Source organism: Mesorhizobium sp. GW821-FHT07A06 (assembly GCF_059419085.1).
In genome coordinates, this window is record NZ_JBWKRC010000002.1 from 899,551 (window position 1) to 956,040 (window position 56,490).

Below are 56,490 nucleotides of genomic sequence, written 5' to 3' on the forward strand. Positions count from 1 at the left end.
CCGTCGTGGTGCGGCCGCAGAAACTGACGGTCGGCGCTGCGGCGGGCGCCAACCATCTGTCCGGCCGCGTCGTCTCGGCGTCATATCTGGGCGGCAGCGCCATCTACGAGATCGACATCGGCGGCAAGACCAGCATCCGCGCCAACGCAACGATCACTGGCCGGGTCCTTCGCGAAGGCGAGACGATCGACCTCGGATTCGATCCCGAGGGCTGCGTTCTGCTCGACGAGGACGGTCAGCGCATCTCGTGATGCATGTCGCCCAGGAGTTGGCACGGCCTGCGGCTGCGGTAGCACCTATGCGCTGGCCGAGCGCGCTGTCGTAGCCACGTCCACCCACCATCGATTGACGACTTCCGGGCTTGTCAGCTGCGTCTGCTTCGAAGCCTCGATCTGTTCTTGGCGATACTCGGTAGCGGTCATATCGAACCGCTGGCGAAACGCGCGACTGAAATGCGCTTCGCTGTTGAAGCCGAGATCGGCTGCAATTCGCGACAGTTTGCGCGTTTCGAGAGGATCGCTCAGCGCTGCCCGCACGGCAATCAGCCGACGCTCCTGGACGTAACGCATGATGCCTCCGTGAGGGGCGAAAACGCGGTAAAGCGTGGCCCGCGATATGCCAAGCTTTTCGGCCAGGAAATCCGGCGACAGTTTGCCAATGGCGAGATTGTCGCGAATTGCCGTTTGCGCCAGTGACAGAAAATCATCATCGGCATCTTGAGCATTTCGCGATGTGAAATCCGCGTGGCCGAACAAGCGCCTGAGAAAATCCGCCGTATCGGAAACAGTGCTCGCGATCTCGTCTTCCGAGATCTGCGAACTCCGCTCCTGAAGCGACCGGATGTGGGCGGCGAGCAGTTCGTTGCGAGGCGGATCGAGGCGAGCCTTCAGGGTGCCGGGTGCCATGTCGGGCAGCATCGTTCGGGGAACGACGAGCGACAATGTGTTGGAGGCGAACGCCCGCGTCCTGACCTCGTGCGCCAGATCGATGACCGCGACCTTTCCCGGACCGATCGAAGCCTGCTCTCCGGAGATCAGACCGTTGAAGCCGCCGCTAAGATAGAGGTGCAACAAGATGTGGTCTGGAGTGGCGGCGATACGTTCGGCGTCGCGGACAAACATCTGCGGCTCGAACGCCACCTTAGCGATGATCATGTCGCCCAGGATCGCTCCGTTCGCCGATCCGGTGGGCAGGATTTTGCTTCGGGCCCAAGGGCGTGGCTCGAACAGGGGGGACAACACCGCGCTCCACGTGGCGAAGGCTATATCCGCATCCAACCCAGTCGTTACGTAATAGAGCCGAGGTACAGCCATGCTTAGATATATTCTTCTTCGCTTATGTTCGGCCCACAAAAGAAAGTGGCTAGATCAAGTTCGAAACACCAATCCGCTGGGAATCGCGAGGGCACCGATCGAATTAACGCCTCTGGTAGCTGTCCGTTCCGACATGCGAAGCGGAGCCACTGTTCGATATTCCGCGAATTGATTGATCGAGCGTCTCAAGGCGACGCTTTTGCCGAAAGCGCGCTTTTCCGGCTGCTGACATCGACGCCGAACTCATGTTTCAACCGCCTTGAGATTGGGAATCTCGCCGCGATGGCGGCGTGTGCTTGGGTGGGTAAATTGCATATTTTTTCTGACGTGGTGGCTTTCGGCTCTCGTGCCGCGAAGATGTCCTCTCATTGGTCAATGGCAGGCAGCCCTCAAGGGCGATCCATTCTCGCCGCGAACCGCGCCAAGGTCGTTGCAAATCACGGCTGGCGTCAAGGCCTTCTTGTCTGCACCGCGCTTGCCGGTGTTGTGCTGATCGCGAACGACGCGGTTGCGCAATCGGTTGGCGGCCGCGGCGGCAATGGAAATGCCGGCAACCAGGGCGGAGCGGGCCAGACCTTCGGAGTTGCTGGCACGCCAGGCCAAGGCAACACGCTATTCTACCCGGGCGGCGGCGGCGGCGGCGGCGCGGCGGCAGCCGGCGGTGCGGGCGGCGACGGCACCAGCTTTGCGGGCGGCGGCGGCGGGGCGGGCGGCACGAACGGCGATATTGCCAGTCCCGTTGGCGGGAATGGCGGGAATGGCGGCAACACCAATTATGGCGGCGGTGGCGGTGGTGGCGGCGGCGGCAACGGCGTTCTTCTCGCGTCGCCCGGCGCCCAGTTGCTATCGGCCACCGGCGGCAATGGCGGCGCGGGCGGCACCGCGGAGGTCGGCGCCGCGGGCGGCGGCGGTTCGGGCGGCTACGGCATCGGCTCGACCGTCGGCACGTCGTTCCTGAACATATTGGGCACGGTGAAGGGTGGCGACGGCGGTGCCGGCGGCAATGGCGTCAGCTACGGCGGCGGCGGCGGCTCCAGCGGGAGCGGCGGCGATGGCGGCGGCGGCATCTATTTCGGATCGGCCGGATCGAGACTCAATCTGATCGCCGGCTCGATTACCGGCGGCAATGGCGGCGCCGGAGGCACTGGTGGATATAGCAACGGCGCATCGGGCCGAGGCGGAAATGGCGCCGACTTCATGGGGTCGGACGGCAATGTCGCCGACATCGCGCAGGGCACCATCATCCAGGGCGGCATTGGCGGGGCGGGCGCGGCCGGTGGCGCCGGCATCGTCGGCAGCGGCATTGCGGTCACCAATCTCGGCACGATCTCCGGCGGTCTGTCGAATCTCGGCGCATCCGGCGCTGTTCGAGCCGACGCGATTACGTTCACCGGCGGCAGCAACAGCCTGACGCTTGGCAATACCAGCTCGACCGGAACGATCAACGGCGGCATCGGCATCACCGGGACACTTGCCATCGATCCAGGCACGGCAGCCGGCGCCAGCGTCACGCTCGGCAACGTCATACACGATGCCACGGCTGCGGGCGGCATCATCAAGTCCGGAGCCGGCACGCTGGTGCTGACAGGTGCGAACACCTACACGGGCGGCACCACCTTCGCGGCCGGGATTCTGAACGCCGGAAGCGCGGGCGCGCTCGGCACATCAGGCGCACTCAGCTTCACCGGCGGTACGCTGCAATACAGCGCCTTGAACCAGGTCGACTATTCGAGCCGGCTCTCGACCGCCGCCGGCCAGAAAGTCAGCGTCGACACCAACGGCCAGAACGTCACCTGGGCGTCGGATCTGGTGTCGTCCGGCGGCAGCCTCGCCAAGTTGGGCACCGGCACGCTGACGCTGACCGGCAACAACGATCTCAGCGGCGGCGTAACGTTCGCTGCCGGGACGATCAATCTTGGCAGTGCCGGCGCGCTGGGAAGCACCGGCACCCTCACCTTCGGCACGTTCGGAGGAGGCAAGCTGCAATACAGCGCCGACAATCAAGCCGACATTTCGAGCCGGATTTCAACCGCCGCGAACCAGTTCATCGGCATCGACACCAACGGACAGAACGTCACCTTCGCCACGACGATAGCGGCTACCGGCAGCAGCACGCTGGGAAAATTTGGCGCGGGGACGCTGACATTGACCGCCGAGAATGCGACGCGTCTGCGCATCGACGGCGGCTCGGTCGTGTTGACGGGCAATGGAAGCATCGCCGGCGACGTGTATTTCACGGGCGGCGGCCTGTCTTCCGTGCTGGACATTTCGCAGACAAATTCCGGCGCAACGATCGGCGGTCTTTCTCGCCTCGGTCTGCCCGACACGGCTTCCGGAACCATCAAGCTCGGCAGCAAGACACTGACGATCAACGGCGGCGGTCTACCCAGCAGCTTTATGGGCGTCATCGAAGGAACCGGCGGCGTCACGGTCGCCGACGGATATCTGAATCTTGGCAACACGAACACCTATACCGGCTCGACAACGGTAGGGTACGGCTATCTGGGGATTTACTCGGACGATGCCATCGCCGCTTCGAGCGAGCTCAACCTCACTGGCGAGGGTCAAGTCGAGTTTGGCTCGGCGACCGGCACGATACAGACCTTGCGCGGCGTTGCCGCCAGCACGGTGTACATACTAGACAAACTCAAGATCACGAACGGCTCGACCTCCTATGCCGGCGTGCTTGCCGACTCCTACGATCCCGCCGGCCTCATCATCGAAGGAGGCCATCAGACACTCGACGGCATCAACACCTACACCGGCACCACCACGGTCGAAGACGGCGGCACGCTCACGGTCAACGGCTCGATCGCTTCATCCTCGATGACAACGGTCAACGCCGGCGGCACGCTTGGCGGCATCGGCACGGTTGGAAACGTCACCATCGATGGCGGCACGCTGGCGCCGGGCAGTGCAACCGGCACGCTGACGGTGCAGGGCGACCTGTCGATGACATCCGCGTCGACCTATCTCGTGGACGTGTCGCCGGCCAGCGCGGCGCGCGTCGATATCACCGGCACGGCCAGCCTCAACGACGCGACATTGCGGACATCCTACGCTCCGGGCAGCTACGTCGCGCGACAATATACGATCATGACCGCCGCCGGCGGCGTCGACGGCACGTTCAGCGGGCCGGTCAGCAGCAACATACCTTTGTCGCTCTCGCAGACCGTGAACTATGATCCCGAAGGCACCGCTGTTTATCTCAATACCAAGCTGAATTTCGTCGTGCCGGGTGGCCTGAACGGCAATCAGCAGTCGGTCGCCAATGCGCTGACCGGCTATTTCGACAGCACCGGCGGCATTCCGGTGGCCTTCGCGGCGCTTGGCGCGGCCGGCCTGTCCCAGGCCGCCGGCGAGACCGCGATCGGATTGCAGCAGACGACCTTCAGCGCCATGGACCAGTTCCTGGGCGTTCTGGGCGACAGCTCCGTTCATGGCCGCGCTCATGGCGGCGACATCACCGCGTCGATCGGCGATGCACCTTCATCACGCTGGACTGTCTGGGCAGCCCCCTTCGGCTCCTCGCAGACATCCGACGGTGATGCTGGCCAGGGCAGCAGCAACTTGACCACCCGGCTCTACGGCTTGGCGGGCGGTGCCGACTACCGCCTTTCGCCCGATACGCTCGCCGGCTTCGCCTTGGCCGCCGGCGCGACAAACTTCAGCGTCGGCGATTACGGCTCGGGAAGAACCGACCTGTTCCAGGCCGGCGCCTTCATCCGCCACGACATCGGCGCTGCCTATGTCGATGCATCGCTTGCCTATGGCTGGCAGGACGCAACGACGCAGCGTTCGGTCGGTGCCGACCGGCTCGAGGCGCGCCTACACCCGCAAGCATTCGCCGGGCGCCTGGAAGGCGGCTACCGTTTCGACACGCCATGGGTCGAGCTGACACCTTACACCGCCGCGCAATTCGCGACCTTGTCGTTGCCAGCCTACAGCGAAACCGCGAAATCCGGCGCTGACACGTTCGCGTTGAACTACGCCTCGAAGAACATCACCGCGACTCGGGCGGAGCTTGGGATGCGGACCAACATGTCTTTCGCAGTCGAGGACAAGATTTTTACGCTGCGCAGCCGTGTCGCCTGGGCGCATGACTTCAACGCGGATCGCAATATCACGGCGACCTTCGAGGCTTTGCCGGGTGCTACCTTTGTCGCCAGCAGGGCGGCACGAGCGGCCGACGCCTTGCTGACCTCAGCATCCGCGGAGCTCAAATTCAACAATGGCTGGACGCTATCGGGGACGGTTGACGGTGAGTTCTCCAAGGCCACGCGCAGCTATGCAGGGCGGGGTGCCGTGCGGTACGCGTGGTAAGGAGCAGGACATCGGGCCGCTTCCAGGCGGCCCGATGTCCACCTTGGCTCCCGCATCCGGCTGGCCGGCTCGAGCAGCTATGGAAGCCGGCCGGCGAGCGGTGGAGATGAACCCTGGCTTCAGCATGCTGCATGGATGGCTGCCCCCTCCCCTTGCCGGGCTTGGACGGATCGAGGAAGCAAAGACGGCGGCCGCGCGGCGGCTGGCGCTCGACCGCATTTCATGATGGGCGGCCAGTCGGCGGCGGTGGGACTGGCGCCGGAGATCAGAGCAGTTCGCCGTTTCCGTGAAACGGTGAAATGCTCTAGACCTGCGGTTCCGTCTTCGATCCTGGGCGACCTTGCCCCAGGCGCGGCTCCGTCCCGGCCATGAGCCGCCGGATGTTGGCGCGATGGCGCGCGATCACATAGAGCCCGCCGGCAATCACCAGCAGCCGGTAGGGCAAGGGCTGCTCCAGGGCGCAGGCCAGAGCGATCGCGGTCAACGCCGCCAGCATTGAGCTCAGGGAAACAATTCGGGAAATAGCCAGCACGACACAGAAAACCGCCGCGGCCCCCAGGCCGATCGGCCAGGACAGCGCCAGAAGCACGCCAAGCCCTGTCGCCGCGGATTTGCCGCCGGTGAAATTCAGCCAGATCGAACGGCCATGCCCCAGCAGCACGGCAAGTCCGGCGAGGCAGACGGCCCAGGACACAAAGCCTTGCGGGTCAGATCCCGCCGGTGGCGTGAGGAACGCATGGAGCCAGCGGGCAAACACAATCGCCGCCACGCCCTTCAGCACATCGACCAGCAGCACAGCCAGGGCAGGCCCTTTGCCCAGCGTTCTCAACACGTTGGTGGCGCCGGTGGATCTGGAGCCATGCTCCCGGATGTCGATGCCGCCCAGCAGTTTCCCCGCCAGATAGCCCGTGGGGATCGAGCCGAAGAGATAGGCAATCGCCAGTCCAGCCACGCTCGCTATCCAGAACACCATGATGGTCACCCCGTTGCGGATCAATCGCTCCACCCTTATATAGCCCGTGTCGGAAAAGGCAGGGTTGGTTTGGTAAGCCCAACTCCTCTCGGTAACGAGAGCTCTGGTCTTTGGCTTCGTGCACGAGATCCCCACGACGAACATCGGACGCTGTTGAGCGTCCAATCGTTCGTCCGTGTGGCTCTCAACCCGAGGAACGCTCCGGTCGAACACATCGACCAAGGAGTAGTTCATGCCCAACCCGATTCCCCATGATGTCGTGCCATATGATGTCTTGATTGCCGGTGCCGGTCCGGTCGGCCTGTTTCTCGCCTGTGAGCTGCGCCTGGCGGGCCTTTCCGTGCTGGTGCTGGAAAAGGCCGAGGATCCGCGCTCGCCGCTGAAGCGGCTGCCCTTCGGCATGCGTGGCCTCTCGGCACCCACCATCGAGGCCTTCCACCGGCGCGGCCTGCTGGACGACATTGGGGCGCCGCCCGCCAAGGATGGCCCCGCCGGCGGCAAAGCGGCCGCCGCGCATTGGATGCAGCAGCCGCGCCGCCCGGGCGGCCATTTCGCCGGCATCCAGTTCTACCTCGATGCCGTCGACACCTCGAAATGGCCCTATCGCCTGCCCGGCCCGGCCGGCACCAGCATGGCGGTCGAGATGGAACATCTGGAAAGCGTCCTTGCCGCGCGCGCGACCGCCATGGGCATCGAGATCAGGCGCGGCCTTGGTGTCGACGGCCTCAGACAGTCGGACGAGGACGTGGCCATCCGCGCCGGCGGCGAGACTTTTCACGCACGCTGGCTCGTCGGTTGCGATGGCGGCCGCAGCACGGTTCGCAAGCTTGGCGGCTTTGCGTTCACCGGCACCGATGCCGAGTTCACCGGCTATTCCGTAGAAGTCGAGCTGGCCGATCCGGACACACTGAGCCTCGGCCGCCACTACACGCCGACGGGCATGTACACCTACGCACGGCCAGGCACGATCGCCATGGTCGAGTTCGACGGCGCCGCTTTCCACCGTACGGAGCCGATCACGCTGGAGCATGTGCAGGCGGTGCTGCGCCGCGTGTCCGGCACGGACGTGACCTTGACGGCGCTGCACCTCGCCACAACCTGGACCGATCGCGCCTACCAGGCGACCGCCTACCGCAACGGCCAGGTGCTGCTTGCCGGCGATGCCGCGCATATCCATTCGCCGCTGGGCGGCCAGGGCCTCAATCTCGGGCTCGGCGATGCGATGAACCTCGGCTGGAAGCTCGCCGCCACCATCCGCGGCGACGCGCCTGCCGGCCTGCTCGACAGCTATTTCGATGAGCGGCATCCGGTGGGGGCGCAGGTTCTCGACTGGTCGCGCGCCCAGGTCGCGCTGATGCGGCCAAGCCGCAGTTCGCGCGCGCTCGAAGCCATCATCCGCGATCTCATCGAAACACGAGATGGCGCGACCTACTTCGCCGAGCGCGTCTGGGGCGTTTCCCTGCGCTACGATCTCGGCGGCAGCCACAGGCTGGTGGGCCGCAGCGCGCCCGATTTCGAGCTGGCCGACGGGACGAGGCTCGGCGAGCGCCTCAGGAGCGGGCAAGGCCTGCTGCTGGACTTCGATGCCCACCCTGCCCTGCAAGCGCTGGCGAACCGCTGGAACGGGCGGATCAGCTATGTCGCCGTGGATGCCATCGAGCGGCTGGGCCTGGGCGCCCTGCTCGTGCGCCCCGATGGCTTCGTCGCCTGGGCTGCTGATGATGCCCCTGACCCTGACCTCGAGCGCGCCGCCCAGGCTGCGTCACGATGGTTTGGCGAAGGCGACCAGGAGCCCACATATGCTGGAGGAACCGTTTGAGCATGGTTTCGGTTGTCTGCTGTGCGAACTGTCGTTCCACAAAGGCCCCTGATGAGCGAACATGAAGCATGGCAGCCAAGAAGCGCGACTCCCTGCGGAAGGTCCTGAGCGGCATCGTCGCGGCGATTGCCGCCGCGCCCGGTCGCACATCCGAGCAAGGCGCGAGCACCGCCAAGGCGTCAGTGGTCGCCGAATGGCCGCTGCCGCCATCGGCAACGCTTGGCTCCTCCTTGCGGCTGAAGGGGATCGAACGCGAAATTCGAGCCCGCCTGCCGTGGGCAGTGAGGACGTTTGCCAAGGCTGATACCGGCCGCATCGTATTGCGCATGTTGAAAACCGACGCGGATGCGTTCCAGGCCGCCTCTGAAACCATATCCAGGACGCTGGAGGGTATCGAATCCCTGCCCGTGCTGCCGCGCGAGGCAGAGGACATTCTCACCATCTCCGCCCGCGAGCGACACAAATGGCTGAAGGACGGTCGCCTGAAGAGCATCGGCACCCGCACCGTCAAGATGCGCGGGCGATCCAAAGCGGTGACCTTCCACGTTTTCGATCCACGCCACATCGAGGACATTCTCGATCGTGACCTGGCCAGCGCCTGGCGGGAGGAAGATGCGCGCGAAGCGTCCGAAAACAGACGGCGCGGCGCCGGCAAGGCCGCCCTGACGCGCGCGGGAAAGCGCGAGCGCAAGGCTCGCAGCGCCAGGACTTCGGGAAAGGAAGGCGCTCCGCAGCCAAAATTGGAAGGCTGGGATACGTTCGAGGCGGAAGGCCTGCTGCGCTAAGAAACAAGGCACTTGTCGGGAACAGCCCCGGTCGTTCGTCCTCTGTGTGCAGCCGCAGACCTGGACACCAACCCTTCGGAGCCTTCCAATGATCCCCACCATCACCGCCTTTGAACGATCGCCCGATGGCGGCAGGGGACTGGCGCGCGATACGCGCGTCCGCTGGGCGCTCGAGGAAGTGGAGCAGCCCTATGAGGTTCGTCTCGTCTCCTTTGCCGGAATGAAGGCGCCTGGCCATCTGGCCATCCATCCCTTCGGCCAGATCCCCACCTATGAGGAAGGATCTCTGTGCCTGTTCGAGACCGGCTCGATCGTCTTTCATCTTGCCGAGCAGCATGCGGGCCTGCTGCCCGGGGATCGCGATGCCCGCGCCCGCGCCATCACCTGGATGTTTGCCGCCCTCAACACCGTCGAGCCGCCGGTCCTCGACTTGACGAACGCCAGGATATTCGAAGCCGACAGGCCCTGGGCTCAGCAGCGCCTGCCGCTGGTGAAAGACCGTGTTCGGGCAATGCTGGACAAGCTCTCGGCCTATCTTAGCGCCGCGGAATGGCTCGATGGTGCGTTCAGCGCCGGCGATCTGTTGATGGTATCGGTGCTGCTGCGCCTCAGAATGTCAGGCATTCTGGACGAATATCAAAACCTTGCCGCCTATGTCGCGCGCGGAGAAGCGCGGCCTGCCTATGCCAGGGCCTTCGCCGCGCAATTTGCGATAAACGCCCCATCAGCCGGCTGACACACCACGGCGCCTTCAGCCTGACCGGTTGCCCAGGCAGGCACGGTTACGGATATTTCGCCTGTGCGGTCGCCGGGCTCGGATCACCCTGCAATTCCTTCGGCAAGGGCAGGCTCGAGCATTGCAGGTGCACGTTGCGGGCGAACAGCTTTCGCTGCTTGTGCTCGGCCTCCGTGGTTGCCGCGATGATGCCCAAGCCGTACGGGCCAAGCGCCACGAATTCCCAGCCCGGGTGCTGCTTTTCGCGAACCGCATAGTCCGCGGCCGCCGCGCGGGCCTGCTGGCATCCCGGCGATGCCCATTTCGGGTCTCGCGGCGAAAGCGACGCGCCATAGTCGACGGGAGAAGTCGCGCATCCAGCCACCGTCGCGGCCAGTGCGGACATTGCAATGCGTATCGCAAGTCTCATGCCGGAAGCCTCTGCTGTTGCCGTTCCGCTTTCCACGGACATTTCCGGCCGCGCCATCACGTATACGCGATGTCCCGCCCCAGCGCTTGCCATAGGCCTCGCTTCATGTCGATCTTCCCACGGCCAGATTCGGGCCGCGTGCCTGGAACCAAATGACCGGCGAGACTGTTCAGTTGTAACTTTGACACAGCGCTGACGCGCCCGGCCGGTTGGGCAAGCGGCGATTTTAAGGAGCTTTCATCATGAAGATTTCGTCCGCATTTCGGTCCGTCGCAATTGCCGCCATCGCCACGGCGGCAGCCAGCGTCGCCAGCGCCGCGCATGCCGACAGCGGCACGATCCGCTTTGCCGTCTACAAGGCCGCCTTCTTCGTCGGCGGCTCCGGCGGCGAAGGCACGTTCACCTTCCACGGCAAGACCTATCCGATCTCGATCGGCGGCGTCTCGGGCGGCCTCGCCTTCGGCGTTTCCAAGACCTATTTCCACGGCACTGTGCGCCACATCAGGCGCGCGCGCGACGTGACGGGGGTCTATGGCGCGGCGGGTGGCGGCGGCACGCTCGGCAAGGGTGCCCAGGTGATCGTCATGACCAATGACAAGGGCGTCCAGCTCGAACTCACCGGCAAGCAGGTCGGGCTGCAGGTCAACGCCGATCTCAGCGGCATGGCCATCTCGCTGCGGTAAGGGCGCTCATTCCGCCCTTTTAACAGCAAGCTGGTTCCAAGGGCGGCGTCGGCTCGACGGCCGCCCTTTTTGTCAGCTTCGCAAGCCCGGTGCTTCCTGCCCGGTGCGCTCGACATATTCCGTATAGCCGCCGCCATAGGTGTGGATGCCTTCGGGCGTCAGTTCCAGCACGCGGTTGGAGAGCGCGGCCAGGAAGTGCCGGTCGTGCGAGACGAACAGCATCGTGCCTTCATATTGCGAGAGCGCCTCGATCAGCATCTGCTTGGTGGTGATATCGAGGTGGTTGGTCGGCTCGTCCAGCACCAGGAGGTTGGGCGGGTCGAACAGCATCAGCGCCATCACCAGCCGCGCCTTCTCGCCGCCCGACAGCACCCGGCATTTCTTCTCGATCTCGTCGCCTGAAAAGCCGAAGCAGCCGGCAAGCGCGCGAAGCGGCGCCTGGCCGGCCTGTGGGAAATTGTCTTCCAGCGTCTGGAACACGGTGCGCTCGCCTTCCAGCAACTCCATGGCGTGCTGGGCGAAATAGCCCATTTTCACGCTCGGTCCCCGCGCCACCGTCCCGGTGTCCGGGTCGGAAGCGCCGGCCACCAGCTTGAGCAGCGTCGACTTGCCGGCACCGTTGACGCCCATGATGCACCAGCGTTCGCGGCGGCGGACCTGGAAGTCGAGCCCCTCATAGATGGTGCGGCTGCCATAGGCCTTGTGAACATTCTTCAAGGTCACGACATCCTCGCCGCAGCGCGGCGCCGGCTGGAATTCGAAATTCACCACCTGGCGGCGCTTGGGCGGCTCGACGCGGTCGATCTTGTCGAGCTTCTTCACCCGGCTCTGCACCTGCGCCGCATGCGAGGCGCGCGCCTTGAAGCGCTCTATGAAGGCGATCTCCTTGGCCAGCATCGCCTGCTGGCGCTCGAACTGCGCCTGCTGCTGCTTGTCGGCGATCGCCCGCTGCTGCTGGTAGAATTCATAGTTGCCGGAGTAAGCGGTCAGCGAACCGGCATCGATCTCGACGATCTTGTTGACGATGCGGTTCATGAACTCGCGGTCGTGCGAGGTCATCAACAGCGCGCCGTCATAGCCCTTGAGGAACTGCTCCAGCCAGATCAGGCTTTCCAAGTCGAGATGGTTGGACGGCTCGTCGAGCAGCATGACGTCGGGCCGCATCAGAAGGATGCGCGCCAGCGCCACGCGCATCTTCCAGCCGCCGGAGAGCTTGCCGACATCGCCGTCCATCATCTCTTGGCTAAAACCGAGGCCATCCAGCACCTCGCGCGCCCGACCGTCGAGCGCATAGCCGTCGAGTTCCTCGAAGCGATGCTGCGCCTCGCCATATTTCTCGATGATCTCGTCCATGCGGTCGGCCTGGTCGGGATCGGCCATGGCGGCCTCGAGTTCCGCCATCTCGGCCGCCACCTCGCTCACCGGGCCGGCGCCGTTCATCACTTCGGCGACAGCGCTGTGGCCCGACATGTCGCCGACATCCTGGCTGAAATAGCCGATGGTGACGCCGCGATCGACCTGCACCTGGCCCTCGTCGGGCTGCTCCTGGCCGGTGATCATCCGAAACAAGGTCGTCTTGCCGGCGCCGTTCGGCCCGACAAGGCCGACCTTCTCGCCCTTCTGCAGCGCGGCCGACGCCTCGATGAAGACGAGCTGACGGCCGTTCTGCTTGCTGATGCTTTCAAGTCTGATCATGCGGTTTCCGGGGAATTGGAACTTGGAGGATTTTCCCGGGCCATACGCGATGGCGCGCGTCAAAGGAAGAGGCGCTACCGCCGCAGCGGGCACGACACTCATCCTTCTCCCCCTGCGGGAGAAGGTGGCCTCGCGAAAGCGAGGTCGGATGAGGGTGCTCCAGCTTGGCGCCGACGGCACTCCGTCACCCACCCCTCAACCGTCTCAGCGCTACGCGCCGATCCACCTTCTCCCACAAGGGGAGAAAGAAAAACCCGTCAGACACACTTCAGAAACAAGATTCAACATCCGGGAAAAACTGAGGAAAACATCATCTGCGATAACCATCCTCGCGGCGGCCGGACAGAGACCGCCACACCAACGCAAAGGGATGGTCCCGACAATGCAACGACGTTCGACCGCATGGATGGGTGCCGTTTCAGGCATTTCACTTGCCATGCTCGCGGTCGCATCGTCGGGCGCGGAGGCGGCGGTTACCCGGAGCGAATATTGCAGCCGGCTCGGCCTCCAACTCGACGGAGCCATCCAGACCAAAGCCGAACCCGGTGCCAGCGTGAGTGAGATCGCGGAGGCAACGGCCCTCAAGGAAAAAGCGAACCGGTTCTGCGCCGAGCGCAAGCAGGCGCAAGGCATCCGGACCTACGCCAACGCCTTGAAGCTGCTGGGCGTGACACCGATCGACCTCAACCAGTGACAGCAACCCTCGAAGGAAAGCCCATCATGAACAAGCCCCTCCTCTCCGCGCTCGGCCTGGCCATCGCTCTCGGTCTGGCAATGCCTGTTGTCGGCACCGCCAACGCGGCGGCCACGACCACCACGACGACGACTGCTCCGGCGACGACGACCGCCCCCGCGACCGCTCCTGCAGTGGAGGCGGCGAAGACGCCGGTCAAGGCGGCCGCGCACAAGCGTCACCGGCACCACAGGAAGCACCACAGGCATGTGCGCAAGCACGCTCACCGGCACGCGGGCAAGAAGCACGGCCACCGGCACGCCGCCAGGAAGCATCACCACATCCGTACCCACAAGAAGCATGGCCACAAGCACGCCAAGGCTGCTTGAGCTGCCCTGACTTCCCCCTGACTTCCTCCCGGGAAAAAGCCGCCACTCGCATGAAGCGGGGGCGGCTTTTTCTTGCGCGTCGGGATGCGCGCGCTGCCCCTTGCATGCGCTATTTCTCGCCCAGATACTGGAAAACGGCCTGCTTCCACCAGTCGCTCTCCATCGTCTGCAGCAGGGCGACATCGAGAGGTTTGCGCAGCGGGCTGCCGAGCGGCAGCGCGATGGCGTATTGCTGCTGGTCGAAGCTCGCGTCGAGAACCTGCAGGTTGGTCGCGTAGTTCTGCCCGACCAGCCAGCCAAGCAGCGGCTTGTCGTGGACCAGCGCATCGATCTTGCCGGCGCGCAGCGTGTCGAGGCCCTGCTCGACCGTGGCGAAGTCCTGATGACGGGTATGGGTCGAATCCAGATAGGACGCCGTCGACGAATTCCGCACGGCGCCGACCCTGACCTTGGCGAGATCGCTTTCGCCCTGCACCATGCCTTCCATCTGCGTCACCGTCAGCACCGATGTGACGCCGGCGGTGAACACCGCGATCGCGATGATAGAGCCCATCATCCAGATCGCGGCGAGCACACGTCCCGGCACGGTCCGCGGCCCGAAATCGCCGGTGCTGGCCTGTGTCGCGGCGATGGTCGACCACCACATGCTGGAAAACAGGCCCCTGGCGACGCCGCCGCCGAAATCATCATTGTGGCGGCGTTCGAACATCCAGATCAGCACGCCGACCACCACCGATATGACGATCAGCCCCAGCACCGCCTGCAGGAATCCGAACGAGGTCAGCGCGCGCAACACCGGCCGCCAGGAGGGCTGGCTGTTGAGCGGCGTGGCGATGCCGAGCCCGGTCGAGAAAAAGGGCTGCGTGAAATCGACGACCTTTTCGCGGTCGGCGGTGACCGTGATCGCGGCCATCGCCGCATCGAACTTGCCGCTGACGACGCCGTCGATCTGGTCCTGCACGCTTGGCACTTCGACATAGCGGAAGCGAAGGTTGAGCCGCCCGGCTATTTTCTGCCAGAGATCGATGCTCAACCCCGACCAGGTGCCGTCCTGCAGCTTGAAGGCGAAGGGCGGCGCGGCCTTGATCCCGACCGCTATCTCCTTGGCGGACAGGGACGAGGACTGATCGGTCTGCGCGGTGGCGCCGGTTGCGGCACACGCGACGGCGGCGACGAGGAACAACGTCATCGCCCACGAAGCAAATCTTCTCAACGGCAAGGACTCCGCGACCGGTTCCGCCGCGCGATCGTCGCGGCGTTCGAAAAGGTAGCGGTCATGCAGCCCTTCGTCCACCCGCGATGTTGGCGCCAACCAGGAAGCGAGGCACGGCAGCCCCGCGCCGATTGAAGCAAAAACAGGCAGTTAGCGCGATTTCGCGATTCACCTGTTGAACCGTCATCAGGCAATGCCGAGTGCGGCCCGAACCTGCGGACCGCTCATGCCGCTGTCGAAGACGACAGTACCGGGATCGAAGCGGCGGGCCTGCGACAGCGGTCCGGCCACGACCGGATCGAAGCCGGCATCGCCCACCAGCCGCGCCGTGGTGGCAACGGCCCCGGCATCATCTCCGGCGAGCGGAATGCCGATCCTGTCGCCGGCGCGATGCGCCTGCGATCGCAGCGTCGTCCACATGACGGTGCTGAAGACGCGAACAAGCCGCGCGCGCGGCACGAGCGGCGTCACGGCAAGAGCCACGCCGTCCTCGCGGGCAAGCGCGGCGTCGCCGAAGGCGCCGTCGCGCGGCGGATCCGGCACGGTGGCGTCGAGCAGCACCTTGTCGCCGAGTGCCGCCTCGATCTCGGCCGCGACATCGGGCCATGCCCGAAACGGAATGGCGGCCAGCACGGCGTCCGCGCCGGTGACGGCGTCAAGGACCGGTCCGGCGGTGGCGCTGCCGCCGAATTCGCCAAGCATCTTGCGCAGCCTTTCGGGATGCCTGACGCCGAAGGCCACGCTGTGTCCGGCCTCGACCCACAGCCGTCCGAGCGTGCCGCCGATCATGCCGGCGCCCAGAATTCCTATTCTCATCGTCGCCTCCTGTCTGAAATCGCCCTCACCACGGCAGTCTTTTGCCGTCGCGGAAGAAACCGCCGGTCGGGCCATCATCGGGCAGGATCGCGGCCCAGACGATTCCGGCCGCGCCTTGCGCTACCGGACGACCGCCCGGCCCGCCCATATCGGTGGCGACCCAACCAGGGCAGATGGCATTGACCAGCACGCCGGAGCCACGCAGTTCAGCCGCCAGCACGCGGGTCAGCGCATTGAGCGCCGCCTTCGATGTCGAATAGGCCGGCGCCCCTGCCCCCATCGAGGCCAGCGAACCGCCTTCGGACGACACATTGACCAGCCGGCCATGACCGCCCGCCCCAAGCAGCGGCGCGAAGGCGGCCGCCACCCGCCAGGCGCCGAAGACATTGGTCTCGAACGCCTCGCGGATCACAGTCCAGTCGGGCCGCAAGGCGCGCGAGCCGGTGTCGTAGTGGATGGCGGCATTGTTGATCAGCACGTCGAGCCGGCCGAAGCGGCGTTCGACATCCATGGCGGCCCGCATTGCGGCCTCTGGCGCAGCGACATCGAGCGCGATGGCCTGCGCATCGCCATCGATCTCTGTCGCCGCCGCCTCGCCCTTGGCGAGATCGCGCACGCCGAGCAGCACGATGAAGCCGAGTTCCGCCAGTTGGCGGCCGGTCTCCAGCCCGAGGCCGCGATTGGCGCCAGTGACGAGGGCGACTTTGCCGTGATGTGCGTTCATCGGGGGAAAGCCTCTGCTGTCGATCGTCTCGGGGAAAGATGGCATGGCCGACATTGATTTATTAGATGGTGGAGATCGCAGTCATTGTGCGGTCGGATGCATGAATTGATTGCGCGGGAATCGGGTGTCGGCCGGCATCGCGCCATGCGATCGTTGATCCGTCACGAGGACCCGGCCATGCTCACGCTTCACGATTATCTGCCATCGCAAAATGGCTGGAAAGTCAGGGTTCTGCTCGGGCTGCTGAAGATCCCTCACAACACGCGCATCGTCTCGATTTTCGAGAGCGAAAGCCACACCGATGCTTTTCCTGTCGCTCAACCCGGCCGGCGCGGTTCCCGTGCTTGAGCTCGAGGACGGCAGCGCCATCGCCGAATCCAACGCGATCCTACCTCGCCGAAGGCACCCCCTTGCTGCCTTCGGATCGCTATCAACGCGCCAAGATCATGCAGTGGCTGTTTTTCGAGCAATACAATGTCGAGCCCGTCATCGGCTCGCTGCGTTTCTGGACCTTGACCGGGCGGCTCGAGCGCAACCAGGCCATGGTTGCCGGCAAGCGCGAGGCAGGCGCGCGCACCCTCGCCGCCCTGAACCGCGGCCTTGGCGAGACGCCATTCCTCACCGGAAACGACCTCACCATCGCCGACATCGCTATCTATGCCTACAGCCACCGCGCGGAGGATTGCGGGTTTTCTCTTGCGGACTACCCGGCATTCCTCGCCTGGACCGACCGCGTGCGCGACGCCATCGGTCCCGGCTTCCCCGTCCACCCCTACGGCATCGATCCGCACGCGGGCGCCTGAGCCTATTTCTTCCCCTGCGGATGGATCGTCTCGCCGCGCTTCAGCATCTCGACAAACGTCTCAATCTTCTTCCGGCGTCCCGCCTCGGTCTTCATGTTGTGGGTGCGGAAGGCGAGCGAGAAGCGGTTCTGCGCGCTGAGTTTTTCCAGCATCGCCTTCGCAGCCGGCTCGGCATCGATTGCCGCTTGCAGATCGTCGGGGATTTTCATCTCCTTGCCGCTGCCATAGGCGCGCGCCCAGCGCCCGTCGGCCTTGGCGGCCTCGACCTGGCTCAGCCCATGCCCGGTCATGCGGCCCTCCTCGACCAGCCGCGCGACATTGTCGATGTTGATCTTGCTCCAGATGCTCTTCCTGCCGCGCGGCGTGTAGCGCTGCAGGAAACTGTTCTCGTCCAGCCCCTTGCGCACGGCGTCGATCCAGCCGAAGCACAGCACGACGTCGATGGCCTCCTTGGGCGTGATCGACTTCAGCCCCGAGCCGACCTTGTGCATCTTGATCCACACTTCGGTTTCCGTGGCGTGGTGCTGGCCGAGCCAGGCGTGGAAACTGGCCGCGTCGGGGAATTCCCGGACCTTGGCGGGATCGACCTTGACCGGCGCCATCAGCCAGCCCGCCGGTTCGGTATCATTGTCGCTGGCGCCACTTTCATATTGCCTCCGTCATGGTGCGATTGCCCGCATCATGGCGCAGTCCACTGTCAGTTTTAGGCAGCAGTGGGGCACGCCGACGCGAAGCAACGGAACGGCCCATCCATCGCCGCGTTGCGGCTTCAGTGCAACCGCCCGATGGAGGTCCCGATGGCGATAGAGACCATTTTCGCCCATGTCAGCTGTTCCGATCTCGAAGCGAGCATCGGCTGGTACGAAAAGCTCTTCGGCAAGCCGCCGCTGCGCCGGCCGATGCCGGGGCTGGCCGAATGGCACTTCACCGAGAGCGCCGAGCTGCAGCTGTTCGAGGACAAGGACAAGGCCGGCACCTCGACGTTGACGCTCGGCGTCCTGCCCCTGGCACCCGAACGGCAGCGGCTGGTGGCGGCCGGCCTCCAACCCGGCCCGATCGAGGAGGCCGACCATTTCTGGATCATGCGCATGCGCGATCCAGACGGGAACCTGGTGGTGTTCGCGAGCGCGGAACGCGAGTAGGAGAGCCAAACGGCTCGCGCGGGACGGCATTTCGCCAGCACAAGCAGGCGATTAACCGGCAGCCTCGAAGACTATGGCTATCTCGTCCGCTCCGACGGCGAAGGCGGCCACCGCTTTCTGGAAGATGGTCGACATATTGCGCGACATCGAGGAAGAGTGGCGCACCGGGCCGGAGCGCCTCGCCCAGTTGAAGGCGCTGCTGTTCGCCGTCTGGGACAGCCCGCGTTGAACGAGACGTCCCTCTGCCCGGCATCATCGGCATTTCCGATGGCGCCATCGGTTTCTTCCGTTTCCCTTGGCCCGCGCCGAACTGCCAATCCCTGCCTGTGTCCAATCCAGCAAAGGCAGAGCGAAATGAGCATTTCGAACCAGAAGATCCTGATCGTCGGCGGCGGTTCCGGCATGGGCCTGGCGCTGGCCCGGCGTTGCGTCGAGGCCGGTGCGACGGTCACCATCGCCGGACGTGGTGAGCGGAGGCTGCAACAGGCGCGCGAAGCGCTTGGCAACCCAACGAACCTCGATGTGTCCGTGGTCGACATCGCCCGGGAAGACCAGGTCGCCGATCTCTTCGCGCGCATCGGCGGGCTCGACCACATTGTCAGCACGGCGGCCGACATTCAGGGCGCCTACAGGTTGCTGCCGGAACTTGACCTCAAGGCGGCGCAACGCGTGGTCGAGAGCAAGGTCTATGGCCCATTGCTGCTCGCCAAGCACGGCGCGCCACGGCTGGCCGGAGCCGGCTCGATGAGCTTCGTTTCCGGCATCGCTGCCTACCGGCCGGCGGCGCGCGGCTCGGTCGTCGCCGCGGTCAACGCCGCGCTCGAAGGGTTGGTGCGGGCGCTTGCCGTCGAACTCGCGCCGATCCGCGTCAACGCCGTTTCGCCCGGCTGGGTCGATACCGAGATCTGGGCGCAGGTCGCCGGCGACCGCAAGGCCGAGACGCTTGCCGCGATGGCCGAGCGGCTGCCCGTCGGCAGGGTCGGCCGACCGGACGACATCGCCGACGCCATCGTATTCCTGATCGGCAATGGCTTTACCACCGGAACGACGCTGCATGTCGAGGGCGGGCACCGGCTGGTTTAGCTGGCGGCGCCCGTCGTCAGGGAATTGTTTGGAAACAAGACCTTGGATCCATCGGCCGATTCAAGACCTGAACGAGCCCCGGAGCGTTCTGGCGCCAGCATGTCGCGCGCCGCGGCGAGCAATTGCCCGAGCGCCGGCGGCTGGACGCGCCGGCGCCGCCAGATCATCGCCAGCGGCGCCGCCCGCATCCGGCCGAGCCATGGCAGTTCGACAAGATCGCCACGCGCAAGCGCGTCGCTGACGGCAAGGCGTGGAACGAGGCCCAGGCCGGTGCCGGCCGCCACCAGCCGGACGATGGCGCCGATGCTGCCGACTTCGGCGGCAAACCTCGGTGCCGCCATGCCCGCCTCGGCGAAAGCAGTGTCGACCATATGACGGTAGACGCACCCAGGCTCCGTCGCCACGAAACGCAGCGCGGCAAGGTCTTGCAGCGCGCATGGCGCGGTGGCCTGCCCCGGAGCCGCGACCAGCACCAGCGGTTCGGCCCCGATCGTGCGGCTGGCCAGGCGTTCATCGGCGGCAGCGCCCCCGCCGTCGCGACGCTCGAAGCAAAAGGCGACATCGATATCGCCGTCCTCCAGCAGGTGCCGCAGCGTGCCGCTGTCGGCCACCTTCATCCGCACGGTGATCTCGGGATGGCTGGCCTGGAACCCCGGCAGCCAGGGCGCCAGACGGGCCGAGGCGATCGTTTCCAGCGCGCCGATGGTCAGCGCCCCGCTTGTCTGCCCGGCGGCCAGCAGCACCGCCGCGCGCGCCTCGCCGTCGAGCCGCAGCAGTTCCTCGGCGATCGGCTTCAGCGCCAGTCCCGCCGGCGTCAGGTCCAGGCCCGACTTCGAGCGCGTGAACAAGGCAGCGCCAAGCTCGGCCTCGAGGGTCTGGATCTGATCGCTGACACTCGATTGCGCGAGATGAACCGCCTCGGCCGCGCGCGTGATGTTGCGGCCGCGCGCCACCGCGAGAAAGGTCCTGAGCAGTCTTGGATGCATCGCCCGGCCGACGCGCCTACTGCAACTGCGGCTTCTTCAAAAAACTGCCCCGGTCCGCGGATTTGACGCGCAGCCAGGTCTCGCGGCCGTCGCGCACCACGCGCATCGGGATTTCGGCACCGGCCGAGCCGCTGTCCCATAGCTTGCGATAGAAATCGGCGAGCCCATCGACGGCGCCGTCGCGGACCTCGGAGATGACGTCGCCCTGGCGCAGGCCGGCTTTTGCCGCCGGGCCGCCCTCGGTCACGCTCATCACCACCACCTTGCCGTCGCTTTCGGCCGACAGGGCGCCAAGCCATGGACGTGGCGGCCTGGCCACCTGTCCGCGCGTCAGCAGATCGTCGAGGATCGGCGGCAACAGATCGATCGGCACCACCATGTTGATATCGGCGACCTCGCCGGCGCGGCTCATCTGCAGGCGCAGCGAGCCGATGCCGAGCAGTGCGCCATCGGCGCCGAACAGCGGCGCGCCGCCCCAGGACGGATGCGCGGGCGCGATGAAGATCGCCTCATCGAGCAGATACTCCCAGTAGCCGGCGAATTCCTGCTTGGTGACGATCTTGGCCTCGACCGCCCGGCCGATGCCGTCGGCAAGCACCACCGCGTCGCCGATCCTTGCCTTGCCGGCATCGCCCAGCGGCACGGCCGGCAGGCCGGTCGGCGCCAGCGCCTGGACCAGGCCGAAGCCCGATTCCTGGTCATAGGCCAGCGCGTGCGCCGGGATGACACGGCCGTCATGCGCGGTCAGCCAGACCTCCTCGGCCTCGGTGATGAGATAGCCGATGGTCAGCACCAGCCCGTCATCCCTGATGACGACGCCGCTGCCCTCCCTGAGCGTGCCCAGCGCGCCGGCCGTGAAGGCATCGTCCGGAACGGTGGCGCGCACGGCAACGACGGAGCGCGGATTGGGATTGATGGCCATGATTTTGTCCTGCGATGCAAATGCCTTGGCGGCTTCGTCTATAGGTATGCGCTGGGGGAGATCGCGCAAGGGTAGAGGGTTCAATTGTAGAAGTCGGCGCCGCCCCTCATCCGCCTGCCGGCACCTTCTCCCCGTATAGTGACGGGGAGAAGGGAAAGCCGCGCTGGCCTCGGCGCTCTTCTTGCGACATTGGTGATTGGCGAAAGAGCCAATGAGAGCGTCTTTTCCCCGTCACTGTACGGGGAGAAATGTCCGGTGGGACAATGAGGGGCAGCGCTGACATTGACAATAGTTCAACGCAAGTTGAACTTCCCGCCCTGCAGCCCTAGCTGTAGATGGATCTGCGCAATCCTTTCTTCCCTCCCCCACCATTCGAGGCCGACATGACAGAGTACACCCCGCCGAAAGTATGGACCTGGAACAAGGCAAATGGCGGCGCCTTTGCCAGCATCAACCGGCCGATCGCCGGGCCGACGCATGACAAGGAATTGCCCGTCGGCAAGCACCCGCTGCAGCTGTACTCGCTGGCGACGCCGAACGGCGTCAAGGTGACCGTCATGCTGGAGGAGCTGCTGGCGCTTGGCCACAAGGGCGCCGAATACGATGCCTGGCTCATCAGGATCAACGATGGCGACCAGTTCGGCAGCGGCTTTGTCGAGGTCAACCCCAACTCCAAGATCCCGGCTCTGATGGACCGCAGCGGCGCCACGCCGGTGCGCATCTTCGAATCCGGATCGATCCTGGTCTATCTCGCCGAAAAGTTCGGCGAATTCCTGCCCACAGAGCAGCCGGCGCGCGCCGAAGTCTTGTCCTGGCTGTTCTGGCAGATGGGCTCGGCGCCGTATCTTGGCGGCGGCTTCGGCCACTTCTACGCCTATGCGCCGCAGAAATTCGAATATGCCATCGACCGTTTCTCGATGGAGGTGAAGCGGCAGATGGACGTGCTCGACCGCCGGCTGGCCGAGACCGAATATCTCGGCGGCAAGGATTACTCTATCGCCGACATGGCGGTGTGGCCCTGGTATGGCGGGCTGGCGCTTGGCCGCATGTACAATGATTCCGGCGAGTTCCTGTCGGTGCAGGACTACAGCCATGTGCAGCGCTGGGCGAAGGCGATCGATGCCCGCCCCGCGGTCAAGCGCGGCCGCATGGTCAACCGCGCCTTCGGCGAGCCGGCCCTGCAGCTGCACGAGCGCCACGACGCCGGCGACTTCGACACCAAGACGCAGGATAAGCTGGCCGCCGAATAGACGGCGGCAAGGGCCACTTCACAAGAAAGCCCGCCACGAACCGTGGCGGGCTTTTCCCAAGGCTGGACTGGTGTCGCACCCACTATGGCCGAGCCATGGATCAGTGCAGCACTTCGACGATCTGACGCGTATCGGGATCGACCAGGACAGTCTGGTCGTTGATCACGGCGACGCGGTACTTGACATTCGGCACCTCGCGCAACTCGACCTTGTCCGGCACCGCGGAGCCGAGCTTGAGCTCGACGCCGAGCAGATTCACCGACGCCAGCGGCTGCTTCTTGACGTATTCGCGAACCACCGTCTCCTGCTCGGGTTGGACGACGATTGTGTCCGCCATGGCCACACCCATGCCGCCCATCAGGACGATCGCGGCTGCCGCACTCGAAAGATAATGTTTCATGGTAACCTCCATTGTATATGTCCAATTGCCACCCGGAAGGAAAACTCGGCCGGCACCATGAGGTTCCATCGCGCTTTGTGGAATAAATGCGGCACGCCCAACAAAGACAATCTTGGTTGATTTTACGCATGAGCGGTATCGCTCGGATTATGACGCAATAACTGGAAATTAATTCTCAAATTTAATGAAATCAATCAAAGATACACTTTGTCCGGAAAGATGCGTATAGCGCTTCTTCCGTAAGCACGATTCCGCGATTGCCTTAGCGATAGCTAACGTGAAGCGTGCGATGTCGTTCCGCATGCGGTTGCGCAATGCGACGAAAAAGGCCCGCCCTGCCGGGAGCAGAGCGAGCCTCAGACGATGCCGGCGGAGGTGGCAGCCTCACCGGTCACATCAGGAAAACGCCTGCGCCGGCATCCGGTTCCAGCCACGGCGGCATGGCCCTGCCCTCGATGCAACCAGGACGCCCCGGCGACGTTGTGCACGCATTCGATGAAATCCCAGCAAGGATATGGCGCCATGGCTCCCCGCCCTCCCGTGACCAAGCATCCCTTCACGCTGATGTTTGTCGTTATCGCGTTGATGGCGCCCTTTGCCGGCCTTGCCTGGCGCACGCGCGAATGGATGGGCTGGTAGGCCTTCCAGGCAGCCGAAACACCAGGCCACGGCCACGCCGGACGGGCATATCTGGCGGCAACATGGCCGCCTCAGTGGCCGCTTGGATATATCTCTTTTAGCTAAAATAACGGAACGTCCAATGGACATTGCCGGAACTGAACAGGGCCTCCCGGACCTTTGCTGCAGCCACCTAAGACCTTGGTCCTGCAAGGAAACGCAAAGGGCCGGTAACACTCTTCACCAGGAACATCCCGCCCCCCGCCGTCGTTTGCCGCAAGGTCCCAGACCTGATCATTTCGGAGGAAGAGTGATGTCACATCGGTCCATCATCACCAGGACAGGCCACGGCCCCGGTACGGCCATCGCCGTGTTGATGGTCGGGCTGGTGGTGGTGGGGATTGTGTTCCTCGTCCTTGGCGGCGCGCTCTATTTCGGCGATGCGTCCTCGGACTCACACGCCCTGTCTTCGGTGCCGGCGCGATCGTTTCAGCAAGCTGATCGCGAAGCGGCTAATTGACCGATCCGCGCTCCGGAGCGTTCCAGCGCCTTGGAACGCCGCCTCAGCGCGCTAGTATCGTCCCGTCCCCGGCCACCACCTTGCCCCGACGATAGACCGTACGGTCCTTCGGCACGGCCACCACCGCCTCGGGCACATGCAGCGCCCGCATGGCGACAAAATCCGCCTTGGCGCCAACCATGATGCCGTAATCCGCCAGCCTGAGCGCCTTGGCGCCGGCATGAGTCACCACATCGAAGGCGTCGGCCAGTTCGCGGTCCTCGTAGAAGCCGGAGCGGTAGCCGATCATGTTGGCGCGCGAAAGCATGTCGCCATCGCCATAGGGCCACCAGGAATCGCGGATGTTGTCGGAGCCGCCGAACACGGTGACCCCCGCCTGCCGCAGGGCCGCCACCGGCGGAAAGGCATGGTTGCCGGGCGCGTTGGTCATGATCGCCACGCCGGCGGCGGCCAGCATCTCGCCGGCCTTCGCCAGCGCGTCGGCCGGAATATCGCCAAGGCCATAGGCATGGCTGACCGCGACATGGCCTGCCATGCCGAGCGCCTTGGTCCGCGCCGCGATCTCCTCGACCTGGAACAGACCGAGCGTGCCGCCATCATGCAGATGGATATCGACGCCGGCGCCATGCTTTTGCGCCAGCCCGAACACCGCATCGAGATGACCCTTCACATCGCGGTCGAAACTGGCGGGGTCGAGCCCGCCGATGAGGTCGCAGCCGAGCTTCAGCGCCTCGTCCAGAAGCTCCGCCGTGCCGGGCGAGGACAGAATGCCGCTTTGCGGGAAGGCGACGAGCTGGATGTCGATGAGGTCGCGGTATGTCTCGCGCACGGCAAGGACGGTCTCGACATGGCTGAGCCCGACCGAGCCATCGACCATGACATGGCTGCGCATGGCCAGGCTGCCATGTCCGATACACAGTTCGAGCTGGTTCTTGGCGCGCTCGGCCATCGGCGCGGCGGCGGCAAGGTTTTGCGCTTGGAAGGCAACGCGCTCGCGCACGTCGAAACCGTTGGTGCAAGGAATATGCGGCCGCCAGGCGTCGCCATGGAACGATGTGTCGAGATGGATATGTCCCTCGACAAAGGCCGGCACGACAAGCTGGCCGCCAAGGTCCACCATGATGGCTGCAGGACCGGCCGGCGGCGCGTTGCCGGCGGGCGCGATGGCGTTGAAGCGGCCGTCGGTAACGCAGAGATCCGCCAGCGACCCATCGGCCAGTTTCGCGTTGCGGAAGATCGTCTGTTCGCTCACCGGTGCCATTCCTGTTGAAAGCGCCAGTCCTCGCCGCCCGCCCGCCGCGGGTCAATGCGGCAGAGTCGAGAAACTGTTTCACGCAACAGCCCCGGCGAACCGGCTATCAGATCCTAGCTCCTGCCTATTCCGCTTTCGCGGAAGTTTCGGCGGGCCCGCGATATGCAATGATGCTGTCGCGGTGGTACGAGCCGCCCTGGTTGACGCGGGCGCCCAAGCACACCCCAACAATGCGCCCCCCCGCCCGCGTCGGCCACGGCAGACCCTTGGTCACATCAAGGCTTTCCCGTCAGCCTGGCAAAAGCCAGCAATGGACCGATGTCGTGCCGGTCGGCTGCCTTCAATGCCGAGATGTAAGCCGCCCGCCTTTCGTTCATTTTCAGAAGATCGGCCCCGGCGGTCCAGTCGACCGGCCCGACGCCGTACAGCTTCTCAAGCATGGCATCAGCCAGGATGCGGGCATGGCGCCCATTGCCGTTTGCAAACGGATGAATGAACACCATCCGGTGGTGAAGCCGAATGGCTGCTTCCAGCGGCGCGTAGGTGTCACGATCCACCCAGTACAGCGCATCATCCAGCGCCGCACGCAACTGCACCCCGATCTGCACCGGATCGACGCCGATGTTCTTGCCCGTCGTCCTGAATGTTCCAGCCCAGGTCCACACGTCGCCGAACAGCCGCCGATGAAGCTCGACGGCAAAACCGGGAGTGAGCACGTCCTTCCTCCGTGTCCTGGAAAGCCACAGCAGGCCGGAGGTGATGTTGGCCTGCTCCAGCTCATCAAGCTCGGCCTGAGTGGTGATGTGCCTGTGCTTCAGTCCGGCGAGCTCGTTGAGATCAAGTGGCGTCGCGCCGTCGGGATAGTCCGGTGCAATCATTTGTCCTGCCAGAAATCGGACGGCATTTCATGGATCAGCTCGTTCATCAGCCGGGTCATTTCTTGCCGAGTCCGGCCGTCGGTCACGGTCTGGTCTTCCAGCGCCATATGTTTGCCCGCCGTCGCGACAATCGCCTGCGCCTTCTTCCGCGCCTGCGCGATGATGAGGTTCTCGATGGTCTCGGGCGGCACGAAAGCATAGACGAAGCGGCACCCCATCGCCTCGGCCGTGGCCTGCATCGACTTCAGGGTGACGCCGCCTTCCAGTTCGGCTTGTTCCACCTGGGCAATACGGGCGCGGGTTACGCCCATCCGCCTCGCCAGTTGGGCACCGGACATGCCGAGCGCCTTTCGCACCGTCCTTATCCAGCCCTCCGAAGGGACCTGGATGTTGCCGCCTTGGGTGAGATCCACAACGGCCTGGTATTGTCGGCGAACGGCCTGCTTAACGCTCATTGTAAACTCATATATTGTCAGAAAAGGACAATCTGTAAATACATACATATACAAAGAATACGATAATGTCAATTTATGTGTTGACATATCAACGAGGCTGACGCTTTTCGGCATTCACTGCGGCGCACCGGCAAACAGCACCACGCCGTCGCCGCCGGTCGCGGGCCAATCCCTGATGGTGCGGTCGTAGCCGCCGGTCAGCACCGTGCCGTCGGGGGCGAAAGCCACCGCGTAGATCGGGCCGGTCTGGCTGTCGAACATCGCGATCTGGTTGCCGGTTTCCATGTCCCACAGCCGCGCCGTGCCGTCGAGCGAACCCGACAGCAGGCGCTTGCCGTCCGCCGACAGCGCCAGCGTGTAGACCGTGCCCTCATGGCCCTCGAAGCGCTTCACCTCGCGGCCGCTGTCGAGATCCCAGACCTTGATCGTCAGGTCGCCGCTGCCGGTGATCAGATGGTGCCCGTCGGCGGTGAACACGGCGCCATAGGTGCCTTGCTCGTGGCCATGCCAGCTGCGCAGCTGCTTGCCGCTTTCGACGTCCCAGAGTTTCAGCGTGCCGTCGATGCTGCCGCTGAGCGCCTGCTTGCCGTCGGGCGAGACGGCCACCGCGCTGATCGACCAGTCGTGTCCGGTCAGCACATGCAACACCGAATTGTCGACGAGATCCCAGACGATGACGTTGCCGGTATCGTGTCCGCTGACGGCGCGCTTGCCGTCCGGGCTGATCGCCAGCTTGTTGACGCCGCCATTCTGGCCGGCCTGGAAGACATGCAGCACGGCGCCATCGGCAAGTTTGCGCAGCACGATCTCGCCGTCGTCGCCCCCCGTCAGCGCGCTGACGCCGTCGGGCATGTAGAGCGCCGTGCGCGCCATGTCCTTGTGGACGCCGAGGTTGCGGATCAGGTGCTTGCCGCCAATGTCCCACAGCTTGATCAGATGGTCGGTGCTGGCGCTCATGATCGATTGGCCGTCGGGCGCCACCGCCAGCCACACGACCGCGTCGCGATGGCCGTCGGGCTGCGTTGGGACCGCCGGCGGCGGTGGCGGCAACAGCGCCACCGTGGGCGGCGGAATGACCGCGACCTCCGGCGGCGCCGGCGCGACGGGAGCGGGTGGCGGTACGGCCACGGGCGGCGCTGGCGGCACCGGTGCCGGCGGCGGGTTGGCGGCTACCGGCGGCGGAGCTGGTTGCGGTGCAGGCGCGGGTGCCGGCTCCGCTGCCGGTGGCGCGGCCGCCACGTCCTGGCCTTTTGGTTCGCCGGGTTTGGGCTCGGCAAGTTTGGGTTGATCTGGCTTGGGCTCACTGGGCTTGGGTTCAGCCGTCTTCGGTTCATTTGGCGGTTCGCTCGGCTGGCTGGCAACCTCGCCGCCATCATGCCACGGGCCGAACCGGTCGGCGGCCAGCGCCGCCAGCACGATCAACGGCAAGGCGAAAAAGATCTTGCGCAGGCCGGGCCTGCCGGTCTCCCGCACCTCGGCCGCGCGGCCGAACAGCGGTGTCCCGCCCAGATGCGCCGGCCGCCCCGGCAACAGACCGGCCCAGAACAGCACCGCGCCGAGCAGGCAGGCAAGTGCCGCCACGGAGAAAGCCGCCAACCGGGGCAAATCCGCGCCCGGCCCGGAAAAGCCATGCGAGGCAACAGCGCCGAGCAGCGGAGAGACCAGCGCCAGGCAGGCGATCGCAAGCGCGGCAAGGACAAGCGCAGCCAACCTGTCAGCCAATCTGTTCATCGCGCTTCCCCTCGCCTGGCTCTCGGGCCAGACTACCAGCGTCAACCGTCTATCGCAAAACGCATCGGTGCCCGCATGCGACGGATGGATGCGTTTAAAATTCCGAAGAAGATCGGTTAGTGACCTCGATCAAGAGATCAGTTCGAAGCTGATCACGACCGCCTGCGTCGCGGCGCAAAAATGTGTTCTTCGGCTTGATCAATCGCCACAAAAAGAACCGGTGTTAATTTGCCACAGTCATCACTGATACGCGTTGGACTATCCCCGGCGAAATATTGACACCAGGCGGCGTTGTGTCACTGTCCTCGTGGGATATAGTGGAGAGCTTGCGTTATGAAGAAGATTTATGAACGGCCCGTATTGGTCAAGAAGGGCAATCTGAAATCCATCGTCGCTGCGGTGCCCTCGACACCCTCGCCGCAATAAGAATATCGCGCCTTCGCCGGATTTTCCGGCATGGCCTGGCTGTCAACGGTGTTGATATGACGCTTTAAATGATTTTACGCCATCGCCATTGTCGAGAGCTTGAAACATGAAGAAAACCTATGAACGGCCCGTCCTGGTCAAAAGGGGCAATCTGAAATCGGTCACGGCTACCGCCTCGGCTCCGCCGGTCCTAATAGATTGAGCCTCGGAACCTGATCGACCAACACCGCTGGGGCTGGATTGACGGCGAGCACGGATAGGCCGCTGAAGCGGTCTACGCGTTGGCATTGCTTGTTCGTGTGACGATTGTCGCGCGGCCGCTCACTTCAGCTCCACCCAGACAGGCGCATGGTCGCTGGCGCCGTCCTGTCCGCGCACGTCGCGGTCGATGCCCGCCCCCTTCAGCCGGCGGGCGAGCGTTTTTGACAAAAGGATGTGGTCGAGCCGCAAACCCGCATCGCGCTGCCAGCGGTTACGGCGGTAATCCCAGAAAGTATAGAGCGTCTCCTTCGGATAGACTTTTCGCAGCGCGTCGACCCAGCCCTGCTCGATGAGGGCAGCGAACGCTGCCCGGCTCTCCGGTTGCACGAGCGCGTTGTCGTCATAGGAGCGCGTGGTGTAGATGTCGCGCGGCTCGGGCACGATGTTGTAGTCGCCGGCCAGCACGACAGGCAGGCCGGTGTCGAGAAGCTGTTCGGCATGCGCTTCCAGGCGCTTGTGCCAGGCGAGCTTGTACTGGAATTTCGGCCCCGGCTGCGGATTGCCGTTCGGCGCGTAGAGGCAGGCGATGACGATGCCGTTCACCGCTGCCTCGATGTAGCGGCTCTGTTTGTCGGTATCGTCGCCGGGCAAGGCGTCGCGGGTCAGCACCGGTTCCGCGCCGCGCGCGAGGATGGCGACGCCATTCCAGGTCGGCTCCCCCTTCCACACCGCGCCGTAGCCGGCATCGGCGAGCGCGGTGCGCGGAAACTGCATATCGCGCGCCTTGAGTTCCTGCAGGCAGACGACATCGGGCTTCGCCGCCACCAGCCAGGCCAGAAAATTGTCCAGCCGGCTGTTGATGTTGTTGATGTTGAAGGTGGCGATTTTCATTCGGTGCATGAAAGCAGGAAACGGAAGACGGTCGCAAGGGGCTGACGAAACGGGTTCCTAGAGCAATTCCAGGAAAAGTGTGAAACGGTTTTCCGTCCGGAGTTGCGTTAAAACAATGAGTTAGAGCAGTTCGCCGTTTCCGTGAAACGGTGAAATGCCCTAGGCCTCCGCCAATTGCAGATGGTGGCGCTGCCCCTCATTGCCCTGCCGGGCATTTCTCCCCGTAAACGGGGAGAAAGAGGCTGGCCGCATCGCCGCGCCATTTCTGAAACGTTGGCGATTGGCGATTGGCGAAAACCGGCGACGAGAGCACCCTTCGCCCCGTTTACGGGGAGAAGATGGCGGCAGCCAGATGAGGGGCGGCGCCGACTGTCGAAAAGGGTGCGAGGCGTACGCGCCCTAAAGCCTGCCTGCCCACGCCCTCACCGTCTCCGCCAGCGTCTTCAGATGATCCGCCGCCGAAAATCCGGAAATGCTCTTGCGCGGCTTGAGATCATGGTCGCCATCTTCCAGCCACACCACCTCGATCGCATCGGACAGCCCATAACCGGCCACCTCGTCGCGCGTGCCGAACTCGTCGCGCGTGCCCTGGAAGATCAGCGTCGGCGTCTTCAGGCCTATCAGATGCTTCGTGCGCAACTGATCAGGTTTACCAGGCGGATGGAAGGGATAGCCGAGGCAGACCAGCCCCGAAATCTCGCCCTTGGCGAACATCTCGTCCGCGACCATGGAAGCGACGCGCCCGCCCATCGACTTGCCGCCGATGATCAGCTTCCCGGTCACGCCCCTGGCGCGCAAGTCGGCGATCGCCTTGACGTATTCCGGGTTCACCGTCTCGGCGCGCGGCGGCGGCTTGCGCTGGCCGTAGCGGCGGGCCGCCATATAGTGGAATTCGAAGCGCGCCACCTGGAAGCCCGCGGCGGCCAGGGCATTGGCGGTGGCGGTCATGGAGGGCGAATCCATCGATGCGCCGGCGCCGTGGGCGAGCAGGATGGTGGCGGGGGCGGTGTCGAAGCCGTCGAAGAGGAAGCTGGTCATGGAAACTCCGGCGTTGACGACCCCTTCTCCCCTTTTGGGAGAAGGTGACCGAGCGAAGCTCGGTTGGATGAGGGGTGTTCCAGCTTGGCGCACACGGTCATCAACGCCTCTGCAAACAACAAGCTCGTCAACCTCTCATTCCTTCCAGCACCCCTCATCCGTCTCGGCGCTGGCGCGCCGATCCACCTTCTCCCACAAGGGGAGAAGGAAAGGGCCTCAACCCGCCGTCCGCGCCAACTGCATATCCACGAACTGCACGCCCTTGGCCGCCACCCCGGCCCATTCTGACTCCGCGTCGAGTTCCAGATATCGCACCCACAGCCGCCGCGCCTCGGGCAGATTGCCGGCGTCGAATTCCAGCCGCGCCAGATTGAACACAGGGTCGGCATAGGCCTTGTCGAGCGCGATCGCCTTCTGCAGGTGCTTTCGCGCCGAGGCGTCGCGGCCTTGCTCGCTCATCAGGCCGGCAAGGTTGAACCAGGCTTCGACGAAGGCGGGGTCTAGTTTTATCGCCCTGGCATAATCATGCGCGGCATCGGCCGCGTGGCCGGCGGCGCGCAGGCAGTTGGCGCGGTTGAAGGCGGCGATGGCGTCGGTCGGGTCGATGGCGAGGCAGCGCTGGTAGAGCGTGGCGGCACCGTCATGGTCGCCCCCCTCCTCCACCGCTTCTGCCTCGGCGAACAGGTCTTCCAGCGTGTCGTCGCCTTGCGGCGCGCTGCCCAGGTCAAACAGCAACTGCCCGTCGAGTTCGCTCTGGCCGCCCTCGAGATAGATCCCGTCGGCGCGGCCATGCTGCGAGCCGACAGCGAGCGACTTGGCGGTGAGCGAAGCCACCGGGCCGGAGCGGTGCACGGAGCGCGCGATCGCTCCCCAAGTCGCGCCGCTGGCCACCAGCCCGGCATATTTGCGCGCCAGGATCAGGTCGCGGAAGGAATAGGGCTCCGCTTCATGCTCGAACGCGTCGAAGAGCGACAGCAGATCGAGGTCGGCGCCGGACAGCCGAGACTGGTCGATCAGCGACTGCCGGGACAGCGACGATGCTTCCGGCGCCTTCATCAAGCCGAGCAGGCGCAAGAAGCCGTTCTCGCTGATCAGGATGCGCCCTGCCGCACGTTCGGCGGCGACGCGGCGCTCGATCCCGGCATCGCCGTTTTTCGTGAGGCCAGCCTTGGCGAGAAGCGTACGGCCGAACACGACATGCGTGGTGCGCCGGGTGATGCCGCGCCTGAGCTGGCCATGCCGGCGCTCGACCTCGCGGGCGGCGAGCCTGAGCGGAAACGCCGCCAGCGCGCCGATCGTGCCGAAGACGCCGCCCGCGACGGCCGGTGCCGTCATTTCTTGCTCTTGCCGACCGCCTTCAGCAGACTGGCCTTCAGCGGATTTTCAGGAGCCCCGCCCGCTGCCGCCTTCTTGGCGGCAGGCTTCGCCGCCTCATCGGCCTTGCTCTTCGACTTGGCCGGCGGCTTCGACTGCGACAGGCTGGCCTTCAGCGCATCCATCAGGTTGATGACATTGCCGCGCTCGGGCGCCGCCGCGATGATCGGCTTGTGGCCCTTGAGCTTCTCGCGGATCATCGCCATCAGCGCGATCTCATAGCGGTCCTCGTAATTCTTCGGATCGAAGGTGGTTTCCTTCTGCTTGATCAGCGCTTCGGCGAGTTCAAGCATTTCCGGGTCCGGTTTGCCGGCCGGAATGTTGCCGAAATATTCAGCCGTGCCACGCACTTCGTTCGGGTTTCTCAAGGTGCACACGAACATGCCGTTCTCGCGTGCGCCGATCGTCACCACCCGTTCGCGGCTGGACAGCACCAGCCGCGCGATCGCCAGCTTGCCGGATTTGCGCATCGCCTCGCGCAGCACGGCGAACGTCTCCTCCGCCATCGCCCCATCCGGCGCCAGGTAGTAGGGCGCGTCCTGGTAGATGACGTCGACCTCGCCCTCGTCGACGAAGGCCTCGATGTTCATCGTGTGATTGGATTCGATGCGCACCGCGTCGAGGTCGGCATCATCGATGATGATGTACTGCTTGTCCTCGTACTCGTAACCCTTGACCAGATCCGAGCGCTCGACCAACCCGAGTTCGGGATCGACGGGCTTCATGTTGATGCGGTTGTGGGTCTTCTTGTGCAGCTGGTTGAACGAGATGCGTTCGCTCGCGCTGGTCGCGGGGTATAACCGCACCGGACAGCTGACGAGGCTGAGCTTGAGGTAACCTTTCCAACTTGCCCTGGGCGCCATGATACACTCCTACGCGGCCATGCACTGACATTTTCGACTGAGCATGATCTTGTCCAAAAACCGGTTCCCGCTTTTTGGGATCATGCTCTCTGCAGCGCTTTCGTCCGAAGGACGATTGGCGCCGTGGAAATCCTACACCGACCCCGCACAATACCGGCAAATCCCTGACGAAATCTTCCGCTGCGTCTTTTCAGGTCGTGGGGAGAGAATAATTCAAATTGTCGGAAGCGTCGATGGCGGTTTAGGCGCTGGTGATTGGCCGAACGCCTCGAGGCTTCGTCATCCTAGGGCGAAGCAAGGAGCGAAGCGACGCGGCGCAGACCCTAGGATGACGAACGCAGTGTCGGCAAATCCCGCGCAAACTCGTCGATCTCAGCCCACGGATCGCCCGACGTCTCCAGCAAGCCCGGCAGCGACGAATAGTTCAGATCCTGCGGAGCATCGATCGCTTCCAGGTCGCTCCAGCTCACCGGCGTCGAGGCCGGCAGATTGGTGCGGGCGCGCAGCGAATAGGGCGCGGCGGAGGTGTGGCCGCGCGCGTTGCGGTGGTAGTCGATGAAGATGCGCTTCTTGCGGTTTTCCTTGCCCATGGTGGTGGTGAAGGTGTCGGGCGCGGTTGCCGTCAGATGCGTGGCGATCGCGCTGGTCGCCTGGTGCAGTTTCTTCCAGTTCTGCCTTGGCGTAACCGGCACGGTGATATGGATGCCGCTGCCGCCGGACGTCTTGGCGAAAGGCACCAGCCCCAGCCCCTCCAGCTCGCCCTTGATGTGGACGGCCGCCTCCACCACCTCGCGCCACGAAATCCCCTCGCCCGGGTCGAGGTCGAAGACGATCTGGTCGGGCTTGTCGAGACTGGCGCGGTGCGTGCCCCAGGTGTGGAACTCCACGACGCCGAACTGCGCCAGCGCCAGATAGCCCTTGGCGCCTTCGACCGAGAGATAGGATTTGGTTTCGCCTTCGGAATTGGTCGACTGGAACGTCACCACCGAGGGCGGCATGCCGGTGAAGGCGTGGCGCTGGAAGAAGCAATCCTTGGGCAGGCCGGTCGGGCAGCGCACCAGCGACACCGGCCGGCCGAGGATATGCGGCAGCATGAAATCGCCCACCAGCGCGTAATAGACGGCGATGTCGAGCTTGGTCGGCCCGGTCTTGCCGAACAGCCGCCGCTCCGGATTGGTCACCCAGATGGTGGCGAGGTCCGCCTCGGATATCAGCCGCTTGCGCTTGGCCGAGACCGGCGTCGACAGGCCGACATCCCTGAGGCCGCGAAACACGCCATGGCGCAACGAATTGTCCGCCGTGCGGTTGGCATAGTGGATGCGCGCCGAAAACAGCGGCTTCACCCAATGCATCTCGCGCATGATTTCGCGCGGCACGCCTTCGGGCGCGGACGCGCCTGACGTCAGCGGCTCCAGCCGGGCCAGCAAATCCTCCGCCGTATCGCGGTCGAAGCCGGTGCCGACCTTGCCGCGATAGTGCAGTTCGCCGTCCTCCCACTCGGCCATGCCAAGTGCGGCCAGCCCTTCCGCCGCTTGCGAGGTCGTATACCCCGCGATGACGAAATCGTCCTTCTGGAGCGCCTTGCATTTGGTCCAGCTCTTGGTGCGGCCGCTCTGGTAGATGGCATTGGCGCGCTTGGACACGACGCCTTCCAGCCCGAGCTCCGTCGCCTGGTCGTAAAGCCCCTGCCCCGAACCTTCGACATGGTCGGAGAACTGGATGGCGGAATTGGCGCCGAGACCGGCGAGCAACTCGCCCAACAGCGCCTTGCGCCGGATGAGCGGCACCTTCGTCAGGTCCCAGCCGTCGAGATGCAGGAGATCGAAGGCATAGAAATGCAGCTTGCTGCCCGCGCCTTCGGCCAGCGCGTCCTGCAGCAGCGCGAAGCGGCTGATGCCCCGGCCATCGAGCACGACGATCTCGCCATCGATGATCGCCTCGCGGCACGGCAATTTGGCGAAGGCGTGCGGCAGGTCGCCGTAGCGTCTTGTCCAGTCTATGCCGCCACGGGTGATCAACCGCACCTGCCCGTCGGAAACATGCGCCATGGTGCGGTAACCGTCGAACTTGATCTCGTGCAGCCAGGGCTCGTTCGTGTTCTCGGCAACGCTTTCGCCGCCCGGCGGCTTTGGCACCTGCGTCGCCAGCTGCGGCTCGATGCGGCTGAGCGCCGGTGCCTTGACGGCGCCAGGCAGCGTGCTTGGTTTCAGGGAACCCGGCTTGGGCGCGGACTTCGCGGCCGGCTTCGCCGCTGCCGCCAGCTCCTCGATGCGCAATCCCGATTTCACACTTTCCGGCCGCGCTTCGAGGATGTTCAGCGCCGTGTCGGCGGCAAGGTCGCGCTCCTTGAACAGCAGCCAGTTTTTCTTCTCCGCGTCCTCGCCGGGCTTGGGCTTCAGGCGCGTCAGCATCCAGCCGCCATTGAGCTTGTCGCCGGCCAACCGGAACTTGAAGGCGCCGGTCCTCAGGCTCTTCTCCACATCGTCCATCGGCGCCCATGTGCCGGCGTCCCAAACGATCATCGGCCCGCCGCCATACTCGCCCTCGGGGATGACGCCCTCGAAATCGATATATTCGAGCGGATGGTCCTCGGTCTCCACCGCCAGCCTCTTGTCGGCCGGGTTGAGCGAAGGCCCGCGTGGCACCGCCCAACTCTTCAGCACATCGCCGACCTGCAGGCGCAGGTCATAGTGGTCCGCCGTGGCGTGGTGCTTGTGGACGACGAAGCGGTTGCCGCCGCCGGTAATGAGCCCGCCCGCCGGCTCTGGCGTCCTGGAGAATTCGCGCTTGGCGCGATAGGTCTTGAGTTTGGCGGGAGCCGGCATGGGTCAGCGCCCAAGGCGTTTGGCGAGCGGGAGCAACCGCCGCGTTCCGGAACCGATGGAAATCACGCTCTCAATCGTCGGTGGCCGGCGTCAGTTCGAGCTCGGCCGGCGACAGGCCCTGCTGCAGCTGGCTCAGCCGGAACTCATCCACCCAGTAGGCTTCGCCGTCGACCAGCACCCGTGCCTTGTAGGCACCGTCCGAAAAGCTCTGTGCGGTGATATAGACCTTGTGAGCGTCGAGCGCCTTGCGCACCGCGGCGCGCTTGGCATTCTGGCTGGTTACGGGACTGAACATGACGCTGCCCTCGGTCGCCCTCACACATCGGGCGACTGGGCTCAAGGATGACGGAGACAAGCAGTCCTGTCAATTTCGGGCGCGGGGCCATGCCGCTGGTCCTGCGAAAATCCGGCATGCCTGTCGAAATCCGCTCCCGGCGAACGACATTGGTGCGGCGCCGACGCGGCGCGATCACCTCAAACAGGGAGCACCACCATGGCCAAGATGCTCGTCATCTACAAAACCCCCGCCGATCCCGTCGCCTTCGAGCGCCATTATCACGACATTCACGTGCCGCTGGCCAAGCAATTGCCCGGACTGCGGCGCTACGAGATCAGCCGTTCGCCGATCATGAATGTCCTGCCGGGGGAGACGCCCTACAGGGTCGCCATCCTCTATTTCGACAGTCCGGAGGCCATTCGCACCGCCTTTGCCAGCGAGATCGGCCGGGCCTGCGCGGAGGACCGGCGAAAGTTCGCCAGCGATGATGATCTGGTGACGATGCTGCTCTTCGACACCGAGCCGCTCTGAACCATCACCTCATCGCGCACGGCCATCAATTCCTGCTCCCGAAGCCGCTTCGGGAGCCGTTCGTCAAGTCTTCAATCGCCGCAACCGGCGCATCACACCCTGCACGGCCTTGTACAGTTCCGGCTTGGAGCGCACGAAAAGCTCGATCCTGTTGCGCAGCTTGATATAGGCGGTCGCCCCGCTGCCCCGCAGCGTGATCGGCTCGCACAACTCCGCCAGTACCGAGCTTGAAGCGCCGATATGCTGCTTGTAGCCCTGGCTGCCGACCGAAAGGTCGAAATAGCCGAGCCCTTGCGTCACCCCCCACATCATCAGCTTGCCGATTGTCGTCAGGCCCGGCGAGGCGTTGGGCACCGCGTCGTGGTCGATCCCGAGCAGGAGCGCATGCAAGGTGCCCTTCATGACCAGCACGTAGATGACGGCGAGATAGGTTTGCCCGACACGCAGCCCGAACAGCCGCACCGAGCCGTCGGACAGGCCTTGCAGGGCGGCGTTGCGATAGAACTCGACGACCGGTGCCTGCGTCAGCAGGTCGAAACGCCCGAGCTCGCGGAAGCGATTGAGCCTGAGTTCCAGCAGCGTCGCGAACTGCTTTTCCACCATGTCCGGTGTCTCGGCCTCGGCCAGGTCGAGCCTGCCCATCTGTTCGAAGCGGCGGCAGTGCTTGTGGAAATTCTTGGCGAAGGACGGTTTGCAGATGCGCTTGATCAGCGTCGCCGGCTCGCCGTGCATGGCCAGGCCCGACGCGATCTGGATGGAGTCGCGCGTCGCCGAAAGCAGCGCCAGCGGATTGGCGACGCCATGGATCTGTCGCGGAATGCCCGCGATGTGGATGCGGTCCGCCGGTGGCAGCACGGCACGGACCGCTGCCCATGCCGCATCGGCACCTTGTCTGGTCCAGGGTCTCGCATCGGCCAGCAGCGGCGCCGAGTAATCGCACACGCCGCAGCTCAGCCATTCGATGACATGGTGTCCAAGCGCCCGGCGCCGCATCAGTGGCAGCAACATGACCGGCGCGCCCGTGACGGCGTCGCTGACCTCGACCACCAGCAGCTCGGCGTTTGCGGGCATCAGCCGTTTGGCGATCCCTTCCACCCAGGCAAGGCCCTGATGGCCGGTGCAGAGGCCGGTCGCCTCAAGGCGCTGCCACAGCGGCCTTACGCTGTCGAAGCTGGTGTGCAGACACGCCGTATAGTGGGCGATGGCGCCCAGACCGACGACATCGGGGGAAGCCGGTTGGCCCGCTGCATCCGCTACCGCTTCTATTCGCATTGCCTGGCCTGCCACGTCCTTCTCCCGTCGTTCAGGCCCGCCCTCGTCATCCTCCGCGAAGACGCCGCAAACCCCGCATCATCCCTTGGGCCGCGCTGCGCAGCCGGGGGTTGGAACGCACGAAGGCCTCGGTCCGGTTGCGCAGTTCGATGGCGGCGCTCGCGACACGGCCCCGCACCGTCAACCCATGGCGTAGTTCGGCCAGCACCGAAGCCTTGGCGCCCATGCGTTCCTTGTAGCTCTGGTCGCCGACCGACAGGTCGAAATAATCGAACCGCCGCTCGCGCGCCCAGCCTATCAGCCGGCCCATGATCAGGAGGCCCGGCGAGACATTGGGCACCACGCTCTGGTCCATAGCTATCAGCAGAGCATGAACAGTCCCTTGATGGACCACCGCATATTGGACGGCTATCAGGGCATCGCCGACGCGCAGCCCGAAGAGCCGCACCGATCCGTCCGGCAGACCCTGCAGGGCGGCGTTGCGGTAGAAATCGACAACCGCCTCCTGTGTCAGCAAGTCGAAGCGGCCAAGCTCGCGAAAGCGGCTGAGCCGCATCCGGATCAGTTCGCCGAAGAGCTGCTCGACCTCGGCCTGCGTGCCGGCCTCGACAAGCTCCACGCCGCCGAGCCGTTCGAGCCGGCGCCAGTCCTTGCCGAATTCCTTGACGAAGGATGGCCTGCACAGGCGCTTGAGGACGGTTTCCGGCTCGCCGTCGATGGCCAGGCCGAAGGTGGTCTGGAGGGAATCGCGCGTTGCCGGAAGCAGCGCCAGCGGGTTGGCGACGCCGCCGATCCGCCGCGGAATTCCCAGGATGTTGACGCGGTCCGCCGCCGGCAGCACGGAACGCACCGCCGCCCACGCGGCCTGCGCGGATTGCGCCGTCCACGCGCTCGCATCGGCCAGCAGCGGTGCCGAATAGTCGCAGACGCCACAGCTCAGCCATTCGATCACCCGATGGTGGAAGGCTGGCCGCAGCATCAGCGGCACCAACATCAAGGGCGCGCCCGTCACCGCGTTGTTCACTTCGACGATGAGCGGCTCCGCGCCTGCCGGCATCAGCCGCGCCACGATCCCCTCCACCCACGCGAAATGCTGGTGGGCGGTGCAGACGCCATCCGTCTGGAAGCGCAGCCAGAGCGGCCTGACCGCTTCGAGACTGGTGTGCAACCGCGCCGTGTAGGCGTCGTTCGCCGCGACGATGGCGGGATGAGAAGCCTGCCCGTCGGGCAAGTCGGCCACCGCGGCAATGTGCACTGCCTGTTCTGCCACATCCTTCTCCTATCGCTTTGCCGCGGCGAATGTGACCGCCCGTCGCCAGGAGCCCAGGCGGCTATACCGCTGCTGGTCCGGATGCTCGATGTTCCACATGCGGTGATGCGCGAAATACCATGATGCCACGAGCACGAAGGTCTCGGAGACCGCCGAGCCCAGCAGCGCCCATGGCGGGGACGCGACGGCCAGCAGGATCGCGATCAGCGCCAGCCCGACGATCGCGCCGCCCATCGTGATGAACGCGACGATCCGGAAATCGCCGAAGATCTCGAGCACGATGCGGGGCATGATGTAGAGCATGATCGGCACGAAATTCGCGATCACGAAAAGCCCGATGAACCCGACCGAGGCATCCTGCAGAGCCTGGGATTTTATCATCGGCAGGACGAACATGATGGCGCATCCATAGGCCAGGCCGCCGAGCCCCATGACGAGCGACCAGATCTTCGCCTGCGCCCAGACGCGGCGCGTTTCGTTGGCCTGCATCAGCTTCGCGAGTTCCGGCTGCGTCATGTTCACGAAGGCAAGGCTGATGATGCGCAGCGGAGCGAACAGCACGAGGACCGCCGCCAGCGGCGCGTAGGCGGCCGGCCCGGCAATGCCCGCGACCAGCAGCGCCAGGCTTTGACCCTGGATGTTGGTGGTGGTCGCGCTGAAGGCCGACCAGCACAGCTGGCGCCAGAGCCTGGTGTAGCGCCGGCGCGTCGGCATGCGGAAACTGACGCGAACCCTGCGGCCTGACAGCCGGACCAGGACGAAGATGCCAAATAGATTTGCCGCCGCAAGGGCGTAGAACACGGTCTGCAGCACGTCCGTGGCGAACCAGATCGCCAGCCCGGCGAGCACGGTGCCGGCGATCGTGAAGGCGGCGTCGCTGATGGAGACGACCACCTGCTGGCGACGCGTGAAGAATGCCGTGCGCATATGGCTGCGCAGCGACCAGGCGCCGACGAAGCAGCCGGCGGCAATGCCGCTTGGGTCGCCCAGGAGATGCATCAGGATAGCCGTGCCGGCGGCCATCAGCAGCGCCACCACCAGCGCCGCCGTTCCGAAGGCCACGTCATGGGCATCGACGCCGGCCCTGTTGCTGCTCTTGCTCATCCATATCGAGGCGGGGACGGCGGTGAGCGACCTGATGTAGGACAGGCCGACGCCGCCCATCACCATGGCGAGGGCGAAAAGGCCGTAGCCTTGCGCCGACAGCATGTGCAGCAGCGCGAGGTTGAGGGCGAAGTGGAAGCCGCTCTGCATTGCCTCGCCGCCGATCATCAGCACGAGGCGCCGCACCAGATGGACGGGGAACTTCACGGCTGCGTCTCCGCCTGGCGGGTGGTTGCCGCCTTGCCCGGCCTTGCCATGGCCGTCTTCAGCTTGTCGGCGGCGATCGCGGCGATCGTCGCGGCCGCGACCGGCTCGCTGAACATCGTCTCGTAGCGCTTGCGCCCGGCGGCGACGAACCCGCGCCAGGCTTCAGGGGCAAGGACGATCTCCTGCAATTTCGCGGCAAGCGCGGGGGCATTGTCAGGCGGAACATGCCAGCCGGTCTCGCCGTCGCTGACCACCTCGACCAGTCCGCCGATCGCCGACACCAGAGGCGGCCGGCCATAGGCCATCGCCTCGATGGCGACGCGGCCGAGCGATTCCGGGCGCCGCGACGGCACGGTGACGATATCGGCCCAGCGGTAATGCTCGGAAGGGTCGGAGATGAAAGGCAAGGTGCTGACCTGATCGGCCAGCCCCATGGTCCCGACCAGTTCGGCCAAGGCGCGCTCGCGCTCGACGCTTTCGAAAGCGCCGCCGACCAGCCGCACCTCGATCCTCGACTTCAGCTCCGCCGGCATCGAGGCGATCGCCTCCAGAAGCACTTCCTGGCCCTTGATCCGGTTGATGCGGCCAAGCAGCAGCACCCGTAGCGGGCGCTTGCCGTCATAGGTCATCGCCTCGGCCGCCGCCGGGCCGGCAACGCCGTTGTAGACGACGTATGAGCGCGCGGATTTGGGATCGCCGAACGCGGCGCGCGTGGCGCGCGAGTTGAAGATGAGATCGGCACGGCTCCAATGCATCAACCCGACCAGGATCCGGCGCAGCACGCCTTCGGGAATCTCGTGGATGTGCAGCAGGGCCTTCGTCGGCAGCAGGCGCGAGGCCAGCGCATAGTCGGCGACGATCGAGGTGTTGACGTAGACGAGGTCGCAATCGCGCAGGCGCCGCCATGCCCGCCACAGCGCGACCGGCAGCCGCGCCATCTCGATGGTCGCCAGCCGCAGCATCGCCTGACGCCTCAGCACCCAGAGCGGTTCAAAGACGATCCGGCTGGCATGAGGTTCCAGGATCCGCAGGATCGGCCCGCCGCGCGGCAGGACCACTTCGATGTCGGCGGACGGAAACGCGGCGCGCAGCGCCGCCACGCTCTCCGCGAAGCTGCGGTCGGAGCCGTAGAGTTCGTAGCCCTGGTGGATGCAGGCAATCCGCATCTTCACATGCATCTTTCTGTCAGGGGTGGTGTGACGATCCCGCCGCCTGACGGTACCGGCGACCGGAAACACCCCTTTGGACTTCACTGGTTGCGAGTGTGGTCATGAACGGGATCACCACACCAATGCTGCACGCCCTCCGCCGATTCCGGCGCGCAGAAGTCCATCAGCAAGGATCATACCGGGCTAATGTACCCATCTGCGGGCCGGCCGGCCCCGGCATTGCCTCGTTTCGATACACATACGTGCGGAAAGTTGACCGATAGTGAAACAACTCCGGCGGTTGGAAGAAATATTTTACAACCCCGGTGCGATGATGGCCGGAACCCGGTCTGGCATGGATATCGCTAGGCTGCGGTTCTGAGATGACACAGCCTCGCATCACGGATCGAGCGGACCTGAAAGTACCAGCAGCCATGAAACCGGAACAGCCTTCCATCCTGATCCTGGGAACGCGCGGCATTCCCGCGGCTCATGGCGGCTTCGAGACCTTCGCCGAGAAATTGGCCCTTTTCCTGGTCGCACGCGGCTGGAAGGTCGGCGTCTACTGCCAGGACGAGGTCGAACGGGTCGACCAGCGGGTGCGCCTCGACAGCTGGCGCGGCATCGACCTGATCCACATCCAGGTCGCCTCGAAAGGACCGCGCGCGACGCTGGAATTCGACTGGCAGTGCGTGCTCGACGCCGCGCGCCGGCCCGGCGTCTGCCTGGTGCTCGGCTATAATGGCGCGGTCTTCCTGACCTGGCTCAGGCTGATGCGGCGCAAGATCATCACCAATATGGACGGCATCGAGTGGCGCCGCCCGAAATGGGGACCAGCGGCGCGCACCTGGTTCTGGCTCAATGAATGGATCGGCGCCTGGGCTTCGCACCGCCTGGTCGCCGACCATCCTGTCATCGCCGATCACCTGGCGACGCGCCGGCCGCGCAGCGCCATCGCCACCATCACCTATGGCGCCGACCCGGTGACGTCGGCGCCCGAGGCGCCGGTACGCGCGCTCGGGCTCGAACCTGGAAAATACCTCATCTCGATCGCGCGCATCGAGCCCGACAACAACATCCTGCCCATCGTCGAAGCCTTCTGCAGCCAGAAACGCGACATGAAGCTGGTGGTTCTGGGCACGCTCTCCGACCAGAATCCCTATCATGTCGCCATCCGCAAGGCCGCGAACGCCTCGGTGGTGCTGCCGGGCGCCATCTACGACCAGGCGGCGGTGAAGGCGCTGAGGTATCACGCGCGCGCCTACATGCACGGCCACACCGTCGGCGGCACAAACCCGTCGCTGGTCGAGGCGCTGGCCGCCGGCAACATGGTGATCGCGCACGACAATCCCTACAACAGGTGGGTCGCCGGGGCCGCAGCCGTCCACTTCACCGATACGCAAAGCTGCGCCGAGCGGATGCGGCAGGCGATGGAGGATGACGCGCTGGTCAAGGCCTGCGGTGAAGCCGCCAGGACGCGCGCCCGCGAAGCCTTCCGCTGGGAGGATGTGCTGCTGGCCTATGAGGATGAAGCCTACCGGCTTCTCGGCGTGACATCGGAGCGGACAGCCGCGATCGACCGCCCCTCGCCCGGCGCCGTATGACGGGCTGGTCGCGGCGGCGGTTGCTGCGCGCCGCGCTGTCGACGGCGCTGGTGCCCGCGGCGATGGCGCAGCTTCCCGCGCCGTCCGCGCTTGCCGCCAGCGGCGAATGGCGTTTCCGCCGCGGCGTCAACGCCTGGCCCTGGTTTGCGCTGACGCGTGAATTCCCCGCCCCGCGCACCGACTATGACTGGCCGCCCTTCCAGTCGCAGCGGCCGGTGCCAACCCCAGACGACCTCCGCCGGCTACGTGCCACCGGGCTCGATTTCATCCGCCTGCCCGTCGATCCCGGCCCGTTCCTGGCCGCCGACGCCACCACGCGCGGCAAATTGCTGGATATGCTGGACGCCGCCGTCGCCGCCACGATCGACGCCGGTCTCGGCATCGTCGTCAACGTCCAGGCCAACGGCGCCACCCATTACTGGAACCCCGACCGCATGGTCTCCAGCACCGCGGCACCCGAATTCGCGGCCTATCGGGCGCTGGTCGGCGAACTTGCCGGCAGGCTGGACCGGTTCACGCTTGGAATGGTGGCGCTGGAGCCGGTCAACGAACCGGCGCAGTCCTGCGATTCCAACCTCTGGTCGCAGGTCCAGGCGTCCCTGCTGACGGCGGCCAGGGCGTCATCCCGGGCCTTGCCGCTGGTCGTCACCGGCGGCTGCGGCTCGATGGTGAGCGGGCTGGCCGCGCTCGATCCGGCGCCGCTGGCGGCCTTCGAGCCGATCCTGTTCACCTTCCACTTCTACGAGCCCTATCTGTTCAGCCACCAGGGCGCGCCGTGGATGCGCGAGCCCGTCTACCGCGCGCTGAACAATGTGCCGTGGCCGGCCTCGGCGGGCTCGCTCGAAAATACGTTGGCCTCCGTCCGGGCGCGCATGGCGGCGGATACCGAAACCTCCGAAGCGGACAAGAAGGCGGCCTACGCGGAGACCGAGCGCGTGCTGAAGGTCTATTTCGACGCCCAGCCCGACCGCTGGTTCATCGACAAATATCTCAGCCAGGCGCGCGACTGGGCCGACAGAAACGGCATTGCGCCGCAGCGCGTCATCATGGGCGAATTCGGCGCACTGCGCACCGACGCGCGTTACGTGGCGGCACCCAACCCCGACCGCGCCCGCTACATTTCCGATGTCAGGCAAAGCGCCGAGGCCGCCGGCTTTCCCTGGGCCTTCTGGGACCTCTTCGACGGCATGGGCATGATGGACGACAAAACCCGCGCGCTGGACCCGGCGATGGTCGAGGCGCTGGGGTTGAGGATGGCGGAGCAATAACGCCGACCGTCCAGATCTTCGTCATCCCAGGGCGGAGCAAGGAGCGAAGCGACGCGGCGCAGACCCTGGGATGACGAAAAGCGGAGGCCTGACGCTAACTGCGGGGGTTCAGCCCGCGCACCTTTTGCCTCACCCCACCCCGCACCGGCCGATACAGCACCAGAGCGATCACCACGAATTTGGTCATGAGCGTCGTCTTCGACGCCAGGCTCTCTGAGGTGTTGAGCAGGATCAGCCAGCCCAGCATCAGCAGCCAGATGCCGGCATGGCAGCGGCGCGCCACTTCATGCATGAAGAGCGCGAAGCCGACGAACAACAGCAAGGTGAAGAAGGCGCCCTGGTAGAGGACCGTGCGGATGATGGGGTTCTCGATGCCCTGCTCGAGGCCGCTGATGCGGCGCAGGCTCTCGATGAGGTCGATGTCCGGCCCCACGATCACGTCGCGCAATTCCAGATGATTGAACAGGTCGAACATCTCGACGCGGGCATTGGCGCTGCCGGAGTCCGACACGAAGCGCTCGAGCAGCGCGTCGAAAAAGCCGTAGGACGCCGCGACCGCGATGACCACCGGGACCAGCGCGGCAAGGATGAGGCCGAGGGCCGCGCCAAGCAGGTTGACGCGCCCCGTGCGCAAGCCGCGCAGGCCCTGGATGAGCAGGTAGCAACCGCCGAGCACGATGGTCAGCACCATCGCGGAGCGGCCGCCGAAGGCGACGAGAGCCGCGCATTGCAGGCCGATCATCCCGAGCCGCAGCGGCATGGACAGCGATTTCGAACCGGACAGCAGCGCCAGCACATAGATGGAGGTCACCGTGGCATTGGACAGCGGATGGCCCTGAAGCGCCGTCGAGCGCAGGTCGGTCATGAACGCTTCGCCGTCGAGCCGATAGGGAAAGATCAGCGTCTTGGTGGCGAACTCGAACAGGGCCAGCAGCGCGTTCACGGTCATGATGGCGTGAACCACGGTCTGCATCCGGGCGAAGGTCTTCTCGTTTTCCTCGGCCAGCATCATCACCAGCAGCGCCGGCGCCACGAACGTGTCGATCATGCCGGCCATGCCGGGGCGCTGGCGCGCGATGACGACGACCAGGAGCACGATCGACATGACCGCCATCAGCGCGCTGGCTGGCCGCCGGTCGGCGACGGCAACCACGTAGCCGACCGGATTGCCGAAGGTGCAGGCGCGCCAGGCAAACACGAGTATCAGCAGGTAGGTCGAAGGATGGATCTTGGTCGCGGGGTTGCCGGTCAGGCCGTCGTAATTATAGCCCACCAGCCACAGCATGCCGCCGGAGATGGCGAACAGCAGCGCCACGACCGTGACCAGGCCGATGCCGGTCAGCCAATCGACGGAGCTGCCGGCGCGGGCCTGACCCGGACCGGCCCAGCCGGCTGCCGGGTTGGCGGTCCGGATCGCAGCCATGTCAGGCCGCCTCGTCGACCAGCAAGGCGCCGGTCGGCAGCCGCCCCATGACGGAAATGGCCTGCGAGGCCGTCGTGACATCGCGCATCGGCGTCGAGTTGAGCGTCGCGACCATCACGATCTCGTCGACCATGGCGACCAGAGGCGAGGCGTTGAGATTGTCGGCCAGCGCGCCGCCGTCGACGACGACGAGGTCGAAATTGCGGCCCGCCTGCGCCAGCATCTGCTGCGTGAAGTAGACGCCCTGCGCCTCGGAAAAGACGGCCTTTTGCCGACCCCTGCCCAGCACCGCGACATTGCTGCCGGCCGTGTACTGGCTCAACGCATCGAAGGCATATTCGCCGCGCAGAACGTCGAGGAGACCGGGTTGCGGCTCCTTCTTGCCGCCGCCGGCATTGTTGGTGTCGATGAACAGGACACGGCTACCCCTGGCCGCCGCCGCATTGGCGAGCAGGCGCGCCACCCTGCCCCGCTGCGCGGCGTCCTCGGGCGGCGATGTCAGCAGGATGGACGGCACCAGCGGCCAGTTCGGCGGACGCCGGCTGGAGGCGAACAGGCGCCGCAGCGCCAGGCCCGCGACCGCATCCGTCTTCTGCCCGGCCGAGGCGGCAGCGCCGCCGAAAGGCCACCAGCGGCGGCGCGCCGATTTCGCCGGCAGAACGCCAAACACCGGCGCGTCGATAGCCGACTGCATCTGCGCGCTGGAAAGCACCGTCGGCGAGGAATATTCCGCGATCAGCGCCAGCGCGGTGCCCAGCCCCAGCCCGCCGAAGAGGGCACCGAAAAGCAGCAGCGGCAGCGGCGGCCAGCTCTTCTTCAAGGCAGGCATGGCCTGCGAGATGATGCGCGCATTGGTGCTGTCGACATTGATCTGCTCGCGCGTTTCCTGCGCCCGCTGCAGATAGGTGGCGTAGACCGAGCGCACCGCCTCGAGGTCGCGCTGCAATTCGCGCAGCTTGACCGAGGCCTGGTCGGTGTCGAGCGACTTGCTCTTCATGCCGGCGACCTTGGCTTCCAGCGCCTGCTGGTTGGCCAGCGCCCGCTCGTAGTCGGTCTCGGCGGCCGCACTGATGCGGCCGAGTTCGCGCGCGATGAGGGCGCGCGTGTCGCGCAGCTGCTGCTGCGCGGCGATCATCGAGGGGTGGCGCGGCCCGAGTTCGGTGCCAAGCTGCGAGACCTGGTCGACAAGCGTCGCCTCCTGCGCCCGCAGGCTCGATATCACCGACGAACGCATCGCTTCCGAGGTCGCGTCCGGCGCGCCGCCGGACCGGCGCAGCTGGTCGACCTGCGCCTTCAGCGTCGCGGTACGGCTCTGCGCGGCGGAAAGCTGCGTGTTGATCTCAGTCAGCTCCTGGTCGCTGACCAGGTTGCCCGCCGCCATCACCATGTTGTGGGCGGATTTGTAGGCCTCCACCGCGTTCTCGGCCTGCTGGACGCGCTTGCGCTGTTCGTCCAGCCGCGCGGTGATGGAATCGGAAGCGTCGGTGGCCATCTTCGCGCGCGCGCTCGCCTGGTCGGCGAGGTAGGCCTGCGCGATGGCATTGGCGAGCTTCGCGGCCTTGTCGGGGCTCTTGGCGGTGACGATCACATCAAGGACCAGCACCTTGTCGGCCCGCTTCACCGCCAGCCGCCCGCGCAGCGCATCGAGCGTCTTTCCGGTCCTGTCGGTTTCGGCCGACCCCGAACCCAGCAAGCCGCCAAGCAAACGGCCCACCAACCCGCCCTGCCCGTTGAATTCCGGATCCTCGGTCAGGTTGGTTGCCTCGATGGCCCTGAGCAGCACGCCCGTCGACTGGACGACGCTGACCTGGCTTTCCACCATGGTGATGCCGCCATCGGGCGGAACGCGGCTTGGATTGACGTCGTTGGTGACCACCTGCAGGTCTTGCGGATCGATGATGATCTCGGCCACCGAACTGTAAAGCGCCGGCGTGAACAGGCCGTAGAGCAGCGTCACAAGGGTCAGCAGCGCGGCGGTGGCGAGGATCAGGAAACGGCGGCGCACCAATATGCGCTTCAGGTCACCCAGCTCGACGGTCGAGGATGCATAGGACGCCGTCGGCGCCGGCTCCGGGGCGTATTGCGTCACCTCTGGAGCGTGTTGTTGCGGCAACGAGAGCAGGGATGATTGCAAAGGTCGCTCCGACAACACTCCATGTGCCTGCAAGGATTAATTGCGGCCTCAGCCTAGCTATTCCTCCAACTGTTAAAACACTGTTAATTATGTTGGGAGCTCTTCTGATTTTTGGCACGGAGTTTGCCTAATAGAGGCACGAGCGTGGTGACGCGGGCGCGGGCGAGCAGGAGACGGACGCAAATGGGGCAACACTTCACTTCAACCCATCCGTCCGGGCCTCTCGCGTGTCCAATTTTCGAACACCGGCCAGATGCGCAACGTCGCAATGCCAGGGGTGCGACATGCGGGTGAGCCTGCGCCTGGACGGCGAGCGCGTCCGTGCTTTTCACCTGCTGCTCCTGCGGCGTCTGGCCGAGCTGGCCCCTGTCGAGGTTTCCGTCGACGCCAGGCCGGCCGGGGGCGGCATTCCAGGCAGCGCCACGGCGCTGTTTCAGCTTGAGACGGCCATCCATGGCCTGCCGGCGGACGGGCTGGCCGAGCGCCTGCCGCTTTCGGCTTTGGCGCCCTATCGGACGCAGCCGCCCGCCTCCCCCGACCTGGTGATCGACCTCTGCGGCGACGTCCACCTGGAAGGAACGCGGGTCTGGCGCGTGACCTATGACGGCGCCGCCGGCGAAGCGGCCCTGCTGGCGCTGATCCTCGACGGCCGCACGCCCATCGCCCGCATCGAGGAGAACGGCGCCGCCGTCGCCGAAGGACGCCTGGGCACCGAATATGGCGGCATCGCGCTTGCCTCGTTCCAGGACATGCTGGCGCGCACGGCAAGCCTGATCGTCGCGGCGATGCCCCCCTCGGCAATGAATGGCACGGCGCGCACCGTGCCCGTCCTGCCTGAGCCGGCGCAGGCCGGCGCCTCGCCACGGATACCCTCCACCACCAGGCTTGGCATCAGGGCGGGCAAGGCGCTGGCGCGGCGCATTGTCCAGAAGATCTATCACCTCTGCTACAATGCCCCGCACTGGAAGGTCGGCTGGCGCCAGACCGACGGCCGCGACCTGTTCGACCTGCGCGCCCATCCGGCAACGGGCTGGCAGGTGCTGCCCGACGACGGCAGCCGCTTCTACGCCGATCCGTTTCCGATCCTCCATCAGGGACAGGTAACCCTGTTCGTCGAGGATTATATCCACCGCCTCGGCAAGGCCATCATCTCCGCCGTGCCGTTTGGCCCATCGGGGCCGATCGGACGTCCCGAGCCGGTGCTCGACCTGCCCTACCACCTCTCCTACCCCTTCGTCTTCGAGCGCGACGGCGAGGTCTGGATGGTGCCGGAAAGCTGCGCCAACCGCACGGTCGACCTCTACCGCGCCACCGCCTTCCCCGGCGGCTGGGTCAAGGAAGCGACGCTCCTGTCCGATATCGTCGCCAGCGACGCCACGCTGGTCGAGCATGGCGGCCGCTGGTGGCTGTTCGCCACCGTCCGCGACGGCGGCGGCGCCTTCTCCGATGCGCTCCATCTGTGGTCGGCGCCGGACTTTCGCGGGCCGTGGGCGCCGCACCCCAGGAATCCCGTACTGGTCGACATCGCCTCGGCGCGCCCGGCCGGCCGCATGGTCAAGCGCGGCAACGACCTGCTGCGCCCGGTGCAGGATTGCCGCCGGAGCTACGGCGCGGCCCTCGGCATCGCACGCGTCGCTCACCTTGATGTGAACGGCATGGAGCAGGTTGTCGAGACCATCTTAACCCCAGGCGCGCTATGGAATGGGCGCAAGCTGCACACGCTCAACGAGGCGGGCGGCCTGGAATTCATCGATGGCTCGGCGATCGCGCCGCGCTGGAAACAGGAGAGGCGCCCACCATTAACCTAAACACTGGTTACCACCAGCCACCCGTGCTGGTTGCTTGAGGTTGCTATGGGCCCGGAAGATATTTCCACCAGGGATTGTGGAGACGAAAGATGACTAGCATAGAGGGCGTCGACATACCCCTCGCCGAGGCTCCCCCGGCTGAAGTCGACGTAGCGATCATTGGGGCCGGAATGGCCGGCACCACCCTGGCAACGCTGTTGGGAAACGCCGGCCGCAAGGTGGCGCTGATCGATCCGCACCGCGTCCATCACGACGAGTTCCGGGCCGAGAAGATCGGCGCGAACCAAATGCGGCTGTTCGAGAAGCTCGGTCTCGACAAGATGGTCATGCCTCTCGTCACCCCGTTTACCGACGTCGATGTCTTCCGCCTCGGCCAGTTCTTCGCCCGTGAAAAGAAGTGGGAATACGCATTTTCCTACGGCGCGCTGATCAACGGCCTGCGCGACGCCTTGCCGCCACAGGTGCCACTGACGGTCGGCAAGGTAACCGAGGTCTCGACCGGGCCGGACCGGCAGCGGCTGGTGCTGGCCGACGGCACCGTCATCAATGCCCGCCTGCTGGTGGTGGCCACCGGCTACAGCGAATTGGTGCGGCGCGCCATCGGCGTCGAGCGCATCGAATTGTCGAAGGCGCATTCGCTCTCGATGGGATTCGATCTCGCGGTCGCGCCGCGTGACTGCGCCTATCGCGCCGTCACCTGCTATGGCAAGCGGGCCTCCGACCGCGTCGCCTATCTCACCGTTTTTCCCATCGGCGACAGGATGCGGGCCAACATGTTCGTCTATCGCACCGTCGCCGACCAGTGGACGCGGGATTTCCGCGCCGATCCGCAAAAGATGCTCTGCGAGCTGATGCCCGAAATATCAGCGCAGTGCGGCAACTTCGAAGTGGCGAGCCCCGTCGAGGTCAGACAGGTCAATCTGACCACGACGCAAGGCCATCGCCGCGATGGGGTCGTCTTCATTGGCGATGCCTTCGTGACGACATGCCCGACGCCGGGCGTCGGCATCGGGCGGGTCATGATCGATGTCGATCAGCTCCATTCGGTTCACATTCCGCGCTGGCTGGAAACGCCAGGCATGGCGGCTGACAAGATCGGCGCTTTTTATGACGACCCGGTCAAGGTGGCTTCGGATGAGGAAGGTATGCGGGTGAGCATCTACGCCAAGCGGATCACCACCGAAACAGGGCTGGAATGGCGCGCGCGGCGCCTGCGCAACAACACGGCGCGCCGGCTGATGATCATCGGCCGCAAGGTGCGCCATCTGGGACCAAGGCGGGCGCCCGGCATGGCGTGAGGGACCTCCCCTGTCCCGCCAAAAAGCAAAAGGCGCGATCGAGCGACCGCGCCTTGCACCTCGCCCCATCGGGCGAAAGCGTCGTTCCGGCCCGCTCAGGGCGGCGGGAGCAAACCTGATGATGGGCTCGTCTGGGCCGTGACGGCCGAGAGCCGCTCACGCTTCTGCCAGCTTGGCTTCTCGTATTTCTTCACCGGATAGTGCCCTCCGCGTTGGATACCGCGCCATAAGAAATGCTTCGGCACGCTGTGTCAATTATGCCAGTACAGGCTTTCACAACCTCGCACTGCCTGAACGATCTCCCTCGGAGGCCAGCGGATCCAGGCGGAAGCCCAATTGCTCGACGGCATCAAGGACGCGTTGCGCGTTCTCGGGCTTTACCGTGGTGACGCCGGCCATGACCTTGGAGACGGTGGCGGCCGACACGCCGGCGCGGCTCGCCACGTCGTGGATCGACGGACGCCGCGGCTGTCCTGCCTGTGTGCCATGGCTCCTCCTCCCGAGGCGCGGCCGGGCGCATTTTCTTGTCCGCCGAGGGCATGAATAGTCGATTTTTCCGAGTTGTAAATCGGTTCACGCGAGGTGATTATTGCCTTGAGTGCGCGGGCCGCGCCGGGAGGAATCATCATGTCGAACAAGGATTTGCCGCTGGTGATCAGCGCGCCGGAACCACGCACGCTCGAGCTGATCTTCACGCCGCCGCAGCTGGCGCGCTTCAGGGCGAAATACCGCGTCGTCGAAACCACGGCCGATGGCGTCGCCGGGCTGCCGGCCGATGTGCTGGCGCGGGCCCGCTACATCGTCGGCCAGCCGCCGATCGCGCCCGGAACGCTGGACGCCATGCAGGCGCTGCGCTGCGTCTTCAACGTCGAGAGCAACCTCCTCGACAACATGCCTTACGAGACGCTGTTCGCGCGCGGCATCCATGTCGTCACCACCGGCCTCGTCTTCGCCGATCCGGTGGCCGAGCTTGGCCTTGCCATGGCGCTGAACCTTGCCCGCGGCATCGTCGATGCCGACCTCGCCTTCCGGCAAGGCAAGGAGTTGTGGGGCGGCGACGGCAATTTGACGGCGCGGCTTTTGTCGGGCGCCGATGTCGGCATCGTCGGCTTCGGCGATCTCGGCCGCGCGCTGAACCGCCTGCTGTCGGGCTTTCGTACCCGCACCCGGGTCTTCGACCCCTGGCTGCCGCCATCGATCCTGATCGACAATGGCGTCGAGCCGGCCTCGCTCGACGAGGTGCTGTCGCGCAGTGACTTCGTCTTCGTCGTCGCCTCGGTGACCTCCGAGAACCAGGGCTTTCTCGGTGCCGATGCCTTTGCCAAAATGCGCAAGGGCGCCGCCTTCATCCTGCTCAGCCGCGCCGGGGTGGTCGACTTCCCGGCCCTGATGGCGGCGGTGAAAAGCGGCCATATCGTCGCCGCCAGCGATGTCTTTCCGGAAGAACCGCTGGCGCCGGACCATCCCGTGCGCACCCTGCCCGGCTTCCTGCGCTCGGCCCACCGCGCCGGCGCGCTCGACATCGCCTTCAAGCGCATGGGCGACATGGTGCTGGAGGACATGGACCTGATCGACCGCGGCCTGCCGCCGCTGCGCTCCAAGCGGGCCGAGCGCGAGACGGTGTCGAGGATGCGCTCGAAGCCGGTGGACAGGAACTGACGGGAGAGCGGAGAGCGGAACCTTTGCGCGGCGTTTACGTTTCAGAGGTGGATCGTCTCCCATTCGATCCGTTACTCCTCCAATCAAGCCCCGCCAGGCTCCTGCCGGCGGGGTTTCTTTTATCTGGCGATCAAGGTCGCCCGCATGCGTCGCGGAAGACGGGCTTTTCGTCACCATGGAACGATCGCCCCGCTGACAGGTTTTGCAAATGGCCGGGCGGTGGGACGCCCGGTCTACTCCAGAAGGCCCGTCACCTGTCGCGTCGGTGGCGGGCCTTTCCTTTTGCCGCGCTCTCCGCGGCATGCGGAACCTTCCCGACAAAGCGACGTTGGTCCTCGCCGATCAGGCAGACAATTCGCAAAAAGGAACATTCCATGGGAAGCACCAGTGACAAGGCCGCGGGTCTCGCCAATCAGGCTGTAGGCAAGGCCAAGGAAGGTGTCGGCAAGGCCGTCGGCAATGATCGCCTGCGCGCCGAAGGCGCGGCACAGGAAGCCAAGGGCAAGGTCCAGAAGGCTGTCGGCGACGCCAAGTCCGCCGTCAAGGACGCGACCAACAAGACCGCCGCCGCGATCAACAAGAATCTCTGAGAGCTTCTTTGCTCTTGGGACGTTTGGAGGCCGCCGCGCCAACCGGCGGCCTTCTTCACGTCGGCATTTGAAATCGGCGGGGAACACATTGCCCTGCCCGAGATTGAGGAACCAGCGCAGCCCGCGCATTGACCCCTCGAGGACTTCAGTCATGGCCAAGCAAACCTCCAGGCCGGCCGGAACGGCCGCGACCATTCACGATCAGAAACCGCAGCGCGGCGAAGGCGGCGAACTGCACCAGACCGCATCCGGCTCCACGCCGGTGCTGACCACCGCGCAAGGCGGGCCGGTCTCGGACGACCAGAACTCGCTCAAGATCGGCGCCCGTGGCCCGACGGTGCTGGAAGACTTCCATTTCCGCGAAAAGATATTCCATTTCGATCACGAGCGCATTCCCGAGCGCGTCGTCCATGCGCGCGGCTATGGCGCCCACGGTTATTTCGAAACCTATGAATCCCTGGCCAAATACACCCGCGCCGACATCTTCCAGCGCGCCGGCGAGAAGACACCGGCTTTCGTGCGCTTCTCCACGGTCGCCGGCAACAAGGGTTCGGCCGACCTTGCCCGCGACGTGCGCGGCTTCGCCGTCAAGCTCTACACGCGGGAAGGCAACTGGGACATTGTCGGCAACAACATACCGGTGTTCTTCATCCAGGACGCGATCAAGTTTCCCGACCTGATCCACGCCGCGAAGGCCGAACCCAACAGCGATTTCCCGCAGGCGCAGACGGCGCACGACAATTTCTGGGACTTCATCTCGCTCACGCCTGAAAGCATGCACATGATCATGTGGGTGATGTCCGACCGCGCCATCCCGCGCTCGCTGCGCTTCATGGAAGGCTTCGGCGTCCACACCTTCAGGCTGCTCAACGCCAAGGACGAATCGACCTTCGTGAAATTCCTCTGGAAGCCGAAGCTCGGCCTCCAGTCGGTCGCCTGGAACGAGGCGGTCAAGATCAACGGCGCCGACCCCGACTTCCATCGCCGCGACCTGTGGGACGCCATCCATGCCGGCAATTTCCCGGAATGGGAACTGCAGCTGCAGCTCTTCGACCAGGCGTTCGCCGACAGTTTCGACTTCGACATCCTCGATCCGACGAAACTCATTCCCGAGGAGGTGCTGCCGCCGATCGCGGTCGGCCGCCTGGTGCTCGATCGCATGCCCGACAATTTCTTCGCCGAGACCGAGCAGGTCGCTTTCATGACGCAGAACGTGCCGCCCGGCGTCGATTTCTCCAACGATCCATTGTTGCAGGGCCGGAATTTCTCCTATCTCGACACGCAGATCAAACGGCTGGGCAGCACCAATTTCACCCACATCCCGATCAACGCGCCGAAATGCCCCTTCCACAATTTCCAGCAGGACGGCCACATGGCGATGCGCAACCCGGTCGGGCGCGCCAACTACCAGCCCAACTCATGGGATGAAGGCCCGCGCGAATCCCCGCAAAAGGGTTTCCGTTCCTTTGCCGAGGTCGAAGCCGGACCGAAGGCACGGCTGCGGTCGGAAACCTTCGCCGACCATTACAGCCAGGCGCGCCAGTTCTACATCAGCCAGGACCCCGTGGAGCAAGGCCATATCGCCGCCGCACTGACCTTCGAACTGAGCAAGGTGCAGACGCCTGTCATCCGCGAGCGCGTCGTTTCCCACCTTCTCAACATCGATGACGGCCTGGCCGGCAAGGTGGCGGATGCGCTCGGCTTGAAAGCCATGCCGAAGCCCGCCGACGCGGCGGTGCCGACGCGCGGGGATCTTCCCGCCTCGGATGCGCTCAGCATCCTCAAGAACGGCCCCGGCCGTTTCGAAGGCCGCAAGCTCGGCATCCTGGTGACCGAGGGAACGGATGCCGGTTTGCTGAATGCCTTGAAGCAGGCGCTGACCAAGGCCGGCGCCAAGTTCGAGATCATCGCGCCGAAGGTCGGCGGCGCCAAGGCGAGCGACGGCGGCTGGATCGACGCGCAGCAGATGATCGCGGGCGCACCGTCGGTTCTTTACGACGCCATCGCGCTCCTTCCGGCAAAACCCGCAATGGCCGACCTGTTGAAGGAATCCACCGCCCGCGACTTTGTCGCCGACGCCTTCGCGCACTGCAAGTTCATCGGCTTCGTCGAAGCGGCGGCACCTCTGCTGGAGAAGGCGGGCGTAGCCGAGGACGAGGCGGTGATCCCGCTTGCATCGGCCAAGGACGTCGCGGGCTTCGTCGCCAGTCTCGGCGACCTGCGCTTGTGGGCGCGCGAACCCAAGGTGAAGCTGGGCTGAAGCCGGTCTTTGGTGACATCAGCTGGAACCGGCTTCCTTCTCGGACATTACATTAGCTGGTCCGATCGGCGGGTTGCCGATCGGGAAGGAGCCCGCCGCCTCCACGGGGATGGCGGGCTCCTTGCATCCTCAGGCGGAGATTTGGGTGGACAAACCTCTCTATGCCCTCGCCGAGTTCTTCTCCAAGCCGCCGGGCTTCTACGTGATGCTGGCCGCCGCCCTTGTCTGCGCGCTGCTCACCAGCGCCACGCTCGGAACCTACATCATATCGATTTCAGCGATGTGCCTGACAGGCGTGGTCCTGATCCAGAACTACCGAGACACCTCGGCCATGCAGGCGAAACTCAACGAGATAATCGTCGCCCTGGACGCCGCCCGCAACGAGGTGGTGGGGCTTGAACATGCTTCGCCCGCAGCCATCGACGCAG

Annotated in this window: 50 protein-coding genes and 1 pseudogene (2 of these 51 cut by a window edge); 23 read left to right on the forward strand and 28 right to left on the reverse strand. The window is 65.2% G+C overall.

The window, feature by feature from the left end; all coding sequences use genetic code 11:
* A protein-coding gene (locus AC07SZ_RS09825; RefSeq protein ID WP_081294863.1) for an ABC transporter ATP-binding protein crosses the window boundary here: on the forward strand, positions 1 to 251 show its final stretch. It extends 928 nt beyond the left edge of the window; the window shows 251 of its 1,179 coding nt (coding positions 929-1,179); the start codon falls outside the window, past its left edge; it ends in the stop codon at positions 249 to 251.
* Between the two features lie 45 nt (positions 252 to 296).
* Here AC07SZ_RS09825 and AC07SZ_RS09830 read toward each other — a convergent pair whose 3' ends face one another.
* A complete protein-coding gene (locus AC07SZ_RS09830) occupies positions 297 to 1,313 on the reverse strand; it encodes a helix-turn-helix domain-containing protein (protein WP_172375084.1) in 1,017 nt (338 codons plus the stop codon).
* 375 nt (positions 1,314 to 1,688) lie between these two features.
* Between AC07SZ_RS09830 and AC07SZ_RS09835 the strand changes: the two genes are divergently transcribed.
* Positions 1,689 to 5,636 carry an autotransporter domain-containing protein gene (locus tag AC07SZ_RS09835; protein ID WP_494914078.1) on the forward strand — a complete coding sequence of 1,316 codons (3,948 nt, stop codon included), beginning with the start codon at positions 1,689 to 1,691 and terminating at the stop codon, positions 5,634 to 5,636.
* 304 nt (positions 5,637 to 5,940) lie between these two features.
* On the opposite strand, the gene plsY is transcribed toward AC07SZ_RS09835, so the two are convergent.
* Positions 5,941 to 6,609 (reverse strand): glycerol-3-phosphate 1-O-acyltransferase PlsY, encoded by a 669-nt coding sequence (gene plsY / locus AC07SZ_RS09840; protein WP_172375082.1) that lies wholly within the window; start codon positions 6,607 to 6,609, stop codon positions 5,941 to 5,943.
* 232 nt (positions 6,610 to 6,841) lie between these two features.
* Between plsY and AC07SZ_RS09845 the strand changes: the two genes are divergently transcribed.
* The 3 genes from AC07SZ_RS09845 (at position 6,842) to AC07SZ_RS09855 (ending at position 9,949) form a co-directional block, all read left to right on the forward strand.
* The gene (locus AC07SZ_RS09845; protein ID WP_494914079.1) at positions 6,842 to 8,428 is read left to right on the forward strand and encodes an FAD-dependent monooxygenase; all 1,587 of its coding nucleotides are present in this window, start codon (positions 6,842 to 6,844) and stop codon (positions 8,426 to 8,428) included.
* A 68-nt stretch (positions 8,429 to 8,496) separates the two neighbouring features.
* The gene (locus AC07SZ_RS09850) at positions 8,497 to 9,213 is read left to right on the forward strand and encodes a hypothetical protein (RefSeq protein ID WP_494914080.1); all 717 of its coding nucleotides are present in this window, start codon (positions 8,497 to 8,499) and stop codon (positions 9,211 to 9,213) included.
* An 88-nt stretch (positions 9,214 to 9,301) separates the two neighbouring features.
* Positions 9,302 to 9,949: a glutathione S-transferase family protein gene (locus AC07SZ_RS09855; protein WP_494914081.1), complete on the forward strand. Its 648-nt coding sequence runs from the start codon at positions 9,302 to 9,304 to the stop codon at positions 9,947 to 9,949.
* A 46-nt stretch (positions 9,950 to 9,995) separates the two neighbouring features.
* Here the strand turns inward: AC07SZ_RS09855 and AC07SZ_RS09860 are convergent, their stop codons facing one another.
* Positions 9,996 to 10,358, reverse strand: a complete 363-nt coding sequence (locus AC07SZ_RS09860; protein ID WP_056572092.1) for a hypothetical protein — start codon at positions 10,356 to 10,358, stop codon at positions 9,996 to 9,998.
* Between the two features lie 242 nt (positions 10,359 to 10,600).
* Between AC07SZ_RS09860 and AC07SZ_RS09865 the strand changes: the two genes are divergently transcribed.
* Positions 10,601 to 11,041 (forward strand): hypothetical protein, encoded by a 441-nt coding sequence (locus AC07SZ_RS09865; protein ID WP_494914082.1) that lies wholly within the window; start codon positions 10,601 to 10,603, stop codon positions 11,039 to 11,041.
* A gap of 72 nt (positions 11,042 to 11,113) precedes the next feature.
* Here the strand turns inward: AC07SZ_RS09865 and AC07SZ_RS09870 are convergent, their stop codons facing one another.
* A complete protein-coding gene (locus AC07SZ_RS09870; protein ID WP_172372872.1) occupies positions 11,114 to 12,736 on the reverse strand; it encodes an ABC-F family ATP-binding cassette domain-containing protein in 1,623 nt (540 codons plus the stop codon).
* Positions 12,737 to 13,118: 382 nt separating this feature from the next.
* Here AC07SZ_RS09870 and AC07SZ_RS09875 point away from each other — a divergent pair, with 382 nt between their 5' ends.
* Together AC07SZ_RS09875 and AC07SZ_RS09880 are read left to right on the forward strand one after the other, a co-directional pair.
* A complete protein-coding gene (locus AC07SZ_RS09875; protein WP_494914083.1) occupies positions 13,119 to 13,430 on the forward strand; it encodes a hypothetical protein in 312 nt (103 codons plus the stop codon).
* 26 nt (positions 13,431 to 13,456) lie between these two features.
* Complete coding sequence (locus tag AC07SZ_RS09880) at positions 13,457 to 13,798, forward strand: hypothetical protein (RefSeq protein ID WP_172372870.1); 342 nt, start codon at positions 13,457 to 13,459, stop codon at positions 13,796 to 13,798.
* A 109-nt stretch (positions 13,799 to 13,907) separates the two neighbouring features.
* Here AC07SZ_RS09880 and AC07SZ_RS09885 read toward each other — a convergent pair whose 3' ends face one another.
* From AC07SZ_RS09885 to AC07SZ_RS09895, 3 genes are all read right to left on the reverse strand, one after another.
* Entirely contained in the window at positions 13,908 to 15,011 is a 1,104-nt protein-coding gene (locus AC07SZ_RS09885) for a transporter substrate-binding domain-containing protein (protein ID WP_246738960.1), read from the reverse strand.
* A 186-nt stretch (positions 15,012 to 15,197) separates the two neighbouring features.
* Positions 15,198 to 15,827 carry an NADPH-dependent F420 reductase gene (locus tag AC07SZ_RS09890; RefSeq protein WP_494914084.1) on the reverse strand — a complete coding sequence of 210 codons (630 nt, stop codon included), beginning with the start codon at positions 15,825 to 15,827 and terminating at the stop codon, positions 15,198 to 15,200.
* A gap of 25 nt (positions 15,828 to 15,852) precedes the next feature.
* The gene (locus AC07SZ_RS09895; protein ID WP_494914085.1) at positions 15,853 to 16,551 is read right to left on the reverse strand and encodes an SDR family NAD(P)-dependent oxidoreductase; all 699 of its coding nucleotides are present in this window, start codon (positions 16,549 to 16,551) and stop codon (positions 15,853 to 15,855) included.
* Positions 16,552 to 16,728: 177 nt separating this feature from the next.
* Between AC07SZ_RS09895 and AC07SZ_RS09900 the strand changes: the two are divergent.
* Positions 16,729 to 17,354 (forward strand): annotated as a pseudogene (locus AC07SZ_RS09900) (glutathione S-transferase family protein).
* Between the two features lie 2 nt (positions 17,355 to 17,356).
* Here the strand turns inward: AC07SZ_RS09900 and AC07SZ_RS09905 are convergent.
* On the reverse strand, positions 17,357 to 17,956 hold the full coding sequence (locus AC07SZ_RS09905) for a YdeI/OmpD-associated family protein (RefSeq protein WP_056571158.1): 600 nt from the start codon (positions 17,954 to 17,956) through the stop codon (positions 17,357 to 17,359).
* Between the two features lie 195 nt (positions 17,957 to 18,151).
* Between AC07SZ_RS09905 and AC07SZ_RS09910 the strand changes: the two genes are divergently transcribed.
* The 3 genes from AC07SZ_RS09910 (at position 18,152) to AC07SZ_RS09920 (ending at position 19,579) form a co-directional block, all read left to right on the forward strand.
* Positions 18,152 to 18,496 carry a VOC family protein gene (locus AC07SZ_RS09910; RefSeq protein WP_065005370.1) on the forward strand — a complete coding sequence of 115 codons (345 nt, stop codon included), beginning with the start codon at positions 18,152 to 18,154 and terminating at the stop codon, positions 18,494 to 18,496.
* A gap of 73 nt (positions 18,497 to 18,569) precedes the next feature.
* Complete coding sequence (locus AC07SZ_RS09915; RefSeq protein WP_494914086.1) at positions 18,570 to 18,725, forward strand: hypothetical protein; 156 nt, start codon at positions 18,570 to 18,572, stop codon at positions 18,723 to 18,725.
* Between the two features lie 125 nt (positions 18,726 to 18,850).
* Positions 18,851 to 19,579, forward strand: a complete 729-nt coding sequence (locus AC07SZ_RS09920) for an SDR family oxidoreductase (RefSeq protein ID WP_494914087.1) — start codon at positions 18,851 to 18,853, stop codon at positions 19,577 to 19,579.
* On the opposite strand, the gene AC07SZ_RS09925 is transcribed toward AC07SZ_RS09920, so the two are convergent.
* Positions 19,576 to 20,565, reverse strand: coding sequence for a LysR family transcriptional regulator (locus AC07SZ_RS09925; protein WP_494914088.1), 990 nt, complete (start codon positions 20,563 to 20,565; stop codon positions 19,576 to 19,578). The genes AC07SZ_RS09920 and AC07SZ_RS09925 overlap by 4 nt on opposite strands.
* A 16-nt stretch (positions 20,566 to 20,581) precedes the next feature.
* Positions 20,582 to 21,487, reverse strand: coding sequence for a S1C family serine protease (locus tag AC07SZ_RS09930; protein WP_056572084.1), 906 nt, complete (start codon positions 21,485 to 21,487; stop codon positions 20,582 to 20,584).
* A gap of 383 nt (positions 21,488 to 21,870) precedes the next feature.
* On the opposite strand from AC07SZ_RS09930, the gene yghU reads away from it, so the two are divergent.
* Positions 21,871 to 22,737 (forward strand): glutathione-dependent disulfide-bond oxidoreductase, encoded by an 867-nt coding sequence (gene yghU / locus AC07SZ_RS09935; protein ID WP_056571150.1) that lies wholly within the window; start codon positions 21,871 to 21,873, stop codon positions 22,735 to 22,737.
* Between the two features lie 100 nt (positions 22,738 to 22,837).
* Here yghU and AC07SZ_RS09940 read toward each other — a convergent pair whose 3' ends face one another.
* Positions 22,838 to 23,137: a DUF1236 domain-containing protein gene (locus AC07SZ_RS09940; protein ID WP_056572083.1), complete on the reverse strand. Its 300-nt coding sequence runs from the start codon at positions 23,135 to 23,137 to the stop codon at positions 22,838 to 22,840.
* A 931-nt stretch (positions 23,138 to 24,068) separates the two neighbouring features.
* Between AC07SZ_RS09940 and AC07SZ_RS09945 the strand changes: the two genes are divergently transcribed.
* Positions 24,069 to 24,275, forward strand: coding sequence for a hypothetical protein (locus tag AC07SZ_RS09945; RefSeq protein ID WP_056571148.1), 207 nt, complete (start codon positions 24,069 to 24,071; stop codon positions 24,273 to 24,275).
* 43 nt (positions 24,276 to 24,318) lie between these two features.
* On the opposite strand, the gene AC07SZ_RS09950 is transcribed toward AC07SZ_RS09945, so the two are convergent.
* The 10 genes from AC07SZ_RS09950 to AC07SZ_RS09995 form a co-directional block, all read right to left on the reverse strand.
* Positions 24,319 to 25,536, reverse strand: coding sequence for an amidohydrolase family protein (locus tag AC07SZ_RS09950; protein WP_494914089.1), 1,218 nt, complete (start codon positions 25,534 to 25,536; stop codon positions 24,319 to 24,321).
* A gap of 266 nt (positions 25,537 to 25,802) precedes the next feature.
* The gene (locus AC07SZ_RS09955) at positions 25,803 to 26,405 is read right to left on the reverse strand and encodes a mobile mystery protein B (protein WP_056571144.1); all 603 of its coding nucleotides are present in this window, start codon (positions 26,403 to 26,405) and stop codon (positions 25,803 to 25,805) included.
* Positions 26,402 to 26,974, reverse strand: a complete 573-nt coding sequence (locus tag AC07SZ_RS09960) for a mobile mystery protein A (RefSeq protein ID WP_494914090.1) — start codon at positions 26,972 to 26,974, stop codon at positions 26,402 to 26,404. The genes AC07SZ_RS09955 and AC07SZ_RS09960 overlap by 4 nt, the downstream gene beginning before the upstream one ends.
* Entirely contained in the window at positions 26,975 to 28,591 is a 1,617-nt protein-coding gene (locus tag AC07SZ_RS09965; protein ID WP_494914091.1) for a WD40 repeat domain-containing protein, read from the reverse strand.
* 747 nt (positions 28,592 to 29,338) lie between these two features.
* The gene (gene xth, locus AC07SZ_RS09970) at positions 29,339 to 30,109 is read right to left on the reverse strand and encodes an exodeoxyribonuclease III (protein ID WP_494914092.1); all 771 of its coding nucleotides are present in this window, start codon (positions 30,107 to 30,109) and stop codon (positions 29,339 to 29,341) included.
* Between the two features lie 399 nt (positions 30,110 to 30,508).
* Positions 30,509 to 31,147: an alpha/beta hydrolase family protein gene (locus tag AC07SZ_RS09975; protein WP_494914093.1), complete on the reverse strand. Its 639-nt coding sequence runs from the start codon at positions 31,145 to 31,147 to the stop codon at positions 30,509 to 30,511.
* A gap of 216 nt (positions 31,148 to 31,363) precedes the next feature.
* Positions 31,364 to 32,482: a tetratricopeptide repeat protein gene (locus tag AC07SZ_RS09980; protein ID WP_494914094.1), complete on the reverse strand. Its 1,119-nt coding sequence runs from the start codon at positions 32,480 to 32,482 to the stop codon at positions 31,364 to 31,366.
* Complete coding sequence (gene ku / locus AC07SZ_RS09985; protein WP_056571131.1) at positions 32,479 to 33,384, reverse strand: non-homologous end joining protein Ku; 906 nt, start codon at positions 33,382 to 33,384, stop codon at positions 32,479 to 32,481. Before ku ends, AC07SZ_RS09980 begins: the two co-directional genes overlap by 4 nt.
* A 323-nt stretch (positions 33,385 to 33,707) precedes the next feature.
* Entirely contained in the window at positions 33,708 to 36,209 is a 2,502-nt protein-coding gene (gene ligD / locus AC07SZ_RS09990; protein ID WP_494914095.1) for a DNA ligase D, read from the reverse strand.
* A 70-nt stretch (positions 36,210 to 36,279) separates the two neighbouring features.
* Entirely contained in the window at positions 36,280 to 36,504 is a 225-nt protein-coding gene (locus AC07SZ_RS09995; protein ID WP_065005287.1) for a hypothetical protein, read from the reverse strand.
* A gap of 198 nt (positions 36,505 to 36,702) precedes the next feature.
* Here AC07SZ_RS09995 and AC07SZ_RS10000 point away from each other — a divergent pair, with 198 nt between their 5' ends.
* Positions 36,703 to 37,017: an EthD family reductase gene (locus AC07SZ_RS10000; protein ID WP_065005286.1), complete on the forward strand. Its 315-nt coding sequence runs from the start codon at positions 36,703 to 36,705 to the stop codon at positions 37,015 to 37,017.
* A 63-nt stretch (positions 37,018 to 37,080) separates the two neighbouring features.
* On the opposite strand, the gene AC07SZ_RS10005 is transcribed toward AC07SZ_RS10000, so the two are convergent.
* From AC07SZ_RS10005 to AC07SZ_RS10020, 4 genes are read right to left on the reverse strand one after another with little or no spacing between them, the layout of a single operon-like run.
* Positions 37,081 to 38,304 (reverse strand): GNAT family N-acetyltransferase, encoded by a 1,224-nt coding sequence (locus AC07SZ_RS10005; protein WP_494914096.1) that lies wholly within the window; start codon positions 38,302 to 38,304, stop codon positions 37,081 to 37,083.
* 31 nt (positions 38,305 to 38,335) lie between these two features.
* On the reverse strand, positions 38,336 to 39,559 hold the full coding sequence (locus AC07SZ_RS10010) for a GNAT family N-acetyltransferase (RefSeq protein ID WP_172372849.1): 1,224 nt from the start codon (positions 39,557 to 39,559) through the stop codon (positions 38,336 to 38,338).
* A 9-nt stretch (positions 39,560 to 39,568) separates the two neighbouring features.
* Positions 39,569 to 40,870, reverse strand: coding sequence for an MATE family efflux transporter (locus AC07SZ_RS10015; protein WP_494914097.1), 1,302 nt, complete (start codon positions 40,868 to 40,870; stop codon positions 39,569 to 39,571).
* Entirely contained in the window at positions 40,867 to 42,036 is a 1,170-nt protein-coding gene (locus tag AC07SZ_RS10020) for a glycosyltransferase family 4 protein (protein ID WP_494914172.1), read from the reverse strand. Before AC07SZ_RS10020 ends, AC07SZ_RS10015 begins: the two co-directional genes overlap by 4 nt.
* A gap of 416 nt (positions 42,037 to 42,452) precedes the next feature.
* Here AC07SZ_RS10020 and AC07SZ_RS10025 point away from each other — a divergent pair, with 416 nt between their 5' ends.
* Both AC07SZ_RS10025 and AC07SZ_RS10030 read left to right on the forward strand, forming a co-directional pair.
* Entirely contained in the window at positions 42,453 to 43,622 is a 1,170-nt protein-coding gene (locus AC07SZ_RS10025; protein WP_494914098.1) for a DUF1972 domain-containing protein, read from the forward strand.
* Entirely contained in the window at positions 43,619 to 44,890 is a 1,272-nt protein-coding gene (locus tag AC07SZ_RS10030) for a glycoside hydrolase family 5 protein (RefSeq protein ID WP_494914099.1), read from the forward strand. The genes AC07SZ_RS10025 and AC07SZ_RS10030 overlap by 4 nt, the downstream gene beginning before the upstream one ends.
* A 94-nt stretch (positions 44,891 to 44,984) precedes the next feature.
* Here the strand turns inward: AC07SZ_RS10030 and AC07SZ_RS10035 are convergent, their stop codons facing one another.
* Positions 44,985 to 46,313 (reverse strand): VpsF family polysaccharide biosynthesis protein, encoded by a 1,329-nt coding sequence (locus AC07SZ_RS10035; protein ID WP_494914100.1) that lies wholly within the window; start codon positions 46,311 to 46,313, stop codon positions 44,985 to 44,987.
* Between the two features lies 1 nt (position 46,314).
* Positions 46,315 to 48,447 carry a GumC family protein gene (locus AC07SZ_RS10040; protein WP_056571110.1) on the reverse strand — a complete coding sequence of 711 codons (2,133 nt, stop codon included), beginning with the start codon at positions 48,445 to 48,447 and terminating at the stop codon, positions 46,315 to 46,317.
* Positions 48,448 to 48,731: 284 nt separating this feature from the next.
* Here AC07SZ_RS10040 and AC07SZ_RS10045 point away from each other — a divergent pair, with 284 nt between their 5' ends.
* Both AC07SZ_RS10045 and AC07SZ_RS10050 read left to right on the forward strand, forming a co-directional pair.
* Entirely contained in the window at positions 48,732 to 50,255 is a 1,524-nt protein-coding gene (locus AC07SZ_RS10045; protein WP_494914101.1) for a glucosamine inositolphosphorylceramide transferase family protein, read from the forward strand.
* A gap of 89 nt (positions 50,256 to 50,344) precedes the next feature.
* A complete protein-coding gene (locus tag AC07SZ_RS10050) occupies positions 50,345 to 51,553 on the forward strand; it encodes an FAD-dependent oxidoreductase (RefSeq protein ID WP_056571106.1) in 1,209 nt (402 codons plus the stop codon).
* 273 nt (positions 51,554 to 51,826) lie between these two features.
* Here AC07SZ_RS10050 and AC07SZ_RS10055 read toward each other — a convergent pair whose 3' ends face one another.
* Positions 51,827 to 51,997 (reverse strand): LacI family DNA-binding transcriptional regulator, encoded by a 171-nt coding sequence (locus tag AC07SZ_RS10055; protein WP_494914102.1) that lies wholly within the window; start codon positions 51,995 to 51,997, stop codon positions 51,827 to 51,829.
* 183 nt (positions 51,998 to 52,180) lie between these two features.
* Here AC07SZ_RS10055 and AC07SZ_RS10060 point away from each other — a divergent pair, with 183 nt between their 5' ends.
* The 4 genes from AC07SZ_RS10060 to AC07SZ_RS10075 form a co-directional block, all read left to right on the forward strand.
* Positions 52,181 to 53,212 (forward strand): hydroxyacid dehydrogenase, encoded by a 1,032-nt coding sequence (locus AC07SZ_RS10060; protein ID WP_056571104.1) that lies wholly within the window; start codon positions 52,181 to 52,183, stop codon positions 53,210 to 53,212.
* Between the two features lie 374 nt (positions 53,213 to 53,586).
* Complete coding sequence (locus AC07SZ_RS10065) at positions 53,587 to 53,802, forward strand: CsbD family protein (protein WP_056571102.1); 216 nt, start codon at positions 53,587 to 53,589, stop codon at positions 53,800 to 53,802.
* 151 nt (positions 53,803 to 53,953) lie between these two features.
* Positions 53,954 to 56,062 (forward strand): catalase, encoded by a 2,109-nt coding sequence (gene katE / locus AC07SZ_RS10070; protein ID WP_056571100.1) that lies wholly within the window; start codon positions 53,954 to 53,956, stop codon positions 56,060 to 56,062.
* Between the two features lie 145 nt (positions 56,063 to 56,207).
* Positions 56,208 to 56,490, forward strand: partial view of a low affinity iron permease family protein gene (locus AC07SZ_RS10075; protein WP_056572079.1) — the 5' portion only. The gene runs 62 nt beyond the window's last position; only the first 283 of its 345 coding nucleotides appear in the window; its start codon is at positions 56,208 to 56,210; its stop codon lies off the right edge, out of view.

Coding starts and splice junctions, on each gene's coding strand:
- AC07SZ_RS09955 (WP_056571144.1), bottom strand. CDS start 26,405: ATGATTGCACCGGACTATCCCGACGGCGCGACGCCACTTGATCTCAAC.
- AC07SZ_RS09940 (WP_056572083.1), bottom strand. CDS start 23,137: ATGAAACATTATCTTTCGAGTGCGGCAGCCGCGATCGTCCTGATGGGC.
- AC07SZ_RS09960 (WP_494914090.1), bottom strand. CDS start 26,974: ATGCCGAAAAGCGTCAGCCTCGTTGATATGTCAACACATAAATTGACA.
- AC07SZ_RS10060 (WP_056571104.1), top strand. CDS start 52,181: ATGTCGAACAAGGATTTGCCGCTGGTGATCAGCGCGCCGGAACCACGC.
- AC07SZ_RS09905 (WP_056571158.1), bottom strand. CDS start 17,956: ATGGCGCCGGTCAAGGTCGATCCCGCCAAGGTCCGGGAATTCCCCGAC.
- xth (WP_494914092.1), bottom strand. CDS start 30,109: ATGAAAATCGCCACCTTCAACATCAACAACATCAACAGCCGGCTGGAC.
- AC07SZ_RS10000 (WP_065005286.1), top strand. CDS start 36,703: ATGGCCAAGATGCTCGTCATCTACAAAACCCCCGCCGATCCCGTCGCC.
- AC07SZ_RS09875 (WP_494914083.1), top strand. CDS start 13,119: ATGCAACGACGTTCGACCGCATGGATGGGTGCCGTTTCAGGCATTTCA.
- AC07SZ_RS09830 (WP_172375084.1), bottom strand. CDS start 1,313: ATGGCTGTACCTCGGCTCTATTACGTAACGACTGGGTTGGATGCGGAT.
- AC07SZ_RS09860 (WP_056572092.1), bottom strand. CDS start 10,358: ATGAGACTTGCGATACGCATTGCAATGTCCGCACTGGCCGCGACGGTG.
- AC07SZ_RS09915 (WP_494914086.1), top strand. CDS start 18,570: ATGGCTATCTCGTCCGCTCCGACGGCGAAGGCGGCCACCGCTTTCTGG.
- AC07SZ_RS09850 (WP_494914080.1), top strand. CDS start 8,497: ATGGCAGCCAAGAAGCGCGACTCCCTGCGGAAGGTCCTGAGCGGCATC.
- AC07SZ_RS09895 (WP_494914085.1), bottom strand. CDS start 16,551: ATGAACGCACATCACGGCAAAGTCGCCCTCGTCACTGGCGCCAATCGC.
- yghU (WP_056571150.1), top strand. CDS start 21,871: ATGACAGAGTACACCCCGCCGAAAGTATGGACCTGGAACAAGGCAAAT.
- AC07SZ_RS09930 (WP_056572084.1), bottom strand. CDS start 21,487: ATGGCCATCAATCCCAATCCGCGCTCCGTCGTTGCCGTGCGCGCCACC.
- AC07SZ_RS09950 (WP_494914089.1), bottom strand. CDS start 25,536: ATGGCACCGGTGAGCGAACAGACGATCTTCCGCAACGCGAAACTGGCC.
- AC07SZ_RS10045 (WP_494914101.1), top strand. CDS start 48,732: ATGCGGGTGAGCCTGCGCCTGGACGGCGAGCGCGTCCGTGCTTTTCAC.
- plsY (WP_172375082.1), bottom strand. CDS start 6,609: ATGGTGTTCTGGATAGCGAGCGTGGCTGGACTGGCGATTGCCTATCTC.
- ku (WP_056571131.1), bottom strand. CDS start 33,384: ATGGCGCCCAGGGCAAGTTGGAAAGGTTACCTCAAGCTCAGCCTCGTC.
- AC07SZ_RS09920 (WP_494914087.1), top strand. CDS start 18,851: ATGAGCATTTCGAACCAGAAGATCCTGATCGTCGGCGGCGGTTCCGGC.
- AC07SZ_RS09925 (WP_494914088.1), bottom strand. CDS start 20,565: ATGCATCCAAGACTGCTCAGGACCTTTCTCGCGGTGGCGCGCGGCCGC.
- AC07SZ_RS09880 (WP_172372870.1), top strand. CDS start 13,457: ATGAACAAGCCCCTCCTCTCCGCGCTCGGCCTGGCCATCGCTCTCGGT.
- AC07SZ_RS10065 (WP_056571102.1), top strand. CDS start 53,587: ATGGGAAGCACCAGTGACAAGGCCGCGGGTCTCGCCAATCAGGCTGTA.
- AC07SZ_RS09980 (WP_494914094.1), bottom strand. CDS start 32,482: ATGACGGCACCGGCCGTCGCGGGCGGCGTCTTCGGCACGATCGGCGCG.
- AC07SZ_RS10025 (WP_494914098.1), top strand. CDS start 42,453: ATGAAACCGGAACAGCCTTCCATCCTGATCCTGGGAACGCGCGGCATT.
- AC07SZ_RS09945 (WP_056571148.1), top strand. CDS start 24,069: ATGTCACATCGGTCCATCATCACCAGGACAGGCCACGGCCCCGGTACG.
- katE (WP_056571100.1), top strand. CDS start 53,954: ATGGCCAAGCAAACCTCCAGGCCGGCCGGAACGGCCGCGACCATTCAC.
- AC07SZ_RS10050 (WP_056571106.1), top strand. CDS start 50,345: ATGACTAGCATAGAGGGCGTCGACATACCCCTCGCCGAGGCTCCCCCG.
- AC07SZ_RS09845 (WP_494914079.1), top strand. CDS start 6,842: ATGCCCAACCCGATTCCCCATGATGTCGTGCCATATGATGTCTTGATT.
- AC07SZ_RS09965 (WP_494914091.1), bottom strand. CDS start 28,591: ATGAACAGATTGGCTGACAGGTTGGCTGCGCTTGTCCTTGCCGCGCTT.
- AC07SZ_RS09910 (WP_065005370.1), top strand. CDS start 18,152: ATGGCGATAGAGACCATTTTCGCCCATGTCAGCTGTTCCGATCTCGAA.
- AC07SZ_RS10020 (WP_494914172.1), bottom strand. CDS start 42,036: ATGCGGATTGCCTGCATCCACCAGGGCTACGAACTCTACGGCTCCGAC.
- AC07SZ_RS09890 (WP_494914084.1), bottom strand. CDS start 15,827: ATGAGAATAGGAATTCTGGGCGCCGGCATGATCGGCGGCACGCTCGGA.
- AC07SZ_RS10030 (WP_494914099.1), top strand. CDS start 43,619: ATGACGGGCTGGTCGCGGCGGCGGTTGCTGCGCGCCGCGCTGTCGACG.
- AC07SZ_RS09975 (WP_494914093.1), bottom strand. CDS start 31,147: ATGACCAGCTTCCTCTTCGACGGCTTCGACACCGCCCCCGCCACCATC.
- AC07SZ_RS10035 (WP_494914100.1), bottom strand. CDS start 46,313: ATGGCTGCGATCCGGACCGCCAACCCGGCAGCCGGCTGGGCCGGTCCG.
- AC07SZ_RS09870 (WP_172372872.1), bottom strand. CDS start 12,736: ATGATCAGACTTGAAAGCATCAGCAAGCAGAACGGCCGTCAGCTCGTC.
- AC07SZ_RS09865 (WP_494914082.1), top strand. CDS start 10,601: ATGAAGATTTCGTCCGCATTTCGGTCCGTCGCAATTGCCGCCATCGCC.
- AC07SZ_RS09855 (WP_494914081.1), top strand. CDS start 9,302: ATGATCCCCACCATCACCGCCTTTGAACGATCGCCCGATGGCGGCAGG.
- ligD (WP_494914095.1), bottom strand. CDS start 36,209: ATGCCGGCTCCCGCCAAACTCAAGACCTATCGCGCCAAGCGCGAATTC.
- AC07SZ_RS09995 (WP_065005287.1), bottom strand. CDS start 36,504: ATGTTCAGTCCCGTAACCAGCCAGAATGCCAAGCGCGCCGCGGTGCGC.
- AC07SZ_RS09835 (WP_494914078.1), top strand. CDS start 1,689: ATGGCAGGCAGCCCTCAAGGGCGATCCATTCTCGCCGCGAACCGCGCC.